Source organism: Psychroflexus montanilacus, from assembly GCF_020164535.1.
Lineage (GTDB): Bacteria > Bacteroidota > Bacteroidia > Flavobacteriales > Flavobacteriaceae > Psychroflexus > Psychroflexus montanilacus.
Genome location: NZ_JAIQZC010000002.1, coordinates 230,686 through 288,116 on the forward strand (window position 1 = coordinate 230,686; position 57,431 = coordinate 288,116).

Here is a 57,431-nt window from a genome sequence, read left to right on the forward strand (position 1 = left end):
TATCATTGGTCAAAATCCGACCTCCAAAGCCCAGAATTCTTCCCGACATCGAGTGAATTGGAAACATCACCCGACCTTTAAATCTGTCAAATCGCTTTTCGCCTTTAACAATCGTAAGTCCTGTTTTTTCTAAGAACTCTAATTTGTAAGCTTTCTCCAGAGCTTTATCTGTAAAGGCCTGCCATTCATCTGGAGAATAGCCCAGGTCAAATTTTTCGATAGTTTCTGAAGTAAATCCACGGGTTTTGAAATAACTCAGCCCTACCGATTTCCCTTCATCGGTATGAAGCATTTGGTTAACGAAAAACGTTTTGGCAAATTCATTGACCAAATACATGCTTTCTCTTTCGCTGGCTTTTTCTTTTTCTTCTGAAGATTGCTCCGTTTCTTCAATTTCGATATTGTAGCGTTTGGCAAGATGTTTTATGGCTTCAGGATAGGTATAATGCTCGTGTTCCATCAAAAAAGCCACGACATTACCTCCTTTACCCGAACTGAAATCTTTCCAGATTTGCTTGACAGGCGAGACCATAAAGCTTGGCGTTCGCTCCTCCGTAAAAGGACTCAATCCCTTAAAGTTACTCCCTGATTTTTTTAACTGGACATAATCGCCAATCACTTCTTCAACCCGGGAAATATCAAATACTTTATCTATGGTAGTTTTACTGATCAATGAAATATGATTTTGAAATAAAGATAAAATAAAAAGGACATGACAAAAAACAGTTTACTCATGATAAAAATTTATTTGACTAGACTCCAAAGGTTTTAAAAACCTGTGAGGTCTAAACGTTTACGAGTATATTTAGCTTTTCAACTTTATTTCTCGCGATCAATTACATAATTGACCATCAATTGCAAGGAGGATTTATACGGAGATTCAGGATATTGGTCGAGTATATCTGAAGCTTCTTTTTGAAAAGCTTTCATTTTAGTTTGAGCATAGGTTAAACCGCCTGAAGATTTTACAAATTCAATCACTTCGTTGACTCTCTTTTTATCCTTATTGTGATTTTTAACCGAATTGATGAGCCAGTCTTTCTCTTTTTTGGAAGCCTGATTCAAAGCATAAATCAACGGAAGAGTCATTTTTTGCTCTTTAATATCAATCCCTGTTGGTTTTCCAATCTTCTGCTCACCGTAATCAAATAAGTCATCTTTAATTTGAAAGGCCATTCCTATCAATTCACCAAATTTCCGCATGGATTCCACGTGAGCAGATCCTGGTTTCACCGCCGCAGCTCCCAAACTACAACAAGCGGCGATGAGCGTTGCTGTTTTTTGGCGAATGATTTCGTAGTAGATATCTTCTGTGATATCCAGGCGTCTGGCTTTTTCAATCTGGAGTAATTCGCCTTCACTCATTTCTCGAACTGCAACAGAAATGATTTTTAAAAGATCAAAGTCATCATTATCTATGGATAACAACAAACCTTTAGATAATAAAAAATCACCGACTAAAACGGCGATTTTGTTTTTCCAAAGCGCATTGATGGAAAAGAAACCACGGCGCTGATTGCTATCGTCTACAATATCATCGTGCACCAAAGTTGCAGTGTGGATCAACTCAATTACAGAGGCTCCTCTGTATGTCCTGTCGTTCACTTCTCCTTCAGAAACCATTTTGGCCACCAAAAACACAAACATAGGCCGCATTTGCTTGCCTTTTCGGTTAACTATAAAGTGAGTAATTTTATTGAGGAGCGCCACACGCGAGGACATGAAGAGGGAGAACTTTTTTTCAAAAAGCTCCATTTCATGTGCAATGGGTTCCTTTATTTGAGAGACTGTTTTCAAGACTCACAAAGATAGAGTTTAATATATTAAGAAAAACTGAAAGTTAGGAATTTACGCTCAAATCAAACTTTGATTTTATTCGCCAATTGCCCACAAGCCGCATCGATGTCTTTTCCTCTAGAATGTCTTAGAGTAACTGTTATTCGATTTGCCTCTAGTGCATTCACATATTTAGCAACGGCATCATCACTTCCTTGCTGAAACTCACCATCATCAATTGGATTGTATTCTATGATATTGACTTTGCAAGGAATGGCCTTGCAAAAGTCCACTAGGGCCCTAATGTCTTCTTCCCTATCATTAATACCCTTCCATACAATATATTCATACGTCACAGATTTTCCTGTTTTTTCATACCAATAGATCAGGGATTCTTTCAAATCTGAAAGAGGAAATTTAGCATTAAATGGCATGATCTGAGTTCTCACCTCATCGATAGCCGAATGTAACGAGACTGCTAAGTGAAATTTCACTTCATCATCTGCCAGTTTTTTGATCATCTTAGGAACACCAGAAGTTGATAAAGTGATTCGGCGGGGTGACATCCCTAAACCTTCTGGCGAAGTGATTTTTTCGATAGACTTCAAGACGTTATTGTAATTCATCAATGGTTCGCCCATACCCATATACACTATATTGGATAAGGGAATACCATTGTAAAGTTTGCTTTCTTTATCTATCGCCACCACCTGATCGAAGATCTCATCTGCATTCAGATTTCTGAGGCGTTTCAGTTTAGCCGTCGCACAAAATTTGCAATCCAGGCTACATCCTACTTGTGAAGAGACACAGGCCGTGGTTCTGGACATCGTCGGAATTAAAACCGATTCCACCGTAAATCCATCGTGGAGTTTAACCGCATTTTTGATGGTTCCATCCTTACTTCTTTGCATCTGGTCCACTTCGATGTTATTGATCACAAAGTTATCCACCAGCATTTGCCTGGTTTCTTTAGACAAATTGGTCATATCCTCAAAATCATATGTGGCCTTATTCCATAACCAGTGATAAACCTGAGAACCTCTGAAGGATTTATCTCCCTGAGAAACAAAGAAGTCCTGTAATTCTTTTTTACTGAGCGCGCGTATGTCTTTTTTTGAATTTTTCACCTTGCAAAATTAGTTAAAAAAGAAGGGAATCTTCCAAAAAGAATGTTATTCCAAATTAGACTGTTTCGCTTTTAGAATATAGACACCAGATTAAGGAGATAAAGTGAACTTAAAGTGAACAGCGATAGTGGACAAAACATGATTTCTTAATATGAATCAATTGAAAATAAGACCTCACAGGTTTTTAAAACCTGTGAGGTCTAAAGACTTAAAGTTCGGGTGTTGAAATTATTCAGTAAAAGCTTTGATAAGTATATGGATTCAATAATACATGAACTCAAAAACAATACAGGTTATTTTTCAGACACTTCTAACATTAATAATGTAAAGCTTAGTGATACTTCGTAAACAAATCTGAAGCTTTATTATAAGCCGATTCGAAGCTGGTCATGCGGATAGAATTGTCGATATTCTTGGAATTAAAGTAAGATAACATCTTTTCGGTTTGCATGTTCCCGGTAAGGTCATCTTTAGCCATAGGGCATCCTCCAAACCCCTGAATCGCACCATCAAATCTTCTGCACCCCCCTTTCACAGCAGCATGGACTTTTTCATACCAGGCGTCTGGTGTGGTATGCAAATGTGCTCCAAATTCCATATGAGGATATTTTGGAATTAAGCTTGTAAATAAATCTTCTATCACATCCGGTGTTGAACTTCCCACTGTATCTGATAAGGAAAGGATTTTTACTCCCAAATCAGCCAGCTTTTCCGTCCACTCGCCTACAATATCCGTATTCCAGGGATCGCCGTAGGGATTTCCAAATCCCATAGATAAGTAAGCCACTACCGATTTGTTAGACGACTGAGCAATCTCCAAGATCGATTTCAAGACCTCAACAGATTCGGCGATGGTTTTATGCGTATTCCGCATTTGGAAATTTTCGGAAATGGAAAACGGATAGCCCAAATAATCGATTTCCGGAAACTTAGAAGCGTCCTCCGCTCCTCTTCTATTGGCAACAATGGCCAAAAGCTTGCTTTGTGTTTCAGACAAATCCAGCATCGACAAAACTTCAGCCGTATCCTGCATCTGCGGAATCGCTTTTGGAGAAACAAAACTTCCAAAATCTATGGTATCAAAACCGCATTTCAAAAGAGACTGGATGTATTTTGCCTTTTCATCGGTAGGGATAAAAGGCTTGATGCCTTGCATGGCATCTCTAGGGCATTCAATAAGTTTGACTGAATTCATGAGCCCAAATATACAGTTTTAAGGCATTTTCGAAAGTGAATTCAGCTTAAACTAAAATTAGAATGGCAATAGCTATGAATGTGAAGATTTGAAACCATTTCAAAAACACATAAGACCTGGAGGTCTTAAATAATTGTTTGGAAAGCTGATCTGAAAGTATTGCCACCAAACTAAAAATCACAAAAGCCTGCAGCATAAATAATCCACCCAACACATAAAACTGCATCATCAGGTCTTTTTCAGTATCCCAAAGAAAACCAGGAAAAAACGCCAGAAAAAAGATAGTCACTTTTGGGTTGAGAATATTCATGATAAAACCCGTTTTGAAATCAGAGAAAAATGAATTTTTGGTAGTCTCTGTAACTTTTTCCTGATGAAAACTCTGTGGCGGAGAGGAATAGACTTTATAGGCTAAGTATAGCAAATACAAGGCTCCAGCAATTTTGATACTCCAAAAAAGCGGTTCAGAGTTTTTGATGATCAAAGAAACGCCAAAGGCCACCAAAGAGGTGTGGATGATGATCCCAGAAACTAGTCCCAGCGCGATGATCATTCCTTTTTTATAACCTCCCACCAAACTTTGAGAAAGCACATAAATGATATCTGGGCCAGGAGAAAGCGTTAGCAAAATGGATGCAATGAGGAAAGGAATAAGTTGTTCTATCATAAAACTTAGGACATCTTATCTAAAATAGCCTGATTGATGGCTTTCACCAGCCCTGGACCTTCGTACACAAAACCCGTGTAAAGCTGAACCAGGCTTGCACCTGCTTCCAGCTTTTCAATAGCATCTGCAGCAGACATAATTCCACCAACACCAATAATCGGAAAGGCTTTGTTGCTTTTTTCGGATAAAAAACGAATTACTTCTGTGGAAGATTTAGTTAAAGGTTTTCCGCTCAGACCTCCCATTTCTTCTTTATGTTCTGATTCAAGACCATTCCTTGAAATGGTGGTATTGGTTGCAATGACGCCAGCAATTTTAGTCTCATTCACAATCTCAATAATGTCCAGCAATTGATCTTCAGAAAGATCTGGAGCTATTTTAAGTAGAATCGGTTTGGGCTTGGCTTTTTTCTGATTTTTACTTTCGAGATGATTCAGTAATTGTGTTAGCGGTTTTTTATCCTGAAGCGCTCTTAGATTTGGGGTATTAGGGGAACTCACATTCACCACAAAATAGTCCACATAATCGAACAAAGCTTCAAAATTATAGTCATAATCATTGAAAGCTTCTTCATTGGGAGTCACTTTATTTTTACCTATGTTCCCTCCAATAAGTACATTTTTATTCTTCTTCAAACGCTCTACCGCTGCATCCACCCCTTCATTATTGAACCCCATCCGATTAATGATAGCTGAATCTTCTTTCAGCCTAAACAAACGTTTTTTAGGATTTCCAGCCTGAGCTTTAGGCGTTACGGTACCAATTTCAATAAAACCAAAGCCCAGATTAGAGAGTTCCTGATACAGCTCAGCGTTTTTATCAAAACCTGCTGCCAAGCCCACCGGATTTTTAAATTTCAATCCAAACACCTCTCTTTCCAGGCGTTTATCATCTAGAGTAAAGGTTTTCTTCAACACATTAGAAATGCCCGGAAGCTTATTGAAAAACTTTAAGGAGTTAAAACTAAAATGATGTACAGCTTCAGGATCAAATTGAAATAAAAGTGGCCTAATGAGTTGCTTGTACATCGTTTTTAAAATTTGACTGCAAAAATAACGTAAATCTCACTAAGACAATCGGATTCTTGAAGGTTTAATGGAGGCAAATTCATATTTTTGAGACAAATTGAAATTTCTCATGATAGATAGTCAAAAGCTTTTAGAACGATTCCTTACTTATATCAAAATCGATTCCCAAAGCGATCCTAATAGTGAAGCTACACCTAGTACAAAAAAGCAATGGAATATCGCTAATTTACTCAAAGAAGAATTAGAAAAAATCGGCTTGCAGGAGGTAACTATAGATGACAATGCGTACATCATGGCGACACTTCCTTCCAACGTCGAGCATGAGGTAGACACCATAGGATTTATTTCGCATTTTGACACGTCTCCAGACTTTAAAGCTTCCAACATTAACCCGCAAATTCATGAAAATTACGACGGTGGCGATATTGTTTTGAACGAAGAACAAAACATTGTCTTGTCTTCTTCTTATTTTGAAGAAATGAAGGATTACAAAGGACAAACCATCATCACTACAGATGGCACGACCTTATTAAGCGCAGATGACAAAGCCGGTATTACCGAAATCATCACCGCCATGGAATATCTGGTTCAACATCCGGAAATCAAACATGGCAAAATAAGAGTTGGGTTTACCCCAGATGAGGAAATTGGCAGAGGAGCCCATCACTTTGATGTGGAAAAATTTGGCGCAACATACGCCTATACCATGGATGGAAGCCAGATTGGCGAACTGGAATACGAAAACTTTAATGCGGCTTCAGCGACTTTGAAATTCCATGGCACCAGCGTTCATCCTGGTTATGCCAAGAACAAAATGGTCAATTCCATGTACATGGCTCAGAGGTTTATTGATGTTCTTCCCAAGGATGAAGTACCAGAAAAAACTGAAGGTTATGAAGGATTTTTCCACCTCTCCTCCATCACAGGAAACATTGAATTGACGGAGCTCAAGTATATTATAAGAGATCATGACAAGGCTAAATTTGAAGCTCGTAAACAGCTCATGCAGGACATCGTTACCAAAATGAACACTAGCATCGATGAAGCCAACATCAGTATTGAGGTAAAAGACCAGTATTTCAACATGAAAGAAAAGGTAGAACCAATCAAGTACATTGTAGATATTGCAAAGCAAGCCATGAAAGAACTCAACATCACTCCTATTTTAAAACCCATAAGAGGTGGAACCGACGGCGCCCAGCTGAGTTACAAAGGCCTGCCTTGCCCCAATATTTTTGCAGGGGGTCATAATTTTCACGGCAAATACGAATACGTCCCACTCGAAAGCATGGTAAAAGCCTCTGAAGTGATCGTCAAGATCGCAGAACTCACTGCAAAACAGTAAAAATTGACTAGCAAAACACTTTTTCAGTATATTAGTTACAAAATCAGTTAGATGAAATTCTTTAAATACCTCTTTTTTCTCCTTGTATTAGTCTTTGTCGTAGGCTCTCTATATATCGCCACTATAAGTCTCCCAGATGATGAAACCATAAGTTTTGAAACACCTTTATCGGCAGAACTTTTCAAGAACAAAATTCAGGATTTGTCTACTTACCCGGACTGGTTCAGTTTTCAAAGCGAAGGAAATCCAGAAGCAAGAATTAGCAATAAAGAGGATTTTAAAAACACAACATTATCATGGCAAAACGAACAATTTGAGTCGATTAATTTTAAAAATCAAGAACTTACTGCAGACTCTATATTACAAAAACTCACCCTCAAAACCTGGTTAAGTTCTTCGGAATTTGATATAAGTTGGAAATTTAATTCATCAGACACTAACTCAGAACTTGTCGTTGACTTAACATCGGATGCTAGCTTTTGGCAAAAAACTGAATATGTATTAACAGGACAATCGCATATAGATATCACTAAAGATGCTATTGAAGGAAGTCTTGAAACATTACAACGTCAAATCAATAAAGAGATTTCAGTTTACGACATTCAACCAATTGGAAAAATAGACCTTGGTGGATTTCACATTTTACATGCTACTTCTGCGGCAAGATTAAATTTTAAAAGCATACTTGGGAAATCCAGGCCCATCTTCGAAAGTGTGGAGGAGTTCATGGAAGAACAGGAATTTAAAATATACAAAGGCCGAATGATTGTTTTTGAAAACTTATATGATGATGGCAACAATATCATTTTTTCTCCAGGATTAGGGACTGAAAACCAAGTCGCAATTCCAGATGAATATGAAATTTTATCAAAGCCTGTGAAAAGAGGAATGTATTTTAAAACCCAGCTCACAGGAGATTACATCAACTTAAAGGAACTCTTAAAAATAAGCAAGTCTACTATAGAAGACAGAGAGTTAACTATTGATAAAGCTTTAAAGCCGTTTCTGGAATTTGAAACGGACGTCAATGAGACCGTCAATCCTGCCGAGTGGATCACCAATTTTTACATCCCTATAATAGAAAACTGATGAAATCTGCTTTACTTGTTTTCTTAGGTGGTGGTTTAGGGAGCCTTGCACGGTACTGGATTTCTATTGCTATGAAACATCAGATAGACTCCAAAATAGATGTTTACGGAACATTAACGGTCAACGTTATAGGCAGCTTACTCATTGGTTTATTGATGGGCTGGCTATTAAAATCTGAAACCTCCTATCCTAATCTCGAGTTATTATTGGTAGTGGGTTTTTGTGGTGGATTCACTACCTTTTCGACATTCTCTTCTGAAAACCTCAACTTGCTTAAAAACAATCTTTACACAGAATTTCTGCTCTATGGTTTAGGAAGCTTGCTGCTTGGAATACTAGCAGTTTTTATTGGTGTGTTGATAATTAAAAAAGGCTTTTAATAGCCTTTATCCACATTTACTTCGTTCATCAACGACTCCCCATTTTTCATACGTCTGTAATTTTCCAGCAACTGGTTGGCTACCGACTCAGGGTCGGTCATGCTGGCGATATGTGGTGTGATTTGAATATTTTCATGACTCCAAAACGGGTGAGATTCTGGCAAAGGTTCTTGTTGGAACACATCCAAACTGGCACCTCTCAAAGCACCTTGATCTATAGCTCTGATTAAATCTTCTTCTACTAAGTGTTCTCCCCTGGCGACATTAATTAAATACGCATCTTGTTTTAGTTTTTCAAAAAGCCTCAGGTTTAAAACGCCCTTGGTTTCAGAAGTCACAGGAAGTAAACACACTAAAATCTGAGTATTTTTCAAGAATTCATCCTGTTGATCGGAACCATAAACTTCGATGCCATCTACAGTTTTAGAAGAATTGGCATAACCTATAACGTCAAACCCATTCGATTTTAGAACTTTCCCTGCAGCCTGACCCAAAACGCCAAACCCCATGATGCCAACGCTTGTTTTTTCAGGAGTTTGATAAGGTTTGGTGTTCCACGATTTAGATGATTGATCGTTAAGATGTTTAAAAAGATTTCTGGACACTGCCAGGCATTGCAATAAAACAAACTGACTCATGTCTTTTGTCAATTGATCATCTACAATTCTGGTAACTTTCACATATTTAGGGAGTTGTTCATCTTTCAAAATATGATTAACACCAGCTCCCATAGAGGCAATGACTTTCAAATTTGGATACTCCTGATAAAGTCCTTCCGGATGCTTCCAGGAAATGGCAAATTCAACATCCTCTGGTCTATCCACATCAGGGTAGATTTGGATATCTAATGCATCGTTTTTCTCTTTGAGAGAAGCTGCCCATTGTTTTGGGTCTCGTGAGGTACTCACCAATAATATTGACATAGTTTATTTTTTAATCAAACTTATATTTTTTATCCATCGCATAACGAAGAAGTTCTCCTTTGCCATAAAGCCCTAGCTTATGAGACATATTTCGCCTGTGTGTATCTATGGTAGAAACAGCTGACTCCCTTATATCTGCTATTTCTTGTGAAGTCTTTCCTTCAGCAATAAGGTCTAATATCTCTTTTTCAGTTTGAGACAATTTTGATTTTTCTGATTTTGAGTCTTTGGTAAAGAGTTCTGATATGCCTTCCAAATGATCGTCGAAGTAGTCGGTACCATCATAAATTTCTTTCAGAGCAATGATTAACTCATCCAGAGGAGAAGTTTTCAATATATAACCATTGACCTCAGCATCTACCATTTTTTTGACAGCATCAATCTGATCGAACATAGAAAGGACGACAATTTTGATATCACTGAATTCCTTTCTTATTTGCCGTGTGAGGGAAACCCCATCCATCTTTGGCATTTTGATGTCAGTAATCACAATGTCTACAGGAGTCTCTCTCAGTTTTTTCAAAAATTCTCTGCCATTGGTAGCAAAGAATTTCATATCAATATTCTCATCACTCTCCAACCGAAGGCAAATCCCGTCGATTAAGGTCTGGTGGTCATCTGCAATTGCTACTTTTATCATATTGGTATATCAATAATTAATGTAGTTCCTCTTCCTTTTTTGGTATCTATTTTGAACTCTCCATTCAAAAGCTGAATCCGTTCTTTAATGCTTTGTAACCCAAAAGAATCCTGATGGGCTACTTTATCTTCATCAAATCCAACACCATCGTCTTCTACAATAATGTTCAGCAGTGAATCGATATTGGTAATGGAAACCGAAGCTTTTTTAGCTTTAGAATGCTTCACAACATTCGCCATAGTCTCTTGAATAATTCTGAATACATTTAACTCCAGCTTCTCGTTCAATTTCACCTCATCATCTATAAAAGAATTAAAATCCACTTCAATTTGACTAAAAGAGCTTACATTCTTACTTAATTTTTTAAGAGCTGGCACCAGGCCACTATCCTTCATAGACCCACTATGTTTCAAATGTGCTAAAGAGCGTATATCCTGGTAGGTCTCTTCCAGTAGATCGTGTGTTTTTTCAAAAACTGGTGAAGTGTTTTCTGAAGACTTAAACTCCTTCCTTAAGTGATCAAAATAGGATTTGATCGCCATAAAATTGGATCCAATATTGTCGTGTAAGTCGCTGGCAATTCGCATTCTTTCTTTTTCCTGACCTATTACCAATGCATCTAAAGCTTTAAGTTGTTGCTTTTTTAACTGACTTTCAATATTTCGAATTTCTAAAGCCTTATCTTTCTCTATTAATAATCGTTTTCTTTTAGCACTGATGTAAACAGAAAAAGACAAAAACGAGAGTAAAACCAGAGCGCCTAAAGAACCAACTATAAAAGCTTCATTTCTTTGATTTTCCTTCTCAAGAATTAAATTTTGACGCTCCTTTTTCTCTGCTTCAAATCGGGTGAGGCTAATATTTTGCTTCTGAATATTTAAACTGTCCCTGTACTTAAGTGACTCATCAAGGTAAAAATATGCAGAATCCAGCTGACTAAGATTCTTATAATCCTCAGCTAATTTTTGATTGATGTAGGCAGTGAGTTCAAAATCATAATTAAAATTTCTGTAGCTATTGGCTTTTTTGGTCCAAGCAATAGCTTCTTCATAATCTCCCGTGTACCTATTCAAATCCCCTAAACTAAAATAACCTAGAGCTACTTTATGAGGCAGACCCAATTCCTTATTTATCTCTATGGCCTTGCTGTAATATGTGCTTGCTGAATCTTTATCAATAATGACATCGGTATAATAGAAAGCATGAAAAGTATGAACTATACCGAGCTTGTAAGCATCGTAATCCTTTTCTAACAAATCATAAGCTTTATCAATATGCTCAAGAAAAATTGCTGTTGAATCTTGTGTTTCTAGACTTTCAAAAGCTAATTCCATTTCCAAACTCACAAGTTGCAAGGGATCTTCCAATTCTAGAGCTAACTCCTGAAAGGCATCTAAATAATCTACAGGTTCATTATATATGTCTGGATTGGCAACGGTATAAAATAGATCGAGATTAATGTCGTTATAACTGAGCATGTCGCCGACTTTCTTATAATAGTTTTGGGCTTGAACAAAATTACGAGCAGCAAGGTCAAAGTTGCTGTTGAGATCATAAGCATCTGCAAGATTATTATAATAATGGGCTTTTTGTCGAGGAGATAAGTCTGTGGTATCTATGGCGTATAAACTCTCAAAAGTTTCTTCAAGTTGGTTGAAGGTATTAAAGTATCGTGATTGGGCAAGATAAAGGTCATCTCGCTGAAGATAGTTTCTTTCAAACAAAAGAACTTCAAGGTCAGAATATCTACTATACCTAAAGAGGCTATCAATCTCCTTAGTCTGAGAAAAGGATATGAAGCTAAAAAGAAAAAAAAGAAAAGCGATTTGATTCGCAGATGGCATATCAATCTATTTCTGAAATTGAATCCTAAAGTTAAAAGAATTCTGAAATAATTTTAAGAATTGCCCATCATATTTCTAATAAGGTTCAACAAAGATTCATCTCTCCAGAAAAACCTGAGAAAAATAAGTGAAATGATGAAAATGAAAAAGCCTAACAAAACAAATAATGTCCCTTTGTAGTAACGGCTGTGCAGCCCTTTATCCTTGATGTAGGAATAAATTAAAATCGACACAAAAGTCACCACAAAAAAAATGATAAAGGCAATGCGACCAGGAGTAAACATAAATGTTTTATTTTACGCAAAAATACTCCATATTCTTATGAAAAAACCGCTAGACCAAGTAAAAAAATTCCATAAAGCTTTCGGATTGGACGTTTCTGAAACTCAAATTGCCAACCTAGGCATCGAAAAAAATTTACTCCGTTATAAACTTATGCGTGAGGAAAATGAAGAATACCTGGATGCCGCTTCACAGGGCGACATGGTAGAAGTCGCCGATGCTTTGGGGGATATGTTATATATCTTGTGTGGCACCATCATTTCTCATGGCATGCAACATAAGATTGAAGAAGTTTTCGATGAGATACATAGAAGTAACATGAGCAAGCTGGGTAAAGATGGAAAGCCCATTTACAGAGAAGACGGTAAAGTTTTAAAAGGGCCAACTTACTTTAAACCTGAACTTAAGAAGATTATTGATAGCCGTGAGTCGTGAGTCGTGAGTCGTGAGTCAAAATTAAATTTTACAGCGAAATTAAGTATTGATAAAAAACATAAAAGCAACTCTTCATTGGAGGCTTTTAAAACAGTCCATTGATTTCGCCATCGATCTTATTAAGGATGAAACCGAGATCTTCTGGTTTATCAACAAAGTCCAATTCATCTACGTCTATAACAAGCAGTTTTCCTTTATCATAGGTTTGTATCCAGGCTTCGTAGCGTTCGTTGAGTTTATTGAGGTAATCTATAGAAATTGAATTTTCATATTCTCTTCCTCTTTTTTGGATTTGCTTTACGAGATTGGGTACGCTACTTCTAAGGTAAATCAACAAATCAGGTGCTTCCGTTACAGATTCCATAAGGTTGAAAAGTGAAGAGTAATTTTCAAAATCCCGGTTAGACATCAATCCCATGGCATGAAGGTTGGGCGCGAAAATAAAGGCATCTTCATAAATCGTTCTGTCCTGTATGATGTCCATATTGCTTTCTCGTATTTGTAAAATTTGTCTGAACCGACTATTTAAAAAATAAATTTGAAGGTTAAATGACCAGCGTTTCATGTCTTCATAAAAATCCTCCAGGAATGGATTCTCGATAACATCTTCGTATTCTGCTTTCCAATTATAATGTTTGGCGATAAATTTGGTGAGAGTCGTTTTTCCTGCCCCTATATTCCCAGCGATTGCAACGTGCATAAAATCAGTTATTTACAATATTAAATTCGTACGTATATAGTACTTTATCGCTGTAAATATAGAGGTTTTCAGCATTGAAATAAAATTGATCGAAGCTAATTTCTGGTTTTTTAAAACTGGTTTTAAGTTTGGAATCTTTACTGATTAATTCTAATTGCTTATCCGTGAGGACCATAATTTGATTCTTGTAATTATTGAATGATACCACCTTTTCATAAATAAATTCTTCTAATAAGCTTCCGTTTATGTTGTACATCATAAACCCATCAGGATGTCTCAGCCAACTATAATTGTAATTGCTTCTAAAGCCTACAACATTTCTGTTTAACGGTAAAGAGGAACTCCTGGTGCTCTGCGATTCGTAGTCAAACAACTCCAGTTGCTGTAAGTCTGCATTGAAGATCCAGAGTAAATTATCTTTTGAAATACCTGCAAAATCCACTGTCTTAAAGTCTGGAATAAAATTGAAGTTCACACGCTCTATTTCATTAAGACGGTTATCTAAAATCACTACTGTGTTGGCTTCTTTATAAAATAAAAGAATTTTAAGCGGGTTCAGGATGTCGACACTTTCCAATTCTCCAAGCTGAAGATCCTGAAACTGAAATTTCTTTTTATCTTCAGTTTTATAAAACACATTATTCTTGGAAAAATAAAACCGTTGATATTTATCAACCCCCCAAAACTGATCAGCGTCTACTGGTAATCTATCTACCATCTTTAAGCTAGAGGGTTGCGCGCATAAGGTCAATGCCAACAAGTTCAGAAGTAAAAAAAGAGAATAGCGATTCATTATAATTAAATAATGTGAAATATACCAAATATACGGCTAGAACTTAAATGCCAGACCATAAACAGTCAATTCCGTCTGTAATCATGTGAAACAGAAGGCCAATACAAAATAGCTTGAGCCATTTGTTTTTAAATAAAAACACTCCTAAACAATAAATTACAACGGCGATCTCGGAATGAAACGTATGGAACCCGATGCTGCACCTATCCGGGTCAAATACAGGAACAGCCCATAAATGATCTATATCCACAATCATAGTGGACAGTAAAATCAGATAGGCTTTCCACAATTGCTTAGGACTATAAATCCATGCAATAAGCAGGATCACAACAAAATGGTTGCTATAATGAACTAAGGTTTGCCACATTTTTAAAATCTTGAGTGTTGATGCAAAATACAGTTAAACACCTCTTAAACACAAGTCGTTTTAATGAATATGTAGTGTTTTTGCATAACTAAAATCTTATTTTTGCATTAAAATCATTTCAATGAGCAATAAACTTGTAGCCCCATCTTTGCTGGCAGCCGATTTTGCAAACCTGCAACGTGACATAGAACTAGTTAATAACAGTGAAGCAGATTGGTTTCACATTGATATTATGGACGGGGTTTTTGTCCCCAACATTTCTTTTGGGATGCCTGTCTTAAAAGCAATTACTAAACACGCCAAAAAGTTTATTGACGTGCATTTGATGATTGTAGATCCAGATCGATACATCAAAGAGTTTGCAGATTTAGGTTCCCATATGCTTACTGTGCATTACGAAGCCTGCAATCATCTCCACAGAAGTTTGCAATCTATCAAACAACATGGTATGCAGGCTGGAGTTGCCTTAAATCCTCACACTAATGTTGAATTGCTTAGAGACTGCATCAAAGATATTGATATGGTATGCTTGATGAGTGTGAATCCTGGTTTTGGCGGACAGCACTTTATAGAACGAACTTATGAAAAAGTAAAACAATTGAAGGCGCTCATCAAAGAAGAAGGTGCTGAAACAAAAATTGAAATTGATGGTGGCGTCACCAACAAGAATGCAGAAGAATTGGTAACAATGGGAGCAGATGTTCTGGTAGCTGGCAGCTATGTATTTAAAGCTAATGACCCCACACAAACCATTTCTGAATTAAGGAAAATGATAAACAAGTAAGTATGATATATGATGTTTTAATAGTTGGTGGAGGTCCCATCGGGATTGCATGTGCATTGGAGGCGAAGAAAAAAAACCTTTCTTACATCATTATAGAAAAAGGAACACTGGTCAATTCTTTGTACAATTATCCAGATAAGATGACTTTCTTTTCTACTTCTGAAAAGTTGGAGCTGGACGATATTCCTTTCGTGAGTAATAATCCCAAACCGTCAAAACAAGAGGCTTTGGAATATTACAGAAGAATTGTTGAATCTAAGCAGATTCAGATTCAATTGTTTGAAAAGGTTGAGCATGTTGAAAAAGAAGAAAGTGTGTTCACTACTGCAACTTCAAAGTCTACATATCAATCCAAAAATCTTGTAATTGCAACAGGGTTTTATGACATCCCCAACTACCTCAATGTTCCCGGAGAAGATCTAGAAAAAGTAACACATTATTACGGCGACCCACATTACTATGCGACTCAAAAAGTCGTAGTGGTTGGAGCAAGCAATTCTTCTGTGGATGCTGCTTTGGAAACCTACAGAAAAGGTGCGGAGGTCACGATGATTGTGCGTGGTGAACAGATAGGAGAACGCGTCAAATATTGGGTAAGACCAGATGTCATCAATAGAATAAAAGAAGGCAGCATCAAGGCACACTTCAATGCAGAGATAACTGAAATTGGTGAAGATCATGTAAAATTTAAAGATAAAGATGGGAATATTCAGACGCTGGAAAATGATTTTGTCCTGGCGCTTACTGGCTACAGACCTAACTTTGAGTTTTTGAAAAAGATGGGAATCAAATTGAGTGAAGACCAGCTTTCCATTCCAGAATACAATAAACAAACCATGAAGACCAATGTCGAGGGTATATATTTGGCTGGTGTGATTTGCGGCGGTATGGAAACACATAAGTGGTTTATTGAAAATTCCAGAATCCACGCCAAAATGATCATGGAAGACATTAAATCTTAAATAACGTTTGTTGTTAATTTCTCATTAACAATTTAACTATATTTAGGCATGTCAAATTCTACTTTAAAAGCATACTATTCCAAGTTAAATTCATTTGTCTTATCTGAAACGCTTAAGGAAAAGCTTGAAAAATTTATTGTAATTACTGCTATAATAAGTTTTTTGATTCACCTTGCGATCATTGGTCTAATTGATTTTGACATCATCGATTTTGGTGAATATGATGGGAACCTCATTATCAGTCCAATATCTGCCATCTACACCCCCTTTTCCATCATACTTATTTACGAGGTTTATCTTCTGGTGTTTTACCTTCCAAAATCGATAACCATTTATATCGGGAAGCAGTACGAAATCATCACACTGATTTTAATACGTAAAATATTTTATGATTTATCCAATTTGGAATTTTCTTCAAGCTGGTTTTCTATTGAAGGTGACATTCAGTTTACCATAGATATTATTGCAACTTTAGTCTTGTTTTTCTTGATTTTTCAATTTTACCGATTGAACTCAAAAAATAAAGTGGAAAAAGAAAAACTTACAGATAAAATCAAATCACACATCAAAGTTAAAAATGTGTTCGCTACTATTTTGGTTCCCACCATTGTTTTTCTAGCCTTATTTTCTTTTGGAGACTGGTTTTATGATACCATTTCAAGTACCGATATTTCCTCAACAAATATCAAGACCGTCAATACCATATTTTTTGATGACTTCTTTACCGTTTTAATTTTGATTGATGTCTTACTCCTCCTCTTCTCTTTCCTTCAAACTGAAGAATTTAGTAGAGTCATTCGAAATTCTGGCTTTGTCATTTCGACCATACTCATCAAATTATCTTTCTCTGCGGATAATATTATCAATACCATTTTAATCGTAGTTGCAGTGAGTTTTGGTGTATTGATTTTGTTGATTTACAACCAGTATTTCAAACTTAATCAAACACTTAAAGAATAAATATTTGCGTTTACTGTTTATTAAGCTTATATTAAAGAAAACTCTTGATCATGTATGATTTTATAATTATTGGTGCTGCACAGGCTGGACTTTCCATGGCGTATGAGCTAAAGCAACAAGGAAAAAATTATTTAGTCTTAGATAAAGAAGATGAAGTGGGTGCTTCTTGGCTTAAGCGTTGGGATTCATTAACACTATTTACACCCTCAGAATTTAATAATTTGAAAGGGATGGATTTCCCCAGGCCAAAGGGTCATTACCCCGATAAATACGAAGTGGCAGAGTACTTTAAAGCTTACGTGGATACATTTAATATTCCTATTCGATTTAATACTCTGGTGACCGAAATCGAAGACAAAACCGATTACTTCCTCATAAAACATGAAGAAGGCTTCTACGAAGCTGAACAGGTCATTATCGCTACAGGGCCTTTTCATATTCCATACACCCCACCATTTCATACCAAAATAGAGTCTTCTATTTTTCAGATTCATAGCGATTATTACAAAAATCCAAGTCAGCTGCAGGATGGAAAAGCAATGGTGGTTGGCGCTGGAGATTCTGGCTATCAAATTCTCGATGAAATTTCCAATACCAATCGGGAAGTCTATTTTTCTGGGGATACAGATGTAAAAACTTTACCCCAGGAATTCCTGGGCAAAACCTTATGGTGGTGGTTTACCAAAACTGGATATCTAAGCTTCGGTAAAGATTCCTGGCTGGGTAAAAAGATAAGTGAATCCAAACAGCCTGTTATTGGCGTGGATGTAAAAGGGATTCTAAATAAAGACAATGTAATTCCTGTTGGAAAAACGGTGAATGCCTATCAAAGCACAATTGTCACTGAAAAAGCAAAATTGGCAGATGTCAAAAACATCATCTGGGCCACGGGCTACAGGCCAAAGTTTGACTGGATCCAAGGACTGGAACTTGACAAAAAAGGCTATCCGGTTCATCACCGTGGCGTGAGTAATGTGGATGGACTTTATTTTATTGGATTGCCTTGGTTGCACACAAGAGCTTCAGCGACACTTGGAGGAATCAAAAAAGATGCAAATTATCTTAGTGAATACATCAAAAATAAAGTCGTTCATAAAGAGTCCATTTCGGTATAAAAACTAAAAACCCTTCGGTATACCGAAGGGTTTTTTGAGTATGTAAAGTATAACGCTTTTTAAGCTAAAACTTCCTGAACTTTATCAGCCGCTTCTTTAAACTGAACTGCTGTTTTCACATCAATTCCAGCTTCTTTAATCAACTCTACTGCTTTTTCTGCATTGGTTCCCTGCAGCCTTACTATAATAGGCACGGTAATCTGGTCTCCCATGTTTTTGTAAGCTTCAATGATACCTTCAGCAACACGGTCACATCTTACGATACCGCCAAAAATATTGATTAGAATCGCTTCTACTTTTTCATCCTTCAATATTAACTTGAATGCCTGTTCAACACGTTTTGCATCTGCAGTACCACCTACATCAAGAAAGTTAGCTGGTTCTCCACCAGCAAACTTGATCAAGTCCATGGTTGCCATTGCTAGTCCGGCGCCATTAACCATACAACCTACGTTTCCATCTAGATTGACATAGCTAAGGCCAGCTTCTCTAGCTTCTACTTCGGTAGGATCCTCTTCACGCGTATCACGCATGCTTTGGTAATCTTTATGTCTAAATAAAGCTGAATCATCTAAAGTTACTTTAGAATCTACAGCGATAATTTTATCGTCACTTGTTTTAAGAACAGGGTTGATTTCGAATAAAGAGGAATCAGATCCTTCATATGCTTTATAAAGTGCAGTGACGAATTTTGTCATTTCTTTGAAAGCTTTTCCTTCAAGACCAAAATTGAAAGCAATTTTACGCGCCTGAAAAGGAAGAATTCCAGTTGCTGGATCTATTTCTTCAGTAAAAATGCGTTCTGGTGTTTTTTCTGCAACACTCTCTATATCCACACCACCTTCTGGTGAATACATAATCATATTTCTTCCAGTAGCTCTGTTAAGCAACACAGACATGTAGTATTCTTCTGGCTCATTGTCTCCTGGATAATAAACATCCTCTGTTACAAGAATCTGGTGTACTTCTTTACCTTCCTTGCTTGTTTGAGGAGTTACTAAATGCATTCCCAAAATGTCATCTGCAAGTTGCTCAACTTCTTTCAGGTTTTTGGCGAGTTTCACACCACCACCTTTTCCACGTCCACCAGCATGAATTTGCGCTTTGATCACGTGCCATCCAGTTCCGGTTTCTTCAGTAAGTTTTTTTGCAGCTTCTACAGCTTCTTTAGGCGTTTTTGCGAGGATTCCTTTTTGGATGCCAACGCCAAAACTACTTAGTATTTCTTTGCCTTGATATTCATGTAGATTCATAATCAGGTTTTATGATATAAATTTGGTTCACAAAAGTAATAATTTAAAGTTTGGCTACAATAATTTAAAAAGGTTTCTTAGCATCCTAAGTAAAAGCTTGACTCATCCTCACAACAGAAAGTTAATGAACTCAGAAACTCGGAAAAAAGCTCTTTTGGAATTGGCCAATGCAAAGATGCACTTTGGAAAATATAAGGGCTATTACCTTTCAGACATACCAGAGTATTACCTAATATGGTACAAGCGCAAAGGCTTCCCAGACAATAAACTAGGACAGCAAATGCAGGAAGTGCTGGAATTGAAAGAAAATGGTCTGGAATATATTTTGAGAAAAATAAGGGGTTCTAAATAAATTATTTTTGAGTTGAATCTCTGCTAAAGCAAAAATTAAATGATATTTTTGCATCCCGTATAGACACAAAACAATAACACAAATGGCCGATACAAAGTATATATTTGTAACAGGCGGTGTTTCTTCGTCTTTAGGGAAAGGAATAATCGCAGCATCTTTAGCAAAACTTCTACAAGCACGAGGTTACAAAGTAACCATACAAAAACTTGATCCGTACATCAATATAGATCCTGGTACACTCAACCCTTATGAGCACGGTGAGTGTTTTGTCACTGAAGATGGCGCCGAAACCGATCTTGATCTTGGGCACTACGAGCGCTTTTTGAATGTGAACACCTCCCAGGCCAATAATGTAACAACTGGAAGAATTTACCAAAGTGTTATTGATAAAGAACGAAGAGGCGATTTTCTCGGAAAAACAGTTCAGGTGATTCCTCATATCACCAACGAAATAAAAGAACGCATACAAATTTTGGGGCAGGACGATACCTACGATATCGTGATTACTGAAATAGGCGGAACGGTGGGTGACATTGAATCCTTACCTTATATTGAAGCGGTAAGACAGCTGAAATGGGAACTTGGCGAACATAATGCATTAGTGATTCATTTGACTTTGATTCCTTATCTGTCTGCTGCCAAAGAACTCAAGACCAAGCCAACTCAACACAGTGTAAAGACGCTGATGGAAAGTGGAATTTCTCCAGAAATACTAGTTTGTAGAACAGAGCACCAAATCAATGATGACATAAGAAGTAAGTTGGCTTTGTTTTGTAATGTCAAAAAAGAAGCGGTTATACAATCTATAGATGCAGAATCTATTTATGACGTACCAAATCTTATGGCCGACGAAGGATTGGATACGATAACGCTCAAAAAACTTAACCTTAAAGATGATGTAGTTCCTAATCTGGACAAATGGAATTATTTTGTAGATAAATTAAAAAATGCCACCGAAGAAATTTCAATTGGCTTAGTAGGTAAATACGTAGATCTTCAGGATTCTTACAAGTCAATTTTAGAGTCTTTTATTCATGCCGGAGCCTATAATGATGTCAAGGTGAATGTCATTTGGATCAATTCTGAAGAACAGGACTATAATGAAACGGTCTTCCATCAATTGGATGGTCTTCTTGTTGCTCCCGGATTTGGTGAGCGTGGTGTTGAAGGTAAAATTGCAGCTGTGGAATATGCGAGAACTCACAATATTCCGTTTTTGGGTATTTGTCTTGGTCTACAAATGGCAGTGATAGAATTTTCTCGAAATGTATTAAAACTGGCAGAGGCAAATTCCGAAGAAATGAATCCAAACACTCCACATCCGGTGATTGGGCTTATGGAAGATCAAAAAGACCTGAAACAAATGGGAGGTACCATGAGACTGGGTGCATGGGACTGTGAACTTCAACCAAATTCTAAACTGGCTAAAATTTATGGGAATACCCGAATTTCTGAAAGACACCGCCATAGATATGAAGTGAATAATAAATATGTAGAAGATCTTGAGAAACATGGCATGCTTTGCACTGGTAAAAATCCACAGACAGGTCTCGTAGAAACCATAGAACTTGAAGGACATCCTTGGTTTGTTGGCGTTCAATTTCACCCAGAATATAAAAGTACAGTAGCAACTCCTCATCCCTTGTTTTTAGGATTTATAGAAGCTGCTAAAAAACACCATATAAAGGCGTAACTAGGCGAGTTCCATAAATATTCTACGAATAAGCTTACTTAAATAAAATTAAATGTTGATTTTTGCACAGATTTTGTAAAAATCAATCACACAATAGTATAGTAAATGGAAGAAAAAAAGACGTTTGATAAAAACTCTATCATAGGATTTACATTGGTGGCTCTCATCCTCATTTGGATGATGTACATGAATCCAACAGAAGACATCGCTCCAGAAAAGGAGTCTACGGAAGAGGTAGAACCTACTAAAAAAACGGAACCTGAGACACCTGTAGCAGCAATTTCTCCAGAGCAGTCTAATGAAGAAGCGAGCGGAAGCATCCAGGACTCTATCAATGCTGTTTTGGCTAAAAGAGAGTACGGAGCATTTGCTTATTCAGCAATCAAAGAGTCTGATAATGAAGAGGCGTCTACTACTATTGAAAACGAAGTTTTAAAATTAGAGGTAAGCAAGAAAGGGGGACAAATCGTTGAGGCAAAACTTAAGCAACATGACACTTACAAAGGCGAGCCTGTCTATCTAATAAAAGATGGTAATGCGGACTTCAATATTTCTTTTGAAGCTAAAGATGGTAGAACATACAATACTCGTGATCTCTATTTTGAACCTAACCTATCTTCGGAAAACGGAAATCAGACCTTAAGCATGAGAGCTAAAGTCTCTGATGTTGAATTTCTTGAATTTTACTATGGTTTAGAACCAGATGACTACATGATGAATTTTGGGATACGTTCTCAGGGTTTAAATAATGTCATCTCTTCTGAAAATGCCAATCTTTCCTGGGAAGTTAAAGCCATTAGAAAAGCAAAAAGTATTTCTTATGAAAACAGATATACTGAAATCGTCTATCTTTATGAAGGCGATAAAGACGATTATACAGGGCAAGGAGATGAAGCGATTGAGGAAGATGAATTGATAGAATGGATTGCCTTTAAACAACACTTTTTCACTTCAGTTTTACTAACAGATAATCCTTTTTCTAAAGGAAAAATGACATCCAGAAAATTAGTTCAGGATGAGCAGGTAGATACCTTATTTACCAAAAACTTTCTTGCAGAAGTTCCCCTTCAACTTAAAAATGGAGAGTTTTCTGAAAGCATGAACTGGTACCATGGACCTTCAGACTTTAAATTACTTAGCTCTTATGAGCGAAACCTGGATGAGATTGTCCCTCTAGGCTGGGGTCTTTTTGGATGGATCAATAGATACATATTTATACCTTTCTTTGGCTTTTTAAGCAGTTCGCTTCCAAGTTATGGATTGGCTATTATAGTGATGACAATTGCAGTCAGAATTGTCCTCTCGCCTATTACTTACAAATCTTATTTGTCTCAGGCTAAGATGAAAGTTCTGAAACCGGAGATCAACGAGATCAACGAGAAGTACAAGGAGAATGCGATGAAAAAGCAGCAGGAGACTATGAAGCTGTACAGTAAAACAGGTGTGAGTCCGTTGGCGGGATGTATTCCGGCTCTTCTGCAGATACCCGTCTTTTATGCGCTATTTCAGTTCTTCCCCAGTGCTTTCGATTTGCGACAGAAAGGATTTTTATGGGCAGATGACTTATCAAGTTATGATGTTATTTTTGAATGGGACACCTATATACCTTTAGTATCCTGGGCTTATGGTAATCATGTGAGTTTATTCCCAATTTTGGCATCGGTGGCTATATTTTTCTACACGCAAATGACTGCAGGCCAAAATATGCAGCAAAGCTCACAACCAGGCATGCCCAATATGAAAATCATCATGTATTTTGCTCCATTGGTTATGCTTGTCTTCTTCAACAAGTATGCAAGTGGTTTATCACTGTATTATTTTATATCGAATTTAATCACGATAGGGATTATGCTCGTCATCAAACATGTGATTATCGATGATAAAAAGATATTAGCTAAAATTGAAGAGAAAAAGAAAAAGCCTAAAAAGAAAGGTAAGTTTGGTAAAAAGTTTCAGGAAATTATGGAGCAGGCTGCTGAGCAACAGAAAAAGAAACAAGGCGAAAAAGAAGAAAATAAAAAGCTTGGAAATAAATAAAAAGGATAAGAAATAAATTCTATCTAGATAATAATAAAAAAGGAGTCCGAATTGGACTCCTTTTTATTTTATTATAGAAAATTAAATTATTCGTTAATCGTAACATCACCTCTCATGGCACCATGAACAGTGCACACATAATCTGCTATTTCATTAGCCAATTCTGATGTGAGAGTAAAATCAAATTGTTGACCATCTGTAACAAAGTTCACATCTCCATCATTTTCAAATGAACCCTCATTACTTTGACTCAGCAAGGCATCACCAGAAGTATTTCTCAATTCGAATGGGTGAGCATTTGCACCTGTCACTGTTAATGTGTAACGAGTTCCCACAGTAAGACTCCATGTACTATTGTTTTCATTAAGAGCAGTAACTTCTTCATTTCCATTGATCTCACTCACAAAATAAGCTGACGCAGCATCATTTTCAACTGTCATTGCAACGGTATTAGTAGTTGGTGGATCCAAACCTAAGTCTGGAAGAATAACACTACTTACCACATGTATGACTCCGTTACTGGCTTGCACATCTGTTACTTCAATTTGAATTGTTCTTCCATTTTGATCTGTAATTGTTGTTCCATTCAACTCAAACGTTTCTCCTATGGTTTCTACAGTACCATCCTCGAGATCACTAGAAGTAATATTGGCACCCGCAATAACGTGAGTATTCAAAACAGACGTCAATGTTTCTCCATCGATACCAGCTAAATCTTCTATATCAAGTTCAGATAATAATGAAGCAAAAGCATCATTGGTTGGAGCAAAAACTGTGAAAGGTGCTGGATCTTCAGAGGAACTAAGTAGCTCAACATAATTCTGTTCCTGCTGATCGTCCCTGGTTAAGGCTTGCAACAAAGTCTCAAAGGAAGGATCTACGGTGGCGAAAGTGGTCACATCTGGCAAAGTAATCACTTGATCCACTACATGCACAACACCATTAGAAGCAAAGTTATCCGGACCTGTAACAGTAGCATTCCCATTGAGTGTTATACTAGCTCCAACATTGACATACAAACTTAAATTATTCTCTGCTCCAGATCCAGTTTCTGTCGCAAGCGTATTTAAATAAGAAGTTTGTAAATTTGAAGATTCGGCAGCACTTTCTACTACGTGGTTGAGCAGTATATTTTCAACCTCAGCATCGGTCAAACCTGAAGTATCAATATTACCAAATGCTTCATCTGTAGGAGCAAATATGGTAAAGGTTCCAGAATTGAGTGCTGCATCCAAACCGGTATCGGTTAGCAATTGCTCAAGTATGGTATGCTCAGTACTTTCTTGAATAATTTCAAAGGTGGTAGGTTCATTATTAATCGGTTCACCAGCGTTATCATCATTATAACAGCCGGTTAAATTGACCGTAAAGAGGGTCAATAAAATAAAAGTTGTAAAATAATTTTTCATTTTCATAGCATTTTTTATTCGAAGTTAGCAACTTAGGTCATATATTTTGTTTATTAAAGGTTAAAAACTATTAAACAAAATAAAAGTATACCATAGCTTTAACAGGAGTGCACGTTGTCTTTGATTGTTTTTGTAATTTTGCAGATCAATATTTTGAATATGAAAAGAGTTGTAGTAGGACTTAGTGGAGGAGTAGATTCTAGCGTTGCAGCTTACTTATGTCAACAGCAAGGCTATGATGTGATTGGTCTTTTTATGAAGAACTGGCACGACGATTCTGTCACCATCAGTGATGAATGTCCCTGGCTAGAAGACAGTAATGATGCGATGCTTGTGGCAGAAAAATTAGGTATTCCCTTTCAAACAGTTGATTTAAGCAAGCAGTATAAAGAACGTATTGTAGACTATATGTTTGCAGAATATGAAAAAGGAAGAACGCCAAATCCAGATGTGCTCTGTAATAGAGAAATCAAATTTGATGTCTTTATGGACATTGCTACTTCACTTGGTGCTGACTATGTGGCGACTGGACATTACTGCAGAAAAGACAGCATTGAAAAAGACGGCAAAACCTATTACAGATTGTTAGCGGGAAAAGATCAAAATAAAGATCAATCCTATTTTTTATGTCAGGTCTCTCAACAACAATTAGCCAAAACACTTTTTCCTGTAGGGGAACTTCAAAAATCTGAAGTGAGACAAATCGCTAAAGAGCAAAATTTGATTACTGCAGAAAAGAAAGATTCACAAGGACTCTGTTTTATCGGTAAAGTAAAACTACCCGATTTCCTTCAGCAAAAACTACAACCCAAGCAAGGTCAAGTCATTGAAATAGATTCCTCACATGAAGTGTTTTCAAGTATAAATGAAACGCAGTCAAATTCAGAATTGATTGCTCAACTCAAAAAGGACAGTAGGAAACTTGACTTAAAACCTGAATTTGGAAAAGTACTCGGCACCCACGACGGCGCTCATTTTTTTACCAAAGGTCAGCGTAAAGGTTTAGCTATAGGCGGGACCAAAGAGCCTCTATTTGTGATTGATACCGATGTGGAAAACAATATTTTGTATACGGGCCAGGGTAAAAATCATCCGGGACTTCACAAAAAAGGACTGTGGGTAAATAACGATGAAGTACACTGGGTAAGACCAGATTTAACTTTAAAGGTTGGTGAAACTATGGAGGTAAAAGCCAGAATTCGATACAGACAACCTTTGGAGAATGCTAAGTTATATCAAATGGAAAATGAACTCTACGTCATTTTTGAAAACGAACAAACCGCCATTTCAGAAGGTCAATTTGTAGCCTGGTATCACGATGATGAACTCATCGGCTCTGGTGTAATCGCTTAAAAAAAATTCATGTCACAAAATAAAATCACCAAATTATTCAATATACAATATCCAATCATCCAGGCAGGAATGATATGGGCGAGCGGATGGAAATTGGCAAGTGAAGTCAGCGAAGCTGGTGGTCTTGGCATCATAGGTGCTGGTTCTATGTATCCAGATATCTTGCGAGAGCACATTCAGAAGTGTAAAAAGGCTACCTCGAAACCTTTTGCAGTGAATGTGCCTATGCTTTATCCAGATCTGGACAAAATCATGGAAATCATCATTGAAGAGGAAGTACCTATAGTTTTTACTTCAGCCGGAAACCCAAAAACGTGGACGTCTCACTTAAAATCCAAAGGCATCAAAGTTGTTCATGTGGTAAGCAGTGTCAAATTTGCTTTAAAATCTGAGGAAGCAGGGGTCGATGCCGTTGTAGCCGAAGGTTTTGAAGCAGGAGGGCACAATGGTCGCGAAGAAACCACCACGTTTACACTTATCCCTATGGTAAAAAAAGAACTTACTATCCCACTCATCGCAGCCGGAGGCATTGCTTCGGGTGCTGGAATCTTAGCGGCAATGGTACTTGGTGCAGATGCTGTGCAAATTGGAACACGATTTGTCGCAAGTGAGGAAGCTTCTTCGCATATCAATTTCAAAAATGAGGTTGTAAGAGCACAAGAAGGAGACACCAAGCTCACACTTAAAGAACTGGCACCGGTGCGAATGCTGAAAAATAAATTCTACCAGGATATAGAAAGTCTATACGCCAAGTCTCCAACTAAAGAAGAGTTACAGGAACTGCTTGGCAGAGCACGCGCCAAAAAAGGCATGTTTGAAGGTGACCTTGATGAAGGAGAATTGGAAATTGGGCAGATATCTGGACTCATCAAAGATATTTTACCTGCTAGAAAAATTATGGAAACTCTTCTTGCTGAATTTAATGCTGCACAAATTGAAGCTTCAACGCTGAAATTTTAAAGCCTTCAGTTCGTATTATTCGGCATCCGAAGCCAGGAACTCAGCTAAATCCAAAGACTTCATCCCTAAATCTTTTTGATATTCTAAAAGATAAATGGCGTCATTTTCATAACCTAGAGAAAATTCCTTATTAACGTAATTGAATTTATTTTCAGCATACTCTGTGTAGCCTTCAATCTCTGTAGATGCTTTTAATGTTTTTGCATAAGCAAGTCTCAGCAGCAAATCCATCATCACATCATAACCTCTCATAACGTAACGACTAGGATATACTCCATGCTTATTTACAAAAGAATTGTATTCATCTTCATCAGATTCCAAAAGTTGAGTTTTTGAAATTGAAGGAAAGGTAAAGTCAAGGTCACTTAAGTAATAATTCGAAATCTCATCGTCGTAAAAAGCATTTCTTTTGGAAGTAAAGAGCTTGATGTCATAGCCGTCTCTCAATAGGGATTTCAAATAAGAAACAGTAGATTCTGCAATTCCTAGGGTTTGCGACTCCAATATGAACCAGTTTTTTTTAGACTTATCCAGGTGCGGCTCAATATCTGATTTCTGAAGATAATCTGCTTCTGTTTGATTTACAATTTTAAGGTCTGGAAACGTATAGGTATATTTCCTCTGGATAGGTTTGGAGATGCTATCAGTTAAAATAACCAAATTTTCTTCTTTATGAGTCTTCTGCAGATACGTAATGAGAACTTCCTGCATTTCTTCATCTTTGGGCAGGGTATTAAACAAATTGTCGTATTCAAAATTTGGATTCACTAAGGGGGAAATAACAGGAACACTGTCTTGAGATAAATAATTGGTTACAAGTTTCAAGTTAGGATCCAAGAGCGGGCCCACAACTGCCTGGTAATTTTTAAAATCTTCACTGAGTAAACTTCTCACATGAGATGGATTATTTCTGGTATCGTAGACGTCTAGATTTACTTTAATTCCTCTAGTTTCAGCTGAATCGATTGCCATTTGAATCCCCTCATAAAAATCCAAAGATATTCTCAACAAGTTACTATTCTTTATTAATGACTTAGAACTGATGCTATCAATTTTGGCTTTATCCAGATTCAATGGCAACATGACAGCAATGGATTTGGCGTCCAGGTATTGTAACTTATCTTCCAGCGTAAATTTTTGATATTTTGAAGAGCTTACCTTTTCAATTTGTGGAATTTTCAAAACCAGGCCTTCGCTAAATCCTTCAAACTTAAGTGATGGATTGGACTCTATCAATTCTTCTTCTGTCACATCATAACTTTCCGAAATTGATTGAATTGAATTTTTGGAATCCACTTCTAAGAAAGAATAGTTTTGATTTCTTTGTCGCTTAGGCTTTGAAGATTCCGCAGCTTCCATCGGGCGTTTGATGGTCAAAAATTGTCCAGGTTGAATCTCTTTCTCATCGATACCAGGGTTCATATTTTCCAGCTGGGAAACAGTTAATCCATATTTTTTGGAAATCCCGTATTTAGTCTCTTTGGGTAGTACTAAGTGTTTAAGAGTACTGAATTCAGAGTTTTTCACACTCTGGTTGATATCCAAATCCTTGTCTTTAAGCTCATAGGTCGGAATTCTTAAAACATCATTGTAATCCAATTCTCTATCGTTCAAGAAAGGGTTATAGGTTCTGATGTCTTTAATTCTTACATTATAAGTTTTTGATATACTATAAAGTGTTTCCTTTGGACTTACTTCATAGGCAATTAAGCGAACACTAGGATTTAGTTTAAAATTTGGTTGAGCCGGTACCACCAAAAGCGAATTGGAAATATCTTTTTGACTCTGAATACTTGGGTTCAATTTTCTAAGCGTAAATACATCTACCTGAAATTTGGAAGCAATATCCTCAAGACTTTCATTAGAGCCTACTTCATAGGTTTTTAAGTCCTGAGCGCTAAGGCTTAAGATAGAAAGCAAAAAAACTAAACTTGGTAAAAACTTTTTAATTATTCCCATTCTATTGTTGCTGGTGGTTTTGAACTGATGTCATAGACTACTCTATTAACGCCTTTTACTCGATTTATTATTTGATTGGACACCTTTTGTAAAAAGTTGTAAGGTAAGTCTACCCAGTCGGCTGTCATTCCATCTGTGGACTCTACAGCTCTTAAAGCTACAACTTTTTCGTAAGTTCGTTCATCTCCCATGACGCCAACAGAATCAACAGGGAGTAGAATCGCGCCCGCCTGCCAAACTTTGTCGTACAAATGCCATTCTCTAAGACCATCGATAAATATAGCATCAACTTCCTGTAAGATACGCACTTTTTCTTTAGTAATATCGCCAAGAATTCGAATTGCTAAACCTGGCCCCGGGAAGGGATGCCTTCCAAGAAGTTTTGCATCTATACCCATCTCTGCTCCTACGCGTCTTACTTCATCTTTAAAAAGCATTCTTAAAGGCTCAACTACTTTTAGTTTCATAAAATCCGGAAGTCCACCAACGTTGTGGTGAGATTTTATGGTTGCGGATGGTCCATTCACAGAAATAGACTCTATCACATCTGGATAAATAGTTCCTTGAGCCAGGTAGGTAGCGTCATCTACGAGTGAAGCTTCATCATCAAAAACTTCTATAAAGGAATTACCAATGGCTTTACGTTTTTTCTCAGGATCGGTGATGCCTTCCAGCGCCGCCATAAATCGATCTGTAGCATCAACTCCTTTCACGTTGAGCCCCATATCTTTATATTGATCTAAAACAGATTCAAATTCATTTTTTCTCAACAAACCGTTATTCACAAAAATGCAATGCAGGTTTTTTCCAATGGCCTTATGAAGGAGCGTTGCTGCAACTGTAGAATCTACTCCACCACTCAAACCGAGAATTACTTTATCTGTACCAACTTTTTCTTTCAATTCTGCTACAGTCATGTCTACAAAAGCTGATGGTGTCCAGGACTGAGGAACTTTAGCAATTTTGACAAGGAAATTCTCAAGCAGTTGAGCACCATCTGTAGAATGATAAACTTCCGGATGAAACTGAATTCCGAACGTGTCTTCGCCCTCAATTCTATAAGCTGCATTGAGGACATCGCTTGTACTGGCGATTCTTACAAAATTTTCTGGAATGGACTTTATACTGTCACTATGTGACATCCAGACTTGAGATTGTTCAAGAATATTATCAAATAGAAGTTCGCCGTCTTTAATAAAGGACAAGTTAGCTCTTCCAAATTCACGCGTATCTGACCCTGCAACTTCACCCCCAAAATTGTGAGCCATGTATTGTGCACCAAAACAAACACCAAGTAAAGGCAGATGTCCTTTGATTTGGCTTAAATCGGGTTGTGGTGCTTCAGGATTTCTACAGGAAAATGGACTCCCTGATAAAATAACAGCTTTAAAAACAGATAAATCTTCTGGTAATTTATTAAATGGATGTATTTCGCAGTAGATATTTAGTTCACGAACTCGTCTAGCGATAAGCTGTGTGTACTGCGATCCAAAATCGAGAATAAGGACATTTTTTTGCATAGGCAAAAGTATAAATTTGCAATAAAACTGGCTTCTGTTTAGCTTCTCTTTTTTTACTTTTAAATAAAAATGCTCAATCAGATTTTAGAAGATTTAAAAAACGAAGTCAAGTTTGGTTACTTAAAAAAGAAACACCCCTTTCGCTATCCTAGCTTGGCTAGTATTGAAGATAATGTTCCAGTCCAGAGAACCGTAGTTTTAAGGGATTCAACACAGGATTTTGAATTGATTATGTACACCGATGAACGCAGTGATAAAATCCATCAGTTTGAAATAAACCCAAATGCCAGTCTTTTGTTCTACAATCATAAAAAACTACTTCAAATCAAAGTTGAAGGAAAGATGAAACTGATACGCTCTGGCAAAGACTATGAAGACTACTGGAGTCGGGTTCAGGGTAAATCACAAAAAGATTTTATTACCACAAACCCTCCCGGGACACCTATTGACAATCCAGACCACGTGGAATATAAAGATGATGAGCATCATTTCTGCCTACTCAAGCTTGTGCCTGAACGTATGGAGTATTTACAATTGAAGCGTCCAAATCACATACGAGCTGTATTTGATAAAACAAATAACTGGGAAGGTCAATTTTTAAATCCATAAAAAAAAGCGGCCAATAGGCCGCTTTTTAAATTTCTAATGTGGAATTTTTATTATAAATTAGAACCTATGTCACCTTGAGCAACAATAGTAGCTAAATCATCACCTGGACCTAAGTGAACATTTACATACCCATTTACTTCAAGTACATCTGCATATCCAAACTCTGTGTCATCATCAAGAGCTGAAACATTAGATTGACTCATTCCTGTGTCTCCATTTACAGGAGCAAATGTGTAGATAATATCTCCGCCCTCAGAAGCTGAATTTGCATGAATATGTGCTGGGTGCTCTTCTCCCGGAATTGTGTTGGCTATATTTAGTGTTGCCAGTGCTTCACCATTTACACGTTCTTCAAAAGTAACATCACCATTAATACCTGGCACATCAACTTCATTTAAAGTATATGTAATAGATTCTCCAGTTAATTCATTTTGACCGATATCCCCTTGTGCAACAATAGTTCCCAAGTCATCAGCGCTTAGATGCACATTGACATAACCATCAACCTCTAGAACATCTGCGTAGCCAAACTCTGTATCATCATCAAGAGCAGCAACATTAGACTGACTCATACCAGTATCACCATTTACAGGCGTGAATGTGTAAATAATATCACCTCCTTCTGCAGCTGTATTCATATGAATGTGAGCTGGGTGCATTCCTCCAGCAGGCGTGTTCTCTAAACTAATTGTGGCTAGCGCCTCTCCATTTTCTCTTTCTTGAAAAAGAATAGAACCGCTTATACCAGGAGCATCTCTTTCTTCTAAATCAAAACTTTTCTCATCACCTGTAAAGGCATTTTCACCGATGTCACCTTGTGCCACCACTGTATCATCATTAGCACTTAAATGTACGTTGATGTAAGCGTCAAGACCTTCGATGTCTTCAAAACTAATAGGTGTCCCATCATCTAAAGCAGAAAAGGTAGTAATACTGAGTCCAGTTTCTCCATCTACTGGCTCCAGCGAAACAATAATGTCACCGTCTTCCAGAGCATTGTTCATATGGATATGAGTGGGATGCATGTTACCTGCAGAAGTCCCTTCAAGCTCAACTATAAGTTGAATAGAACCATTTTCCTGCTCATTGAAAACGGCATCTCCACTTACACCAGAATCATTTAACTCTCCCAGGTCATATCTGATGTTATCCAATATTGGATCTGTAACTGGGTTTAAACTGTCATCATTATCACAGGCGACTATAAATAGCCCCATAAATAACAGTAAACTAAAATTCTTTAATCTTTTCATAATTACGTGTTTTTATTATTTAATGGTAGTTACGAAAGTTAAGAAGTTTCGGTTCATTTTATATGCAAACAATGTCTGAAATTAACATTAGTTAACTTTGATTGGAGTAGATTAAGGTATATTTAAGTATTTATGAGTTTGTAAAGAAATTCTCCATTTTGGATTCTTCATGACATACTCAACAATTTGCGGAATCATTTTCTCCCTTACACTCCACTCGGGTTGTAAAAACAATTCGCAGTTATCACCTACCTGCTCTGCCTGTTCTTCTGCAAATTTAAAATCGCTTTTGTTATAAATGATAACCTTGAGTTCATCGACTCTTTTATAGATAGCAGGCTTTGGTAATTTTATTTTTTTAGGTGATAAGCAAATCCAATCCCACACCCCCGTCATATCATAAGCTCCAGAGGTCTCAATATGAATTTGCAGACCATTCGCTTTAAGTCCTTCTGTAAGTAAAGACATGTCCCAGGTTAAGGGTTCACCTCCAGTAATCACAATAGTATTGCTATATTTTTTTGCATTTTCTATAATGGAGCCTATCTGAGTAGGCGGATGCCGTTCTGGATCCCAGCTCTCTTTCACATCACACCAGTGGCAACCTACATCACAACCCCCTATTCTTATAAAATAAGCTGCAGTTCCCGTATGGTACCCTTCTCCTTGTATGGTGTAAAATTCTTCCATCAGCGGAAGCATCACTCCTTTATGAACAAGCTTCTCTATATTTTCATTTTGCATTTTGCAAAGATACTGAAAGCATTTTTCGAATTAAAACTTAAATCTCAACTTATAAACAATAAAGCATCCATATAATGAATGACTTTATTTATTTTTGAAAAAAAATTCACATGAAGATCATTTCCTTACTCTCTATAATGTTATTACTTGTTTTGACCAGTTGTGATACATCAACATCTGACACCTTAATTGCTAAAAACCAGTTAGGCCTTCTGGACCCAAGCACAAGAATAGATGAATTGAATTCTATCTTAGAAAACGATTCCATAGCAGAATTTGATTTGGAGTCCAGAAATAGAACTCAGGAAATCGAAGTTTTTGATTCTAACAGCAAAGTATCTTTGGTCATCGAGCCCAATTATAAAAGTGATTCTCTAGTAACTATAAGTGAAATTCAAATTCTTGATCCAAAATACAAAACCAAAAAAGGTCTTGGGATAGATGGAACTTTCAAAACTGTTTATGAAAATTATAAAATCAGTAATATTCAAAATAGCATCAACAGCATCATCATCAATATTGAAGAACTTGGCGCCTATATTGTGATTGACAAAAAGCATTTACCAAGCGAATTAAGATTTGATTCAGAATTGAAGATTGAGGCGAACCAGATTCCAGATGATGCCCCATTCAGATATTTTTGGTTGAGATTCGAGGATTCCAATCAATAGACCAATTTAAATTATACCTTCCTTTCTTATGAAATCTTCAAAAAAACTGGTTGAGAAATACTTACCCAAAATTATTGGGTTAAGATTAAGCTCTTTATTTTTGATCAAACCAGAAAAAGCTGTTTTCAAGGCCTATAAGTTATTTTCTTCTCCTAGAAAAGGAAAAGTGAAGCCTGAACAGGAAGATTTCTTAAATAAGGCCAAGACAACCTCTATTAAGCAGGATTCCAAAGAAGTACAGATTTATCACTGGAAAGGGGAAGGAAAGACAGTTATTTTAATTCATGGCTGGGATAGTAATACTCATCGCTGGAAAGACCTTGTTGAGGATTTACAAAAAGAAGACTATAATATTGTAGCCTTTGATGGCCCTGCTCACGGCAATTCTGAAGGTACGCTTCTAAATGTACCTTTGTATTCTAAATGTCTCGACCGCATGCTTAAACTTTATCAGCCACAATTTATCATTGGCCATAGTGTCGGCGCCATGACGGTCATTTACAATCAGTACATCAAGCAGAGTCCTTTTGTAGAGAAAATTGTTTTGCTTGGAGCCCCCTCAGAAATGAGCCGTATTATGAATGACTATAAGCGTATATTAAGACTTAGTGATAAATTTATGACTGCTCTGGATTCGTTTTTCAAAAAGAAATTTGATTATCATTTTACTGAATTTTCTATTGCCAGCTTTGCTAAAAATGTAGAAAAAGAAGCTTTAATAATTCACGATAAATATGATAGAGTAGCACCTATTGAAGCGGCTAGAGCCATTCACCAGAATCTAAAACATTCAACTCTCAAGGTGACTGAAGGAGCAGGTCATTCTTTGAATAAGGAAGACATTCGAAAAGATATTTTAGAATTTTTAAAATCAAAAACATGAGTGAAGGTGCCGTACGTATCAATAAATACTTAAGCCAAGCTGGATTTTGTTCCAGAAGGGAAGCTGACAAACTTCTTGACCAGGGCCGAGTTACTATCAATGGGTACTATATTGAAATAGGAACCAAAGTCAATCCAGGCGACCAAGTCTTTGTAGATGGTAATTTAGTCGTAAATGAAACTGAAGAAAAAGTGTACCTGGCTGTAAACAAACCTAAAGGCGTTGTTTGCACGACCAACTCTAAAGTTGAAAAAAATAATATTGTAGATTTTGTCGATTATCCAACACGAATATTTCCTATTGGCAGACTAGACAAAATGAGTGAAGGTCTTATCCTGATGACCAATGATGGAGAGATTGTCAACCAGATTTTGAGGGCAAGACATTACCATGACAAAGAATACCTGGTCACTGTAGACAAAACTATTACAGATGAATTCATCTCCAAAATGAGGAATGGAGTCCCTATTTTGGATACTATCACTAGAAAATGTGAAGTGGAAAAGCTTGGAGATAGAAGCTTCAAAATTATTTTGACTCAAGGTCTCAATCGTCAAATAAGAAGAATGAGCGAAGCTCTGGATTATAGAGTAAGAACATTGAAACGAACTAGAATAAAAAACATTACTTTAGACGTTGATAAAGGAAAGTATCGACATCTAACAGAAGAGGAAGTAGAAAATCTTTATCAAAATAATACAACTAAACACTAAAAACTATGACCAAACTTAGTCCTTTTCATCTTGCCATCCCTGTTAACGAGCTGAAAAATGCACGAGAGTTTTATTCTAACACTCTAAACTTTAAAGAAGGAAGGAGTGACTCTCACTGGGTAGATTATGATTTTTTTGGTCATCAGTTTGTAATTCATGAAGATAAAAGCCATGCCCCTAATCCTGAAGCACACAGCATTGTGGATGGACATGAGGTTCCCGTACCACATTTTGGAGTGGTTTTGGAATGGGATATGTTTCATGAATTTGCAGATTCATTAAAAGAAAAAGGAGTTCAATTTATTATCGAACCTTATATAAGATTTGAGGGCAAGCCCGGAGAACAGGCAACAATGTTTTTTAAAGATCCTAGCGGAAATGCATTAGAATTTAAAAGCTTCAAAGACATGAACCAAATTTTTGCTAAATAACATGAACGCATTATCACCAAGACTTGTAAGGCAAATTTTTATCTTATTGATCATAGTATCTTTAGGTACGCTCATTTTTAAGGAAATTGTGCCTTATATGTCTGGAGTATTAGGTGCAATTACTTTTTATGTCTTACTGAAAGGGTTGATGAAAAAAATGCTAAGTAAGGGCTGGAACTCGACCCTGAGTGTAAGTATTCTGATGCTGTCTTCATTTATTTTGATACTCGTTCCTGTTCTTGGGATTATTTTAATGTTGTCTTCCAAGGTAAGTAAGGCAATTCAAAATTCTGAAAGAGTTCTGGTCGCCGTAAAAGCTCAGCTCGTTCAAATTGAAGAAATCACAGGTTTCAAACTGGGTGATAAAATTGACAGTTCTGCGATTACCGATTGGTTATCTAGTAACTTACAGGGACTTGCCGGAGGCACTTTTGAAATTTTTGTTGCCGTGAGTATCATGTACTTCTTACTTTATTACATGCTCTTAAATGAGAGAAAACTGACCTTGTCTATGGAAACATACATCCCTATAGACACCGATAATTTAAAAATAATAGCTTCAGAATCTGCAAAAAAAGTTAAGGCAAACGCTATTGGTATTCCTATGGTCGCTCTTTTTCAAGGTATAATCTCTTTGATAGGATATTGGATTTTTGGCGTACCTGAGGCCATGTTTTGGTTTGTGATCACAACTATAGGCTCCATGATCCCTTTCATTGGAACTGCTTTAGGTTTTATTCCTGTTACTTTATTGATGTACTATCAGGGAGATACGGCCTCAGCCGTGGGTGTCTTATTATATGGGTTAATCATTGTTGGCTCGTCAGACAATATAATCAGGCTTTTGTTGCTGAAGAAAATGGCAAATGAACATCCACTTATTACGCTTATCGGTGTAATAATTGGGGTTCCTCTATTTGGATTTATAGGCCTCATTTTTGGCCCTCTTTTATTATCCCTATTTTTGCTTGTCGTTATGATTTACAAAAAAGAGTATGGTGAATTCAAATCTGATAAAGCTGAAATACAATTAAATGAAAAGCTCAAACAAGAAGCAGAACAATAAAGTAGATGAAAATTTTGTAAAGAAAGGAATCGAATCTGTTTCCAATACTGATTTTGATACCGTTTTTGACAGGAAAGATCAGCTTTTTGCAAAAATCAATCATCCAGAATGGAAAAAATACAAGCAAAAAATTATTTTGATGTTTCAATTCCTCAAGGATGTAAAGCAAAAAAAATATCCTGAAACACCTTGGAAAACATTGGCTGCAATGATTTTTACGGTGCTTTACATCATCAATCCTTTAGATCTTATCCCAGATTTTATACCTATCATTGGATACATAGATGACTTGGCTGTATTTGGGTTTGTTCTTAAGTTAATTAACAAAGACTTAGAGTCTTACCAGGAATGGAAACTTGCACAAAAACAGGTCGCAGATGATAGCTAAATAATAAACTTAGAATCAAAAAATTATTGAAGATTTTTCATCATCTGCATCATTTTTTTACCGCCACCACCTTGCATCATTTTCATCATTTTACTCATTTGAGTAAACTGTTTTAATAATTGATTGACTTCTTGAACGGTAGTCCCGGAGCCTTTGCTTATTCGTTTTTTGCGACTAGCATTGATGCTTGTAGGATTTTCTCTTTCATGTGGAGTCATGGAGTGAATCATAGCTTCTATATGCTTGAAAGCATCATCATCTATGTCCATATTTTTCATCATTTTACCTGCACCAGGAATCATACCCATCAAGTCCTTCATGCTCCCCATTTTCTTCACCTGCTGGATTTGCTTCAGAAAATCATCAAAACCAAATTTATCTTTAGCAATTTTCTTTTGAATTTTTCGGGCTTCCTCTTCATCATATTGCTCCTGAGCTCTTTCTACAAGGGAAACAACATCACCCATCCCCAAAATACGATCTGCCATCCGTGAAGGATAAAACACATCAATCGCATCCATTTTCTCACCTGTACCTATAAACTTAATTGGCTTATTGACAACAGATTTTATAGAAATAGCAGCACCACCTCTGGTATCACCATCTAGTTTTGTAAGAATAACCCCATCGAAATCCAGTACATCGTTAAATGCTTTTGCTGTATTCACCGCATCCTGACCTGTCATAGCATCTACCACAAACAAGGTTTCTTGTGGCTGTACGGCTTTATAAATATCTGAGATTTCGTTCATCATCACTTCGTCAACAGCCAGACGTCCAGCGGTATCCAAAATGACAACATTATGTCCATTCTGCTTGGCATGAGCAATAGCAGCCTGAGCAATAGCTACTGGATTTTTTTCTTCTTTATTTGAAAACACCTCAACACCAATCTGCTCACCAACTACGTGCAACTGGTCGATTGCAGCCGGTCTGTAGACATCACAGGCGACAAGTAAAGGCTTTTTTGTTTTTTTAGTCTTTAGGAAGTTAGCCAACTTACCAGAGAAAGTGGTTTTACCAGATCCCTGTAGTCCAGACATCAAGATCACACTAGGATTTCCAGACAAGTCAACGCCTTCGGCATCCCCACCCATCAATTCTGTCAACTCGTCTTTCACGATCTTGACCATCAATTGGTTAGGCTTCAAGCTTTTCAACACATTTTGACCTAAGGCTTTTTCTTTGACCAGATTTGTAAAATCTTTGGCAATCTTGAAATTGACATCGGCGTCAACCAATGCTCTTCTCACCTCTTTAAGTGTCTCTGCTACATTAACCTCTGTTATCTGACCATGACCTTTTAAAACATGAAAGGCCTTATCTAACTTATCACTTAAACTATCAAACATATGTTCTATTGAATTTTAGCAAAAATAAGAATTTGAAATCTATTAATGAAGATTTTATATACTAAAAAAACCACTTCAAAATGAAGTGGTTCTGTACCCAAAATCAGGATACTTATTTTATAAACTGAAATTGTGAGCTACTGTATCGCTTTCTTTATAACGAGCAACAGCTTTGTCTACAAGCTCTTTTGCTTCTTTCTCATCACCCCAGTTTCCTATAGTTACCTCTTTATTTTCAAGGTCTTTATATGTTCTAAAAAAATGTTCGATTTCTTTGATGGTATGCGGATTTAAGTCAGAGAATTTGTGAACATCTTCTCCCATTGGATCCGACACAGGAACACAAATAATTTTTTCATCAGGCCCTTTTTCATCAGACATATTGAGAACACCCACTGGTCTTACTTCTGCTACACAGCCAGGAACCACAGGATTGGTAAACAACACCAGCACATCTATAGGATCATTGTCTAGCGCCAAAGTTTCTGGTACAAAACCATAATCTGCTGGATACATCATGGACGTATGCAACATTCTATCAAAGCGAATTTGTTTCAAATTGAAATCATACTCGTATTTATTTCTGCTTCCTCGTGGAATTTCTATCAACACATCAAATGTCATAATCACTAATTTTAAATAAATTTTAAGGACGGCAAAAATAATAAAAACTTTGGCTATACTATCAACAATACTAAAATAAAAACCTGATTTTGAAATGAATTCAACATCAGGTTTAAAATCTAATTTAAAAGTAAAAAGCTATCTATTGAAATTCAACTTCACATTTACACTCTCATTATTCAATTGAATTTTAGTGGATTCCCAGGTTGGAGGCCCGTAAGAATTTGGCATTCCTGAGCTTGCCCAGTCTTCTTTTGGCATACCATTGGGATCAAAATCCATCTTTCCATTTCCGTTAGTATCGTGAAAAGCTGTAACTGCATACTCACCTTTCGGCAAGTCTGTAAAGCTTACATCAGTTTTGTCGTATTCATCCACATCTACAATAAGGCCTTTAAATCTATTTTCTGTCATGTAATCTGCCTTCTGATTGAATAAGGCAATGTAGATTTTACCCCCTTTTTCGGTTTGTACTCCATCAAGTTTTACATTTATGATCCCTTTTTCTTCAAAATGAATTTGTGTTTCATTTGAAACTTGTAGCGTGAAGCTTAGCAATAAAATAAGTAATAGTTTCATGACTTTTGTTTTTAAGTTCATTTCAAATGTAAAGTGACATTTAAACTTTTTTGTGAAGAAATTGACCAATGGGAGATTATGGCAGATAAACGGTATTTAACCTCAGATTCACTATATAAATCTGGCTCTCAATTAGTTAAAGTCCCAATTCTTAAAACTGAAATGAAATGAAAGCATTAGGTGTCAATTCTAGACTTTGAATCCTAACATTCTCCACGCTCGCATTGGAATCGTCTAGCCTGAAAAATTGTTGAGTAAGATTGTTACTATTGAATAGATTCAAAACACTAATGCCTGTACTTATAAAAGAGTTGGAAAGCTTAAACTGATAACTCGCTGTAAAATTGACCTGAAAATAGTCTTTTAAATTGCTTTCGTTTGGGTTTAAAAAATTAAGCCTTGGATTGGTGTCTGGGGTCAATATAGGATTTTCGGTATCAATTTCTGTCATAGGTCTTCCGGCAAAATAGCGTCCGCCTAAAGACAATTTGAGTTGATTGGCCGTATAACTTGCTCCAAAAGCTGAACTCTGAGTGATCTCAAAATTGTTTGCGAATTGTTGTGGCTCAAAATTATTGAAATCGTAGGTATTCTCCATCAATGAAAAATTGATCCAAAAATTAAAGTCTTTAATCTTCTTTTGAATCAGAACTTCTGTCCCTAGCACCTTATAATCCCCGTTGATTTGAAGAAATTCTAGCTGATTTTGGAATCCCTGACTTCCCGAGGAAATACCTTCTACTGTTTTATGATATACACTCCCCTGAAACATCCATTCATTTTTATTAAAATTGACGCCAGCTTCCAACTGAAAGTTATTAATAATTGGAAAATTGTCTTCATTGGCAAGCACCCAACGCCTTTTTTCTACACCCAGGAAATCTTGCTGCTGATCGATCACCTGTGTCAGCGTTTGATTTTTGATTTCTCCAAGCAGATTCCATCTCCAATTTCTATTGGCTTGATAACTAAAACTGAGTCTCGGCTCTAGTCTAAAATCTCCAAAATCAGTGTAATAGTTTCCACGCACTCCCATACGCGTTTCAACTTTTTTATTTTCTGAAGTGTAACTCAGTTCACTGATTCCTGAATGTGTTATGAGTACTTGTTTATCCCTTAGGATCACCTCTGGTGAGTTCACAATATTATTGTTCCTCACACCTACCTCATTGAATTGATAACCCGTACGTAGTGAAAACAAATCTGAAATTTTATGTGAATCTTTAAAACTCAGCTTGATATCAACTACGCCATTGTTTTGTAGCAAAGTCTGGTTATTTAATACAGACTGATTTAACGCTTCAAGCTCATAAAATGAAGCATTGAAGGCTACAGATGAAGAATGATTTTCATTCCATTCCGTTTTATAACTTAAGTTGGCAAGAAAATTACTTTGTTCAAAATCATTTCTCTTTTGTTCTGAAGTGGTTTCTAAAACCTCATCAAAGGTAAGTTTGTTTTGAATAGCCAGAACATCAAGGTTCAAGGCATTTTTGGAATCAAATTCATAATCATACTGAAGCGAAACATCATAAAATTGAAGTTCCTGCTGAGTGGTGATTCGATTGTCGGTACCCTGAAGTAAATCCTGAATTTTTGTATTTTGAAATACTTTATCGGTAAATCCATTGTAAGTTGGGGAGTCCCATAGGTCTGTCAAAGATCTTCTTGCCGCAATTTGAAGGTTGGAGTTGTCATTCAACTCGAGTAATGCAGTAGCATTTGCGCTTAAAAAATCAAGTTGAACTGTTCTTTTAAAATCTTGAGTATGCGCTCGCGATGCTATGTCTATCACAGATGAAACACCTTCGTTATAAAAAGCAGAGCTTCCATTTTTAATAACGTTGATATCGTGGTTGATAAGTGGATTGATGGCGGAAATCATTCCGAAAAAGTGACCCGTCTGGTACATTCTTGAGCCATTCCATAAAACCAGATTTTGATCGTGAGTACCACCTCTCACATTAATTTGAGCTATGGTTTCATCTGTATTGACGACACCTGGGACATATTGAAGACTATGGAGAACATCTGCGTTAATAAGGCCTGGAAGCACACCAAATTCCTGGGGAACAATCCTCAAACTGTTATCCGAATTAAGAGATATTCCTTTGGTTAAATATTCTTTTATCAGCACCTCATCCAATTCAATTTCAGGATATAAATATATTTCCGTGCAGCTTTCATCATCTAAAGCTGCAGAATTCCCTTGCGTGTTAAAATAATTGGGATGGGAAAATTCCATCTTTTCCAGATTCAAAGAGGAGTCCAGAAAGACTTTTCCAAAAGAATTGGAAATGGCAATTCTTGATGAATTTAATTCCAAAATCACATTAGCAATCCCCGATCTTGTAACAGCATCTATGAACTTTAAGCATTTTTTTGAAGAATCAAAGCTAACGGAGATACTTTCATCAGAAACAAAAACAAACTCTAAAGGAAATTGCTGCTGGATATATTCTAAAAATGATAACAGAGAAGAGCCTTCTTGAGGGGATTTTACCTTTAGGTTTTCAAGATCTTCATATAAATAATTGAACTTAACCTCCTGTGCCCGCTCGATACTATCCAACAAAGCAACAAGCTCAATCTTTTCTTGAGATTGAGCTTGAAGATTGCAGCCTAATAAAATCAGGATGGCCGCAAAAAAGGATTTTAACCAAATTTTATCTTTGTTCATCATCAACAAAAATAAATTTATTTTCGTTGATTACTTTAAAATTGATTTGATATGTTTTGCTTAAAATATCTAAAGCAAGAGATAAACTATCGGAAGGTAGGGTTCCTGTGAAGTTTTTATCTTCTGTAACTTTAGAGATGTCTACTTCTATCTGATAGTCCTTCTCTAGCTGTTGCATAACTTCAGACAAGCTTACGTTTTTGAACTGATGGGCATTGGAGACCCATTCTGGCCTGTCATTATAGACATTACTTTGCTCAACTTTGAGCCCATTTTGATAAGATATCATTTGCCCTTTATTTAGTATAACCTCTTCCTGTTTAAATTTTACTTTTACAGACCCTTCATAACAGATCACTTTTAAGAGTGAATCTCTGGACAATACATCAAATCTAGTTCCGATAACCTGAACCTTACCTAATTGAGTTTTTACCGTAAATGTTTCACCTTTGGCTACTTCAAAATAAGCCTGACCGTTCAGCTGTGTTGTTCTATCAAAATCCCAAAACCAGTTATTGAATTGAAACTTAGAGTTTTCAGCTAAAATAACTTTAGAATTATCGGGCAATAAGACTGTTTCCTGAGTATTGATTTGGGAAGTGTAATCTTTTATGGATAATAAGAAAGCTACCGATGCAATACCTATAATCAAAAGAATTGATGCCGCAATTGACCAATTAAATCTTTTCTTCTTCTTGGAACCACGCTTGTGTTTTAGCTCTTGAAAAACCTCATCTTTTCTAAAATCTGGTTTTTCAAATTGAGCAGAATAGTATTTTATTTTTTGAAAAGTATCAAATCCGTCTATGTGCTGAACAGACTCATCATTTTCTTTATTATCCAGCCAGTCGGCTAATTTGTATTTTTTCTTCATCGGTTTAGTTTCTATAACTATAACACCTCAAAATGGAATTACCCTAGTTAAATGCTTCGATTTTTTCTCTCAAACTCTCTAAAGCTTTTTGCATTCTCTTTTCCACAGCCTTTACACTTATACCCAAAATTTCTGCAATTTCCTTGTAAGATTTCTCGTCTATGCGATGCAGTAGAAACGCAGTACGCTGTTTTTCAGATAAATTTTGGATGGCTTTTTCTAGCTTTTTTTTGAACTCCTCCTCCTCCATTTTGTAATCCGGAGTTTCCAAATTTTCCGTGCGCTGGGGAACTGTACTTGCGTATTTCAAAACCACTTGCCTGTGCTTGTATCTATTTAAAGATAAATTGTTGGCGACAGTAAAAAGAAAGGATTTAGCTTTAGTAAAAGGAACTTTTTTACAATTTTCCCACAGTTTAATGAAAGCTTCCTGCACCGATTCTTCTGCCATTTCCTGGTTGCCAAACTTGTAATAAAAATAGTTGTTGATCAACTCTGAATAGGTAGTGTAAACCTTTTCGTATACTTTTTCTTCACAAACATTATCAATAAGTGGTTTTTCCATAGGCTAAAAGTCGATACATTATATATACGTAAAACAAATTAATACAAAATAACCCTAACACAAACTTAGGGTAAAATCAAATTTACTTGTTATGTATGAAAAGGTTTTTTAATAAATTTACATACCATGAAACAACTCTATTTTTTACTTTTTATTTTATTCCTTTGGAGTTGCCAAACCGAAGAGTTTTTTGAGAGTGTTGAAGAAAACACCTCTCTATCAAGTCAAAGTGAATTAAGTAATCTTATTTCCAGACTCAATCAAAATCCAACAGCATTTGATGATTTCATTGATAATTCCAATAGTTTTAGTTTGGAATTTCCATTTGAAGTGACTGTAAATTCTGAAAATACATTCATTATTGAAGAATTTGATGATTACCAGCCACTCATAGATGAATTATCCTCCTTATCTGAAGATTATATTATTACAATAGGGTTTCCAGTAGAAATTTCTCTGCCAAATTACGAATCCCTTAATGTGCAAAGTGAATCTGAACTTGAAGCCATTGAAGCAAATGTAGAAGGCAGTATAGAGATAAATTGTCTGGAGTATAATTTCCCACTGGACGTCAATATTTTTGATGCCGAAAACAGTCTTACCGACAGGCGAAGCATACAAAACAAAGCTCAATTTTTCAATTTGATTCAAAATTTAAAACAAAACAACGGGTTTTATCAAATTGTTTATCCTGTAACTATATCAATTGATGGGTCCAATCAATCCATTTCATCTAATGTGAACCTTGAAGCTGCTATAGAAAATCTGGATGCTGCGTGTTTTGACCCTTCATTATTTATCAATTCTGCTTCTGGGCTACAACAATTTATTGCCTTTGTGACATCAGGCGAATTCAGAGTTACTCAATTTATTGACGTGAATGGAGATGATGAAACCGGTGATTATGAAAACTTTGTATTTACCTTCAATTCAAACAATACTATTTCTATAGTCAACACAACAAGTGGTGACACCTTTACTGCAGATTGGCAAGCTGAAATTGATGATGATGAGCTTGTGTTTGAGCTCGATTTGGAAGATCTTGAAGAATTTGAAGACCTGGACGAAGACTGGATTGTTTTAGACTTTGCAAATCCAGATCAAATCGAATTGAGATATGAAGATGATGATGACGGTGGCGGCGAAAGTTTCTTAACTTTCGAAAAGATTTAAAAAATTTAGCCATGGATTCTCAAAAACCTTCACAAAACGATCTTCGTGCAAAACTAAAAACCCTAAACATTATTTTTTATGTAGTCATGTTGGTTTGGCTTGTTTTTATTGGCGTTATCATTTCAAAACTAATAGCTGGAGAGGAAGCGACTACTTTATTTATTGGCACCATTCCAGTAGTTGCTGTGCTTATTATCTTAAGCCAGATTAAATCTAAAATCAAGAAAGAGATTAATTCTTAAGAGGAAGTTTTTCTAGAAAAACAAAAGCTTCCTCAATATACTCAAATTAAACCTTGTCTTGGTTTATGGTACAAATAGGCTCAACCTTTATCCCATCAAAGATTTAGATGCGTGCAATGGTTTCAGCTAGTAATGATGTAGAGGCAGGCTGTGGTTCGCTTTCCTTATACGTTCAAAAAGGAATATTATAGGGCACAGAAAGACTTATCTCCTATAGCCTAATTTTTGCCTACTCCAATATCTTAAAACTTATAATTTTTCTATTTAGCTTTAGTAAAGTCCGAAACCAGACATCCCTAACCAATAAAAGTCAAGCATAAAGTAACTGGTTCAAAAATATAGGTAGACGCAATCAAATTCAGAAGAGACCCTTACCATTATAAATGAAGAAATCCCTGCCACATGAAAGACAGGGATTTCAGAATGAGACCTAAAATTTAATTAATCATCCAAAAGGTCCACATAAACTTTTATTGCATTTTTAATTCTATTGGCCAACTGATTGTTGCCATCTTCATCCTCTGGACTTATTTGGATAGTTCCATCTCCGTTACCATCGGTAGCAGAAGATAAATCAACCAGATTGAAAACTGAGACTAAGTCAAATTCGAATGCTACAGAGTTATTGTTTTCTTCAGTTATGACTAGGTTTTGTCCCTGGTCTTCGTAATCTACTTCAAACTCTTCATCGAAAGTATGGTAAAATTCAAATGGTGTGCCAGAAATTGTACCTCTCATCAGTATAGATTTTTGATACAATTCACTAGTTGGATCTGTGCTTCTTTCCATTTCAAACTCTACTTCTTCGTACTCACCTACTGGAATTTCTACTTCAACTACAGTAACTTCGCCTTCACTTAAGTTAAGCTCAAAAGGACCTCTGAGTTCAAACTCGTCATCAAAGTCGAATCTGTCTTCATCTTCATCGTCGTCATCATAATCATCATCACAACCTTCGTCGTCTGGATCTATAGCATAAACGCTAAAATCTTCTTTGAAATAGATTTCAGTTCCACTCTGCAATTCGATTTCATACCTGTAAGGATCTTCATCGTCGTCATCATCTTCCAACTCACCTTTACAAAAAGGATCATTTGGATAATTTTCATCTAGATAAGCAACAATTTCATCTGGTAATTCATCAAAACTTAAATCATCGTCATCATCATCTGAGCTTCCTGAAGATCCTCCTGGAATACCGAAGCCTTCTGCAAATTCAAACTCAATTTCTTTGATATTGATTAAGAATTCTGAAACTTCTACATCTGATGCTGATTTAGCTCCACTAGCAGAATTTGCATTGGTATTTGCAAAGGCTCTAATTTCAAGGTTGGATTTTGAAACAGTATCCATATTTGGATTTGAATCTGAATCGTCTGATGAGCAGGAAAATAGCATTGCTATTCCTAAAATACCTGCTATCGGTTTTAAAATTTTCATAGTGTATTTGTTTTTAGTGTTCGGTTATAAAACAACACTAAAGACGCCTACCCTATCTTTAAATTGAGTTTTAAGAAATTTTTAAAAACTAAAGCCAAATCCTCCTGTTACTCCGAATTTTCTTGCCCCTGGCAAATCGTTATAATTCCCTCTGAAGTGAAAATCTATCCTCAATATTCTGAATATATTATCTACACCCAAACTATAAGACCAGTAAGGCTCCCCATCTGGAGCTCGTAAGACAAGGTTTGTAGTAGAAGCGTTGAGCAACTGATTTTCTTCTGAAATGCTTCCTGAAACGGCTCGTATTGAAACGATCTCTCTCAGGTCCAAATCTCTTAAAAAAGGAATTCTTGAAAAAAATCTCCCATTGAAGTTATGCTCGAAGTTAACACTTGCGTAGGTATCTGTCACAAAATCATAAAAGTCTAATAGTGGAAATGTTCCTTGTATTGAAAATAAAGTTTGATTACCTGGAACGATATCCAGCAAACTTAAAGGCACTACACCAAAGGTTTTTCCAACTTCTAAACTGGATACAAATTTCCCAAAACCACCAATCTGTATAGGCTGCCTGTAGTATAACTGAAGTTTCTCATAATCAAAATCTGAAGTGGTGACATTACCAAGACCTTTGGTGTAGTTGAGAAGAAATTCTGGATAATCGTCAGAATTTACAGTTATACGTTCTACACCATATCCAGTTGTTTTTCTTCCTGGAGAAAACTGAGCGACAGTAGATACCTCAACTTGTTCCGTCACAGATTTGGTTTCGGTTCGTTCAGGGTTTGTAAAATAATCCAGACTAAATTGATCTGAAGCGGATCTCAGTCTTTTGAAGTTTCCTTCAAACCTGAGGTTGAAATTTTTGAAGGCTTCAAAACTCATCGAAAAGCTAGTTAAATTGATATTGGTGAGGCTTGTATTCGATCCAACAGTAAGTACGGCGGATGAGGCCAGATTTCTTCCTAAAACATCTGTAGTATTTGTAAGGCTAGCACCAAGCTGTTCTATATCTCTGCGATTTCCACCTGCTATCGTAAGTCTTGTTTTGGAATCCAGCAACCACTTGCCCGACAGACCATATTTAAATTTATCATCCCCAAAACCATATGCCAGAAATCCCTGAAGTCTCCACCTATCGTTTTGAGAAAAATAGGTTCTACCTCCTACTCTCAAACGCACACCTTCAACTTCGTTAAAACCGAAAGTAGAAAACACAGGGCCAAAATCCCAGCCGTTTTGTTCCCAGTAGCCTGTTGCCAAAATGGTTCCTGCATTGTAAAGCCGCTTAAAGGCGTCCACAGTCTGCAGAGTGTCCAGCATTTCATAAACCTGCTGCTCATCTTTATTGAGGTCTTCCTGTCTATTTTGAGTCCAAAAATAATCATCTCTATTGTAGATGTCCTCATTGTAAACTTCTGGCTGATATTTATAAAAAGCCTTTCCTTTTGGATTATCGAAGGTATAATTATCAAATAAGGTAGTACGCTTACCATAAACACCGCGGGATTCTTCCTTTTTATTCAAAGAAAAATCGGTCATGAACAAATCTTTAGTAATCAAAAAGACGGAATCATTGAGGACATCAAATTCCTGTTCTATATACACGTCTTTTACCCAGTTGATATTAGCCCCTTTGGACATGGCTAAATTGATTTTCTTTATGGCCCAGGTGGTATCGTTTACCCAAAAATCGCCTTTGAAATTTAGTTCGCCTTTACGCCTGGGATAAAACACAATATTATAGCACCATTTATTTTCTATATAGGTGCTATCGGTTAATACATAATTATAATTATCTACACCCGTAGTTGATAAAGGGCTCACAAAACTTTTGCTGAAAAATTTTAAATAGTTGTCATATATATTGTAATCGGCATAAAGATCTTTTATGAAAGCAATCAGACTTTGATTATTATTAAAGCCTGAATTTTTATTTCCTGTAATAATTTCTTTCTCAGCATCAAGAACATTACTACCAAATACTTTAGAAGCAGCTTCGTTCAAAAAAATAGGAAGGTAGGTTTTACCTGTCACATTGTTGGTGTCCAAGTCATCAAAAATGAATTCCATACCATTGAAGATTCTTGAATTAATGAGGGTACTATCGATGGTATTTAAATCAAATTCAAGTTTTTCATATTTATCATACTGATATTCATCAAATTTTTTGACACCATTTTCGCGTTTATTTTCCCATATTTTTTTGAGTATGTCTATCGCTGGATTATTTTTTTTGGAAGTTTTTCCTGAATAAACCATAACTTCACTCAATTCAGAAGAATTTTCTACGAGCTCAACTTCGATATTATAAGTGGATTTTTGCTGAAGAGGGAGCTTCAGGTTCTCAAAACCCATAAATGAAAACTCTAGTACAGAATAGGATTTATCAGACTGAAGGTAAAATTTTCCGTTTTCATCTGATATAGTTCCTTCAGACGAGTTTGAAAAAAAAACATTGACATAAGGAATAGGATTGCCAAAATTATCCTTCACAAAGCCACTCACTTTGGTTTGCCCATAAAAAGCGAATGAAAGAAGTAGAAAGAAAAGGAGGAAGAGGTTTTTCATTAAACAAAAAAAAGCTTCAAATGCAATTTTATGCAAATGAAGCTTATTTTATAATTTGATAAGTGTTAAATGTATAAAACTTTTTTGACAGCTTTTATAACATCTTTGCTGTTTGGCAACCACTCTTCCAATAATACTGGAGAATATGGTGTTGGAGTATCTGCAGTATTCAATTTTACAATTGGAGCATCCAGGTAATCAAAAGCTTCGTTTTGGACTTTGTATGTAATTTCTGTAGCTACATTTCCAAAGGGCCAAGCTTCTTCTAGGATCACAAGTCTATTTGTTTTTTTAACAGATTTTAAGATCGCTTCATAGTCTAAAGGTCTTACTGTTCTTATATCTATAATCTCACAAGAGATATCTTCTTTTTCAAGTTCTTCAACAGCTTTATAAGCTTCTTTTATAATTTTTCCAAAAGAAACAATAGTAACATCTGTTCCTTCTCTCTTAATATCAGCTTTACCAAGAGGTATGGTATACTCCTCTTCTGGAACTTCCCCTTTATCACCATACATCTGCTCACTTTCCATAAAGATAACTGGATCGTTATCTCTTATGGCAGACTTCAATAAACCTTTTGCGTCATAAGGATTTGAAGGAACAACTACTTTCAATCCTGGAGTATTCGCAAACCAGTTCTCGAAGGCTTGAGAGTGTGTTGCACCCAGTTGCCCTGCTGAAGCTGTAGGACCTCTAAAGACAATTGGAATGTTGAATTGTCCACCAGACATTTGCCTCATCTTAGCAGCATTGTTGATGATTTGATCTATGCCTACCAAAGAAAAGTTGAAGGTCATAAACTCTATTATAGGACGATTTCCATTCATAGCCGACCCGATACCTATTCCTGTAAAACCTAATTCAGAAATTGGGGTGTCGATTACTCTTTTTTCGCCAAATTCATCTAGCATTCCTTTGGAAGCTTTGTAAGCGCCATTGTATTCTGCAACCTCTTCTCCCATCAAGTAGATAGTTTCATCAGCACGCATTTCTTCACTCATTGCTTCTACAATAGCTTCTCTAAATTGAATTGTCCTCATCTATATGTATTTACCTTTATTTAAAAGAAACACAAAAATAGCAATTCAAATTTCTATATACCATAAGAATCTTATAAAAATTTTATTATGCATGCATAGTATTTTTGAACCAAAACAACTATATTTGTAATGTTCAAGAAAAAATTCAAAATCATGAAAATATTAGTATGTATTAGTCACGTTCCTGATACGACTTCAAAAATCAATTTTGTTGAAAACGATACAAAATTTGACACTAATGGAGTTCAGTTTGTTATTAATCCTAATGACGAATTTGGATTAACTAGGGCGATGTGGTTTAAAGAGAAACAAGGTGCAACCGTAGATGTTGTTACAGTTGGTGGTAAAGACACAGAACCTACCATAAGAAAAGCTTTAGCTATTGGTGCTGATACTGCTCATAGAGTAGATACTGAACCATTGGATGGCTTTCAAGTTGCAAAAGAACTCGCAAAAGTTGCAAAAGACGGAAATTACGACTTAATCATTGCAGGTAGAGAATCGATCGACTACAATGGTGGAATGGTCCCAGGCATGTTAGCTAAGTTGATTGGTGCTAATTTTATCAATACTTGTGTAAGTCTCGAAATCGATGGAGAAACTGCTACAGCCATTAGAGAAATCGATGGTGGTAAAGAAACTTTAAAATCTTCATTACCCCTAGTCATAGGTGGTCAAAAAGGTTTAGTCGAAGAAAGCGATCTTAAAATTCCAAATATGAGAGGAATTATGATGGCCAGAAAAAAACCTTTAAACGTTGTTGAACCACTTGCAGCTGAGACTCAAACAGAAGCCAAAAATTTTAGAAAACCAGCTCCTAAGGGAGAGGTGACTCTTGTAGATGCAGATAATTTAGATAAATTGATAGACTTACTTCACAACGAAGCAAAGGCTATATAATCAAAAAAATATAAGAATATGTCAATTTTAGTATATACAGAATCAGAAAATGGCAAATTGAAGAAAGCAGCTTTTGAAGTTGCCTCTTTTGCTAAAGGAATTGCAGACTTGATGGGAACCAGTGTAACAGCTGTATCAATTAATGCAGAAAATGTTGATGAGCTTAAAACGTATGGAGTTGAGAAGGTTTTGAAAGTTTCTAGCGACAAACTTTCAAAATTCAATGCCGACGCATACGCGGAAGTAATTACTCAAGCTTCAAAAAAAGAAGATTCCAAAGTAGTGGTGGTGAGCCAAAGTGCAAATGCTAAATATTTAGCTCCATTACTTTCAGTCAATCTGGAAGCCGGATATGCATCCAATGTTGTAGCCTTACCAAATTTGGAAGAAGGTTTTGTTGTGGAAAGAACAGCTTTTACCAATAAAGCATTCAACATGACTTCCATTACAACAGATGTGAAACTACTTGGATTATCGAATAATGCATTTGGTCTTAAAGAAAATGAAGTATCACTTTCAGAAGAAGACTTTTCTCCAGAATTATCTGATGACAATTTCAAAATAAATGTAGAATCTGTAGATAAGAATAAGGATAAAGTAAGTATTGCAGATGCAGAAGTTGTAGTTTCAGCTGGTCGTGGGATGAAAGGTCCAGAAAACTGGGGAATGATTGAAGAGCTTGCAGACGTTCTTGGAGCAGCCACCGCCTGTTCAAAACCAGTAAGTGATATGGGCTGGAGACCTCACGGTGAACACGTTGGACAAACAGGTAAACCTGTAGCAACCAATTTGTACATTGCTGTTGGTATTTCCGGAGCTATCCAGCATCTTGCAGGTATTAGTGCTTCCAAAAATAAAGTTGTCATCAACACCGATCCCGAAGCTCCTTTCTTTAAAGCTGCTGACTATGGAATTGTAGGTGATGCTTTTGAGGTAGTTCCTCAATTGATTGAAAAACTCAAGGAATTTAAGGCGAATAACTCATAATTTTCATAAATTGTGCCCCTTTAAAGGGCGGTCTAGTTTTTAAGAAGTCCTTAAAAGTTAGACCGCTTTTTTATTCAATATAATGTAGTATGAGCTTAGCTAGACTTAGCATAAAAGGAATTTCTTACAGTCAAACTCAAAATGGTGCCTACGCTCTTCTCCTAAGTGACATGGACAGTGATAGACAGTTACCAATTGTAATTGGAGCTTTTGAAGCTCAATCTATTGCTATAGCACTGGAAAAAGAAATCAAACCACCGAGGCCACTTACGCACGATTTATTCAAAACTTTTTCGGACAGGTTTAAAATTTCAGTCAAACAAGTCATCATTCATAAACTTGTGGATGGTATTTTTTATTCCAGTCTGGTTTGTGAAAGAGATGGGATAGAAGAAACTATCGATGCCAGAACAAGCGATGCTATTGCTCTTGCCTTGAGATTTGACGCTCCTATTTTTACTTATAAAAACATACTAGATAAAGCTGGTATTTATCTAAGTGATAAAAACCAAAACACAGATATTTATAGTTCAGATAACCTTAAAAAATCTGGAAATGTTGAGCCCGAGGAAAAAAAGTCGACTTTCAAAAGTGAATTTAGCTCAATGACGACCAAAAAACTTAATGAACTTTTAGAAAAAGCTGTTAATGATGAAGACTACGAAAGAGCAGCTCAAATTCGTGATGAAATTTCTAAACGAAGCTAAGGAATGAAAAAAATTACTTGGGCGTTATTGATGTGCCTTCCCACTTTGCTTTTTGCTCAATCTTTTCAAGGTGAATGGAAAATAGAACTGAAAGAGAATCAAGATTCTACTTATTATTTTGAAAACCAGCAAACAATACGTTTTAAGGATTCTGTTTTCAGTATTAGTCATACAGATAAAGAATTAGCTTATGAAGGTTTTTACGAGGTAAAAAACGATTCATTAAATTTATCTCCGCTACTTAGAACATTAGATGAAATTGAATTTAGAATCGAGACCTCAACAGATTCTATAGCAGAGCTTTCTTCTGAAAGTTTCAAGCTTCAACTCAGCAAAATAAGCAGAACTGAAGTCACTCCACAAGAAGATGCTGCCGCTTCAAAAGTAATTGTAGCCAATCAAAATTTCAGCTTCAATAGTCTTTGGAGGGGTGTTTTAGGTATGATAAGTCTTTTGTTGATTGCTTATGTTTTAAGTAAAAACAAAAAGGCAATTAACTGGAAAACCGTAGGGTTTGGTCTTTTGGCTCAGCTTGTTCTTGCCATTGGAGTACTGAAAATTCCATTTGTTCAATCTGCTTTTGATTTTGTAGGAAATATTTTTGTCAAGATTTTGGATTTCACTGCAGCAGGTTCAGAATTTCTTCTAGGTGATCTTATGGATACCAGCACTTATGGCTACATCTTTGTATTTCAGATCCTACCAACGATTATTTTCTTTTCGGCCTTAACCTCCATTCTTTTCTATTTAGGAATCATCCAGAAGATAGTAAGCGCTTTAGCCTGGGTACTTTCCAAACTTTTGGGTATATCAGGACCAGAAAGCTTAAGTGTGGCAGGAAATATATTTTTAGGCCAGACGGAAGCACCTTTAATGATAAAAGCTTACCTAGAACGCATGACGCGTTCAGAAATACTTTTGGTGATGATCGGTGGTATGGCAACCGTTGCCGGCGGAGTACTTGCAGCCTACATCGGTTTTCTTGGCGGCGATGATCCTGTCATGCGTTTAGCTTTTGCCAAACACTTACTGGCAGCATCTGTTATGGCAGCGCCTGGTGCGATAGTCATTTCAAAAATTCTTTATCCACAGCAAGCTAAAGTGAATACGGATGTGGAAGTGTCTTCAGAAAAAATAGGTTCCAATATTCTGGATGCTATCGCCAACGGAACCACGGAAGGGCTGAAGCTTGCCGCCAATGTGGCGGCTATGTTGCTGGTCTTCGTAGCTTTAATTGCTTTTATCAATTATGGCTTTGAAAAGATTGGTGAGCTAACTACTTTAAATTCTATTGTAGCAGAACATACACCTTATACTAAATTCTCTCTGGAAGCCATTCTCGGAATTATATTCGCTCCACTCATGTGGTTGATTGGCGTTGCTAAAGAAGACGTGATGCTAATGGGACAGTTACTCGGCATCAAGCTGGTAGCTAGCGAATTTGTGGGTTACATTCAACTAGCCGAGCTAAAGAACTCCGCTAATGTGCTTAGCTTGAACTTTGAAAAATCGGTCATCATGGCAACCTATATGCTTTGCGGCTTTGCCAATTTTGCTTCCATCGGTATTCAAATTGGAGGGATTGGATCTTTAGCTCCAGGACAGCGTAAAACACTGTCAGAATTTGGTATACGCGCTTTAATTGGCGGTACGTTAGCATCCTTAATGTCTGCAACAATTGCAGGAATGATTATTGGGTAAATCTAAGCGAAATGTCTAAGCATCCAATATATTAAACTGAAACTTTGTGTTTTGATAATAATTTTCATCCTTATTTAAAATTGCTGACGGAAAGTTTTTGTGATTTGGAGCATCTGGAAATGCCTGTGTTTCAAAACAAATACCACTAGTTGTATGATATATGGAATTAGACTTCGTTTTCAGCTTTGGATTTACTTTTCCGCCTACATAAACTTGTAGGCAAGGCTGATTAGTGTAAACCTTCATATGAAGGTTGGATTTTGTACTGAAAAGTTCTGCTGCTAAATTATGTTCTAAAGTCAACACAAAAGCATCGTCGATGTGTAAGGGTACTGCTTTCGGTTTTGAAAAATCAAAAGGATGTTTCTCGAGTGACATCAGTTTACCTGTAGGCACATTTTCTGAATCTGTTTCTAAAATCTGACTAGCATTTAGTTTCAACTCCTGATTAGTCACATCGCCTTGGTGCCCGTCAAGATTAAAATAAGAATGCTGAGTTAAGTTTAAAAGAGTATCCTCAGTTGACTTAGCTTTATATTGAATCTCCAATTCGTTTTTAAGGGTTAAGGTATAAGTGACTTGTACATCAACTTCGCCTGGAAAGTTTTCTTCCAAATGCGGACTTTTCAATGCAAATGAAATCGAAGGTTCATCTCCTTCACTAAATGAGACTAAATCCCATATTTTTTGACTGAGACCTTCTTTTCCCCCATGGATATGATGATCGCCATAATTTTTTGAAAGTTGAATTTGTTCATCATTTAATTCAAATTGACCATATCTTATTCGCCCTGCGAAACGGCCAACGACAGCTCCAAAATAAGGAGCGAGTCCAAATTCAAAAGAAGAAACATAGTCTTGTGGAGAATCAAATCCTAAAACAACATCTATCGTTCTACCTTCAACTGGCACTTTTAAAGAAGTGATCGTAGCCCCATAATTAAGTACAGATAATTGCATTCCTGTTTTAGAATTGAGAACAAATTCTTTAATGTATCCTTTTGGATAGGAATTTTCTGAAATTTTCATTTTAATAGAAATTTGATTTCTTGATTTACAAAGCCATACTGTTTAAGTTCAGAACCAACAAGTTATTAAAAAATATGACTATGTTTATTAAAATTGAAAACAAAGAAAATTTTGACATTGAGTTTTATTAAAATAATAAAAGAATTTTTTTAAGAAAATCTCTTTGGGAAGTAAAAAACAAAACCAATAAAATTTCTATTTTTAAACTTTCAAACACTGCTTATTATGAAACAATACCACGATTTAATTTCGCACATACTAGAAAATGGCGTACAGAAAGGAGACAGGACAGGTACTGGAACTAAGAGTGTGTTTGGTTATCAAATGAGATTTGATCTTAATGAAGGATTTCCTCTGGTAACTACGAAGAAAGTTCATCTCAAATCTATCATCTATGAATTACTCTGGTTCTTGAAAGGAGATACTAATATCTCTTATCTCCAGGACAAGGGAGTCAAAATCTGGAACGAATGGGCCAATGAAAACGGAGATTTAGGTCCTGTTTATGGTCACCAGTGGAGGAACTGGAATTCTGAAAATATCGATCAAATAAAGGAATTGATTCATACCTTAAAAACGAACCCCAATAGCAGAAGGATGATGGTATCTGCATGGAATCCTAGCGTGATGCCTGACACTTCGCAGTCTTTTGAAGCCAACGTAGCCAATGGAAAAGCAGCCCTTCCTCCATGTCATGCGTTTTTTCAGTTTTATGTAGCCGATGGTAAATTATCCTGCCAGCTTTACCAAAGAAGTGCTGACGTCTTTCTAGGGGTTCCATTCAACATTGCTTCCTATGCTTTATTTACGATGATGGTCGCTCAGGTTTGCGATTTAAAACTGGGGGATTTTATACACACCTTCGGGGATGCTCATATCTATAATAACCACTTTAATCAAGTCGAACTTCAACTCTCAAGAACGCCAAGAGCATTACCAACCATGAAGTTGAATCCAAACGTGAAGTCCATTTTCGATTTCGAATTTGAAGATTTTACTTTAGAAAATTACAACCCTTATCCGCACATAAAAGGAAAGGTGGCCATTTAAACTTTGGTTAATTGTTTATTGGGTGTGATATTCACTGAATCTTTTTTTAGTAAATTTCAGAAATAAATCAATGTATGATTCAAGAATTTATTGAAACAAGAGCTTACTCTGAAAAGCTATGCGAACCTTTAGAGACCGAAGACTTTGTAATACAACCCGTTGAGTTTGTTTCGCCTGTAAAATGGCATTTAGCCCATACCAC

The 57,431-nt window shown here is 36.4% G+C and carries 57 protein-coding genes (2 of these 57 only partly in view); 28 read left to right on the top strand and 29 right to left on the bottom strand.

Features of this window, described 5'->3' with window-relative positions; genetic code table 11:
* The 6 genes from dnaG to LB454_RS07880 all read right to left on the bottom strand — a co-directional run.
* Positions 1-673, bottom strand: partial view of a DNA primase gene (dnaG, locus tag LB454_RS07855; RefSeq protein ID WP_224464118.1) — the start only. The gene continues 1,280 nt to the left of window position 1, outside the view; only the first 673 of its 1,953 coding nucleotides appear in the window; it begins with the start codon at positions 671-673; its stop codon lies off the left edge, out of view.
* A 146-nt stretch (positions 674-819) separates the two neighbouring features.
* Entirely contained in the window at positions 820-1,797 is a 978-nt protein-coding gene (locus tag LB454_RS07860; RefSeq protein WP_224464119.1) for a polyprenyl synthetase family protein, read from the bottom strand.
* A gap of 62 nt (positions 1,798-1,859) precedes the next feature.
* The gene (gene rlmN, locus LB454_RS07865; protein WP_224464120.1) at positions 1,860-2,906 is read right to left on the bottom strand and encodes a 23S rRNA (adenine(2503)-C(2))-methyltransferase RlmN; all 1,047 of its coding nucleotides are present in this window, start codon (positions 2,904-2,906) and stop codon (positions 1,860-1,862) included.
* Positions 2,907-3,237: 331 nt separating this feature from the next.
* Positions 3,238-4,101, bottom strand: coding sequence for a hydroxymethylglutaryl-CoA lyase (locus LB454_RS07870; protein WP_224464121.1), 864 nt, complete (start codon positions 4,099-4,101; stop codon positions 3,238-3,240).
* A gap of 46 nt (positions 4,102-4,147) precedes the next feature.
* A complete protein-coding gene (locus tag LB454_RS07875; protein ID WP_224464122.1) occupies positions 4,148-4,768 on the bottom strand; it encodes a LysE family translocator in 621 nt (206 codons plus the stop codon).
* 5 nt (positions 4,769-4,773) lie between these two features.
* Positions 4,774-5,796 (bottom strand): quinone-dependent dihydroorotate dehydrogenase, encoded by a 1,023-nt coding sequence (locus LB454_RS07880; RefSeq protein ID WP_224464123.1) that lies wholly within the window; start codon positions 5,794-5,796, stop codon positions 4,774-4,776.
* Between the two features lie 109 nt (positions 5,797-5,905).
* Here LB454_RS07880 and pepT point away from each other — a divergent pair, with 109 nt between their 5' ends.
* Genes pepT through crcB form a run of 3 tightly spaced genes read left to right on the top strand, consistent with a single transcriptional unit; the run spans position 5,906 to position 8,610 of the window.
* Positions 5,906-7,141 carry a peptidase T gene (pepT, locus tag LB454_RS07885; protein ID WP_224464124.1) on the top strand — a complete coding sequence of 412 codons (1,236 nt, stop codon included), beginning with the start codon at positions 5,906-5,908 and terminating at the stop codon, positions 7,139-7,141.
* A gap of 51 nt (positions 7,142-7,192) precedes the next feature.
* Positions 7,193-8,230, top strand: coding sequence for an AraC family transcriptional regulator (locus tag LB454_RS07890; protein WP_224464125.1), 1,038 nt, complete (start codon positions 7,193-7,195; stop codon positions 8,228-8,230).
* A complete protein-coding gene (gene crcB, locus LB454_RS07895; RefSeq protein WP_224464126.1) occupies positions 8,230-8,610 on the top strand; it encodes a fluoride efflux transporter CrcB in 381 nt (126 codons plus the stop codon). Before LB454_RS07890 ends, crcB begins: the two co-directional genes overlap by 1 nt.
* Here the strand turns inward: crcB and LB454_RS07900 are convergent.
* Genes LB454_RS07900 through LB454_RS07915 form a run of 4 tightly spaced genes read right to left on the bottom strand, consistent with a single transcriptional unit; the run spans position 8,607 to position 12,301 of the window.
* The gene (locus LB454_RS07900) at positions 8,607-9,533 is read right to left on the bottom strand and encodes a 2-hydroxyacid dehydrogenase (protein ID WP_224464127.1); all 927 of its coding nucleotides are present in this window, start codon (positions 9,531-9,533) and stop codon (positions 8,607-8,609) included. The genes crcB and LB454_RS07900 overlap by 4 nt on opposite strands.
* 10 nt (positions 9,534-9,543) lie before the next feature.
* The gene (locus LB454_RS07905) at positions 9,544-10,173 is read right to left on the bottom strand and encodes a response regulator (protein WP_224464128.1); all 630 of its coding nucleotides are present in this window, start codon (positions 10,171-10,173) and stop codon (positions 9,544-9,546) included.
* Entirely contained in the window at positions 10,170-12,017 is a 1,848-nt protein-coding gene (locus LB454_RS07910) for a sensor histidine kinase (protein WP_224464129.1), read from the bottom strand. The genes LB454_RS07905 and LB454_RS07910 overlap by 4 nt, the downstream gene beginning before the upstream one ends.
* A gap of 53 nt (positions 12,018-12,070) precedes the next feature.
* Positions 12,071-12,301 carry a hypothetical protein gene (locus LB454_RS07915; RefSeq protein ID WP_224464130.1) on the bottom strand — a complete coding sequence of 77 codons (231 nt, stop codon included), beginning with the start codon at positions 12,299-12,301 and terminating at the stop codon, positions 12,071-12,073.
* Between the two features lie 37 nt (positions 12,302-12,338).
* Here LB454_RS07915 and LB454_RS07920 point away from each other — a divergent pair, with 37 nt between their 5' ends.
* A complete protein-coding gene (locus LB454_RS07920; protein WP_224464131.1) occupies positions 12,339-12,734 on the top strand; it encodes a pyrophosphohydrolase domain-containing protein in 396 nt (131 codons plus the stop codon).
* Positions 12,735-12,819: 85 nt separating this feature from the next.
* Here LB454_RS07920 and LB454_RS07925 read toward each other — a convergent pair whose 3' ends face one another.
* From LB454_RS07925 to LB454_RS14155, 3 genes are all read right to left on the bottom strand, one after another.
* The gene (locus LB454_RS07925; RefSeq protein ID WP_224464132.1) at positions 12,820-13,434 is read right to left on the bottom strand and encodes a deoxynucleoside kinase; all 615 of its coding nucleotides are present in this window, start codon (positions 13,432-13,434) and stop codon (positions 12,820-12,822) included.
* A 4-nt stretch (positions 13,435-13,438) separates the two neighbouring features.
* The gene (locus LB454_RS07930; RefSeq protein WP_224464133.1) at positions 13,439-14,152 is read right to left on the bottom strand and encodes a hypothetical protein; all 714 of its coding nucleotides are present in this window, start codon (positions 14,150-14,152) and stop codon (positions 13,439-13,441) included.
* 118 nt (positions 14,153-14,270) lie between these two features.
* A complete protein-coding gene (locus LB454_RS14155) occupies positions 14,271-14,594 on the bottom strand; it encodes a DUF6122 family protein (protein ID WP_224464134.1) in 324 nt (107 codons plus the stop codon).
* Between the two features lie 121 nt (positions 14,595-14,715).
* On the opposite strand from LB454_RS14155, the gene rpe reads away from it, so the two are divergent.
* The 4 genes from rpe to LB454_RS07955 are packed head-to-tail and all read left to right on the top strand — an operon-like array spanning position 14,716 to position 18,415.
* Entirely contained in the window at positions 14,716-15,378 is a 663-nt protein-coding gene (gene rpe / locus LB454_RS07940) for a ribulose-phosphate 3-epimerase (protein WP_224464135.1), read from the top strand.
* Between the two features lie 2 nt (positions 15,379-15,380).
* Entirely contained in the window at positions 15,381-16,340 is a 960-nt protein-coding gene (locus LB454_RS07945; RefSeq protein ID WP_224464136.1) for a YpdA family putative bacillithiol disulfide reductase, read from the top strand.
* A 48-nt stretch (positions 16,341-16,388) separates the two neighbouring features.
* A complete protein-coding gene (locus LB454_RS07950) occupies positions 16,389-17,300 on the top strand; it encodes a hypothetical protein (protein ID WP_224464137.1) in 912 nt (303 codons plus the stop codon).
* Positions 17,301-17,350: 50 nt separating this feature from the next.
* Complete coding sequence (locus LB454_RS07955; protein WP_224464138.1) at positions 17,351-18,415, top strand: flavin-containing monooxygenase; 1,065 nt, start codon at positions 17,351-17,353, stop codon at positions 18,413-18,415.
* A gap of 59 nt (positions 18,416-18,474) precedes the next feature.
* Here the strand turns inward: LB454_RS07955 and sucC are convergent, their stop codons facing one another.
* Positions 18,475-19,668: an ADP-forming succinate--CoA ligase subunit beta gene (gene sucC, locus LB454_RS07960; RefSeq protein ID WP_224464139.1), complete on the bottom strand. Its 1,194-nt coding sequence runs from the start codon at positions 19,666-19,668 to the stop codon at positions 18,475-18,477.
* Positions 19,669-19,792: 124 nt separating this feature from the next.
* On the opposite strand from sucC, the gene LB454_RS07965 reads away from it, so the two are divergent.
* The 3 genes from LB454_RS07965 to yidC all read left to right on the top strand — a co-directional run bounded on the left by LB454_RS07965 (position 19,793) and on the right by yidC (position 23,750).
* A complete protein-coding gene (locus LB454_RS07965; RefSeq protein WP_224464140.1) occupies positions 19,793-20,020 on the top strand; it encodes a DUF3820 family protein in 228 nt (75 codons plus the stop codon).
* A gap of 82 nt (positions 20,021-20,102) precedes the next feature.
* Positions 20,103-21,713 carry a CTP synthase gene (locus LB454_RS07970; protein WP_224464141.1) on the top strand — a complete coding sequence of 537 codons (1,611 nt, stop codon included), beginning with the start codon at positions 20,103-20,105 and terminating at the stop codon, positions 21,711-21,713.
* A gap of 105 nt (positions 21,714-21,818) precedes the next feature.
* On the top strand, positions 21,819-23,750 hold the full coding sequence (gene yidC / locus LB454_RS07975; protein WP_224464142.1) for a membrane protein insertase YidC: 1,932 nt from the start codon (positions 21,819-21,821) through the stop codon (positions 23,748-23,750).
* 86 nt (positions 23,751-23,836) lie between these two features.
* Here yidC and LB454_RS07980 read toward each other — a convergent pair whose 3' ends face one another.
* Positions 23,837-25,159 (bottom strand): fasciclin domain-containing protein, encoded by a 1,323-nt coding sequence (locus tag LB454_RS07980; RefSeq protein ID WP_224464143.1) that lies wholly within the window; start codon positions 25,157-25,159, stop codon positions 23,837-23,839.
* Between the two features lie 159 nt (positions 25,160-25,318).
* Here LB454_RS07980 and mnmA point away from each other — a divergent pair, with 159 nt between their 5' ends.
* Together mnmA and LB454_RS07990 are read left to right on the top strand one after the other, a co-directional pair.
* Positions 25,319-26,512: a tRNA 2-thiouridine(34) synthase MnmA gene (gene mnmA / locus LB454_RS07985; protein WP_407692586.1), complete on the top strand. Its 1,194-nt coding sequence runs from the start codon at positions 25,319-25,321 to the stop codon at positions 26,510-26,512.
* A 9-nt stretch (positions 26,513-26,521) separates the two neighbouring features.
* Positions 26,522-27,472: an NAD(P)H-dependent flavin oxidoreductase gene (locus LB454_RS07990; protein ID WP_224464144.1), complete on the top strand. Its 951-nt coding sequence runs from the start codon at positions 26,522-26,524 to the stop codon at positions 27,470-27,472.
* A 15-nt stretch (positions 27,473-27,487) separates the two neighbouring features.
* Here the strand turns inward: LB454_RS07990 and LB454_RS07995 are convergent, their stop codons facing one another.
* Entirely contained in the window at positions 27,488-29,431 is a 1,944-nt protein-coding gene (locus LB454_RS07995) for a LysM peptidoglycan-binding domain-containing protein (RefSeq protein WP_224464145.1), read from the bottom strand.
* Positions 29,422-30,951 carry a glutamine-hydrolyzing GMP synthase gene (gene guaA / locus LB454_RS08000; RefSeq protein ID WP_224464146.1) on the bottom strand — a complete coding sequence of 510 codons (1,530 nt, stop codon included), beginning with the start codon at positions 30,949-30,951 and terminating at the stop codon, positions 29,422-29,424. The genes LB454_RS07995 and guaA overlap by 10 nt, the downstream gene beginning before the upstream one ends.
* Before the next feature lie 69 nt (positions 30,952-31,020).
* On the opposite strand from guaA, the gene LB454_RS08005 reads away from it, so the two are divergent.
* Positions 31,021-31,560, top strand: a complete 540-nt coding sequence (locus LB454_RS08005; protein WP_224464147.1) for a pyridoxamine 5'-phosphate oxidase family protein — start codon at positions 31,021-31,023, stop codon at positions 31,558-31,560.
* A 50-nt stretch (positions 31,561-31,610) separates the two neighbouring features.
* Here LB454_RS08005 and LB454_RS08010 read toward each other — a convergent pair whose 3' ends face one another.
* Both LB454_RS08010 and LB454_RS08015 read right to left on the bottom strand, forming a co-directional pair.
* Positions 31,611-32,813 carry a CHRD domain-containing protein gene (locus LB454_RS08010; RefSeq protein ID WP_224464148.1) on the bottom strand — a complete coding sequence of 401 codons (1,203 nt, stop codon included), beginning with the start codon at positions 32,811-32,813 and terminating at the stop codon, positions 31,611-31,613.
* A 111-nt stretch (positions 32,814-32,924) separates the two neighbouring features.
* The gene (locus LB454_RS08015; protein ID WP_224464149.1) at positions 32,925-33,557 is read right to left on the bottom strand and encodes a 7-carboxy-7-deazaguanine synthase QueE; all 633 of its coding nucleotides are present in this window, start codon (positions 33,555-33,557) and stop codon (positions 32,925-32,927) included.
* A 110-nt stretch (positions 33,558-33,667) separates the two neighbouring features.
* Here LB454_RS08015 and LB454_RS08020 point away from each other — a divergent pair, with 110 nt between their 5' ends.
* The 6 genes from LB454_RS08020 to LB454_RS08045 are packed head-to-tail and all read left to right on the top strand — an operon-like array spanning position 33,668 to position 37,709.
* Complete coding sequence (locus LB454_RS08020; RefSeq protein ID WP_224464150.1) at positions 33,668-34,228, top strand: hypothetical protein; 561 nt, start codon at positions 33,668-33,670, stop codon at positions 34,226-34,228.
* Between the two features lie 28 nt (positions 34,229-34,256).
* Positions 34,257-35,111: an alpha/beta fold hydrolase gene (locus LB454_RS08025; RefSeq protein ID WP_224464151.1), complete on the top strand. Its 855-nt coding sequence runs from the start codon at positions 34,257-34,259 to the stop codon at positions 35,109-35,111.
* Entirely contained in the window at positions 35,108-35,824 is a 717-nt protein-coding gene (locus tag LB454_RS08030) for a pseudouridine synthase (protein WP_224464152.1), read from the top strand. The genes LB454_RS08025 and LB454_RS08030 overlap by 4 nt, the downstream gene beginning before the upstream one ends.
* A gap of 5 nt (positions 35,825-35,829) precedes the next feature.
* Positions 35,830-36,255, top strand: a complete 426-nt coding sequence (locus LB454_RS08035) for a VOC family protein (RefSeq protein ID WP_224464153.1) — start codon at positions 35,830-35,832, stop codon at positions 36,253-36,255.
* 1 nt (position 36,256) lies between these two features.
* Positions 36,257-37,321 carry an AI-2E family transporter gene (locus tag LB454_RS08040; protein ID WP_224464154.1) on the top strand — a complete coding sequence of 355 codons (1,065 nt, stop codon included), beginning with the start codon at positions 36,257-36,259 and terminating at the stop codon, positions 37,319-37,321.
* Positions 37,290-37,709, top strand: coding sequence for a YkvA family protein (locus LB454_RS08045; protein WP_224464155.1), 420 nt, complete (start codon positions 37,290-37,292; stop codon positions 37,707-37,709). Before LB454_RS08040 ends, LB454_RS08045 begins: the two co-directional genes overlap by 32 nt.
* 23 nt (positions 37,710-37,732) lie before the next feature.
* On the opposite strand, the gene ffh is transcribed toward LB454_RS08045, so the two are convergent.
* From ffh to LB454_RS08075, 6 genes are all read right to left on the bottom strand, one after another.
* On the bottom strand, positions 37,733-39,061 hold the full coding sequence (gene ffh / locus LB454_RS08050; RefSeq protein WP_224464156.1) for a signal recognition particle protein: 1,329 nt from the start codon (positions 39,059-39,061) through the stop codon (positions 37,733-37,735).
* 117 nt (positions 39,062-39,178) lie between these two features.
* Positions 39,179-39,685, bottom strand: coding sequence for an inorganic diphosphatase (locus LB454_RS08055; protein ID WP_224464157.1), 507 nt, complete (start codon positions 39,683-39,685; stop codon positions 39,179-39,181).
* A 138-nt stretch (positions 39,686-39,823) separates the two neighbouring features.
* Entirely contained in the window at positions 39,824-40,264 is a 441-nt protein-coding gene (locus LB454_RS08060) for a DUF2141 domain-containing protein (RefSeq protein WP_224464158.1), read from the bottom strand.
* 151 nt (positions 40,265-40,415) lie between these two features.
* The gene (locus LB454_RS08065; RefSeq protein WP_224464159.1) at positions 40,416-42,944 is read right to left on the bottom strand and encodes a TonB-dependent receptor plug domain-containing protein; all 2,529 of its coding nucleotides are present in this window, start codon (positions 42,942-42,944) and stop codon (positions 40,416-40,418) included.
* The gene (locus LB454_RS08070) at positions 42,931-43,818 is read right to left on the bottom strand and encodes a FecR family protein (RefSeq protein ID WP_224464160.1); all 888 of its coding nucleotides are present in this window, start codon (positions 43,816-43,818) and stop codon (positions 42,931-42,933) included. The genes LB454_RS08065 and LB454_RS08070 overlap by 14 nt, the downstream gene beginning before the upstream one ends.
* Positions 43,819-43,861: 43 nt before the next feature.
* Positions 43,862-44,383 (bottom strand): RNA polymerase sigma factor, encoded by a 522-nt coding sequence (locus tag LB454_RS08075; protein WP_224464161.1) that lies wholly within the window; start codon positions 44,381-44,383, stop codon positions 43,862-43,864.
* 126 nt (positions 44,384-44,509) lie between these two features.
* Here LB454_RS08075 and LB454_RS08080 point away from each other — a divergent pair, with 126 nt between their 5' ends.
* A complete protein-coding gene (locus tag LB454_RS08080; protein ID WP_224464162.1) occupies positions 44,510-45,556 on the top strand; it encodes a hypothetical protein in 1,047 nt (348 codons plus the stop codon).
* 11 nt (positions 45,557-45,567) lie between these two features.
* On the top strand, positions 45,568-45,798 hold the full coding sequence (locus LB454_RS08085; RefSeq protein WP_224464163.1) for a hypothetical protein: 231 nt from the start codon (positions 45,568-45,570) through the stop codon (positions 45,796-45,798).
* Positions 45,799-46,239: 441 nt separating this feature from the next.
* On the opposite strand, the gene LB454_RS08090 is transcribed toward LB454_RS08085, so the two are convergent.
* The 3 genes from LB454_RS08090 to LB454_RS08100 all read right to left on the bottom strand — a co-directional run bounded on the left by LB454_RS08090 (position 46,240) and on the right by LB454_RS08100 (position 50,855).
* Positions 46,240-47,238, bottom strand: coding sequence for a hypothetical protein (locus LB454_RS08090; protein ID WP_224464164.1), 999 nt, complete (start codon positions 47,236-47,238; stop codon positions 46,240-46,242).
* 81 nt (positions 47,239-47,319) lie between these two features.
* Positions 47,320-49,812 carry a DUF5686 and carboxypeptidase-like regulatory domain-containing protein gene (locus LB454_RS08095; RefSeq protein ID WP_224464165.1) on the bottom strand — a complete coding sequence of 831 codons (2,493 nt, stop codon included), beginning with the start codon at positions 49,810-49,812 and terminating at the stop codon, positions 47,320-47,322.
* Positions 49,813-49,877: 65 nt separating this feature from the next.
* A complete protein-coding gene (locus LB454_RS08100; RefSeq protein ID WP_224464166.1) occupies positions 49,878-50,855 on the bottom strand; it encodes a pyruvate dehydrogenase complex E1 component subunit beta in 978 nt (325 codons plus the stop codon).
* A gap of 153 nt (positions 50,856-51,008) precedes the next feature.
* Between LB454_RS08100 and LB454_RS08105 the strand changes: the two genes are divergently transcribed.
* From LB454_RS08105 to LB454_RS08120, 4 genes are all read left to right on the top strand, one after another.
* Positions 51,009-51,755: an electron transfer flavoprotein subunit beta/FixA family protein gene (locus LB454_RS08105; RefSeq protein WP_224464167.1), complete on the top strand. Its 747-nt coding sequence runs from the start codon at positions 51,009-51,011 to the stop codon at positions 51,753-51,755.
* A gap of 18 nt (positions 51,756-51,773) precedes the next feature.
* Positions 51,774-52,742: an electron transfer flavoprotein subunit alpha/FixB family protein gene (locus tag LB454_RS08110; RefSeq protein WP_224464168.1), complete on the top strand. Its 969-nt coding sequence runs from the start codon at positions 51,774-51,776 to the stop codon at positions 52,740-52,742.
* Between the two features lie 89 nt (positions 52,743-52,831).
* Positions 52,832-53,449: a bifunctional nuclease family protein gene (locus LB454_RS08115; RefSeq protein ID WP_224464169.1), complete on the top strand. Its 618-nt coding sequence runs from the start codon at positions 52,832-52,834 to the stop codon at positions 53,447-53,449.
* A 3-nt stretch (positions 53,450-53,452) separates the two neighbouring features.
* Positions 53,453-55,150 (top strand): NupC/NupG family nucleoside CNT transporter, encoded by a 1,698-nt coding sequence (locus LB454_RS08120; RefSeq protein WP_224464170.1) that lies wholly within the window; start codon positions 53,453-53,455, stop codon positions 55,148-55,150.
* Positions 55,151-55,165: 15 nt separating this feature from the next.
* Here LB454_RS08120 and LB454_RS08125 read toward each other — a convergent pair whose 3' ends face one another.
* Positions 55,166-56,179 (bottom strand): aldose epimerase family protein, encoded by a 1,014-nt coding sequence (locus LB454_RS08125; protein ID WP_224464171.1) that lies wholly within the window; start codon positions 56,177-56,179, stop codon positions 55,166-55,168.
* A gap of 225 nt (positions 56,180-56,404) precedes the next feature.
* Between LB454_RS08125 and LB454_RS08130 the strand changes: the two genes are divergently transcribed.
* On the top strand, positions 56,405-57,229 hold the full coding sequence (locus LB454_RS08130) for a thymidylate synthase (RefSeq protein WP_224464172.1): 825 nt from the start codon (positions 56,405-56,407) through the stop codon (positions 57,227-57,229).
* Between the two features lie 74 nt (positions 57,230-57,303).
* Positions 57,304-57,431, top strand: partial view of an ergothioneine biosynthesis protein EgtB gene (gene egtB / locus LB454_RS08135; RefSeq protein ID WP_224464173.1) — the 5' end (the start) only. The gene runs 1,018 nt beyond the window's last position; 128 of the gene's 1,146 nt are visible here — the first part of the coding sequence; its start codon is at positions 57,304-57,306; its stop codon lies off the right edge, out of view.

What these genes read in the sequence shown, in the direction of transcription:
- LB454_RS07870 (WP_224464121.1), bottom strand. Translation starts at nt 4,101, where the DNA reads ATGAATTCAGTCAAACTTATTGAATGCCCTAGAGATGCCATGCAAGGC.
- LB454_RS07875 (WP_224464122.1), bottom strand. Translation starts at nt 4,768, where the DNA reads ATGATAGAACAACTTATTCCTTTCCTCATTGCATCCATTTTGCTAACG.
- LB454_RS07880 (WP_224464123.1), bottom strand. Translation starts at nt 5,796, where the DNA reads ATGTACAAGCAACTCATTAGGCCACTTTTATTTCAATTTGATCCTGAA.
- pepT (WP_224464124.1), top strand. Translation starts at nt 5,906, where the DNA reads ATGATAGATAGTCAAAAGCTTTTAGAACGATTCCTTACTTATATCAAA.
- LB454_RS07890 (WP_224464125.1), top strand. Translation starts at nt 7,193, where the DNA reads ATGAAATTCTTTAAATACCTCTTTTTTCTCCTTGTATTAGTCTTTGTC.
- crcB (WP_224464126.1), top strand. Translation starts at nt 8,230, where the DNA reads ATGAAATCTGCTTTACTTGTTTTCTTAGGTGGTGGTTTAGGGAGCCTT.
- LB454_RS07900 (WP_224464127.1), bottom strand. Translation starts at nt 9,533, where the DNA reads ATGTCAATATTATTGGTGAGTACCTCACGAGACCCAAAACAATGGGCA.
- LB454_RS07905 (WP_224464128.1), bottom strand. Translation starts at nt 10,173, where the DNA reads ATGATAAAAGTAGCAATTGCAGATGACCACCAGACCTTAATCGACGGG.
- LB454_RS07910 (WP_224464129.1), bottom strand. Translation starts at nt 12,017, where the DNA reads ATGCCATCTGCGAATCAAATCGCTTTTCTTTTTTTTCTTTTTAGCTTC.
- LB454_RS07915 (WP_224464130.1), bottom strand. Translation starts at nt 12,301, where the DNA reads ATGTTTACTCCTGGTCGCATTGCCTTTATCATTTTTTTTGTGGTGACT.
- LB454_RS07920 (WP_224464131.1), top strand. Translation starts at nt 12,339, where the DNA reads ATGAAAAAACCGCTAGACCAAGTAAAAAAATTCCATAAAGCTTTCGGA.
- LB454_RS07925 (WP_224464132.1), bottom strand. Translation starts at nt 13,434, where the DNA reads ATGCACGTTGCAATCGCTGGGAATATAGGGGCAGGAAAAACGACTCTC.
- LB454_RS07930 (WP_224464133.1), bottom strand. Translation starts at nt 14,152, where the DNA reads ATGGTAGATAGATTACCAGTAGACGCTGATCAGTTTTGGGGGGTTGAT.
- LB454_RS14155 (WP_224464134.1), bottom strand. Translation starts at nt 14,594, where the DNA reads ATGTGGCAAACCTTAGTTCATTATAGCAACCATTTTGTTGTGATCCTG.
- rpe (WP_224464135.1), top strand. Translation starts at nt 14,716, where the DNA reads ATGAGCAATAAACTTGTAGCCCCATCTTTGCTGGCAGCCGATTTTGCA.
- LB454_RS07945 (WP_224464136.1), top strand. Translation starts at nt 15,381, where the DNA reads ATGATATATGATGTTTTAATAGTTGGTGGAGGTCCCATCGGGATTGCA.
- LB454_RS07950 (WP_224464137.1), top strand. Translation starts at nt 16,389, where the DNA reads ATGTCAAATTCTACTTTAAAAGCATACTATTCCAAGTTAAATTCATTT.
- LB454_RS07955 (WP_224464138.1), top strand. Translation starts at nt 17,351, where the DNA reads ATGTATGATTTTATAATTATTGGTGCTGCACAGGCTGGACTTTCCATG.
- sucC (WP_224464139.1), bottom strand. Translation starts at nt 19,668, where the DNA reads ATGAATCTACATGAATATCAAGGCAAAGAAATACTAAGTAGTTTTGGC.
- LB454_RS07965 (WP_224464140.1), top strand. Translation starts at nt 19,793, where the DNA reads ATGAACTCAGAAACTCGGAAAAAAGCTCTTTTGGAATTGGCCAATGCA.
- LB454_RS07970 (WP_224464141.1), top strand. Translation starts at nt 20,103, where the DNA reads ATGGCCGATACAAAGTATATATTTGTAACAGGCGGTGTTTCTTCGTCT.
- yidC (WP_224464142.1), top strand. Translation starts at nt 21,819, where the DNA reads ATGGAAGAAAAAAAGACGTTTGATAAAAACTCTATCATAGGATTTACA.
- LB454_RS07980 (WP_224464143.1), bottom strand. Translation starts at nt 25,159, where the DNA reads ATGAAAAATTATTTTACAACTTTTATTTTATTGACCCTCTTTACGGTC.
- mnmA (WP_407692586.1), top strand. Translation starts at nt 25,319, where the DNA reads ATGAAAAGAGTTGTAGTAGGACTTAGTGGAGGAGTAGATTCTAGCGTT.
- LB454_RS07990 (WP_224464144.1), top strand. Translation starts at nt 26,522, where the DNA reads ATGTCACAAAATAAAATCACCAAATTATTCAATATACAATATCCAATC.
- LB454_RS07995 (WP_224464145.1), bottom strand. Translation starts at nt 29,431, where the DNA reads ATGGGAATAATTAAAAAGTTTTTACCAAGTTTAGTTTTTTTGCTTTCT.
- guaA (WP_224464146.1), bottom strand. Translation starts at nt 30,951, where the DNA reads ATGCAAAAAAATGTCCTTATTCTCGATTTTGGATCGCAGTACACACAG.
- LB454_RS08005 (WP_224464147.1), top strand. Translation starts at nt 31,021, where the DNA reads ATGCTCAATCAGATTTTAGAAGATTTAAAAAACGAAGTCAAGTTTGGT.
- LB454_RS08010 (WP_224464148.1), bottom strand. Translation starts at nt 32,813, where the DNA reads ATGAAAAGATTAAAGAATTTTAGTTTACTGTTATTTATGGGGCTATTT.
- LB454_RS08015 (WP_224464149.1), bottom strand. Translation starts at nt 33,557, where the DNA reads ATGCAAAATGAAAATATAGAGAAGCTTGTTCATAAAGGAGTGATGCTT.
- LB454_RS08020 (WP_224464150.1), top strand. Translation starts at nt 33,668, where the DNA reads ATGAAGATCATTTCCTTACTCTCTATAATGTTATTACTTGTTTTGACC.
- LB454_RS08025 (WP_224464151.1), top strand. Translation starts at nt 34,257, where the DNA reads ATGAAATCTTCAAAAAAACTGGTTGAGAAATACTTACCCAAAATTATT.
- LB454_RS08030 (WP_224464152.1), top strand. Translation starts at nt 35,108, where the DNA reads ATGAGTGAAGGTGCCGTACGTATCAATAAATACTTAAGCCAAGCTGGA.
- LB454_RS08035 (WP_224464153.1), top strand. Translation starts at nt 35,830, where the DNA reads ATGACCAAACTTAGTCCTTTTCATCTTGCCATCCCTGTTAACGAGCTG.
- LB454_RS08040 (WP_224464154.1), top strand. Translation starts at nt 36,257, where the DNA reads ATGAACGCATTATCACCAAGACTTGTAAGGCAAATTTTTATCTTATTG.
- LB454_RS08045 (WP_224464155.1), top strand. Translation starts at nt 37,290, where the DNA reads ATGAAAAGCTCAAACAAGAAGCAGAACAATAAAGTAGATGAAAATTTT.
- ffh (WP_224464156.1), bottom strand. Translation starts at nt 39,061, where the DNA reads ATGTTTGATAGTTTAAGTGATAAGTTAGATAAGGCCTTTCATGTTTTA.
- LB454_RS08055 (WP_224464157.1), bottom strand. Translation starts at nt 39,685, where the DNA reads ATGACATTTGATGTGTTGATAGAAATTCCACGAGGAAGCAGAAATAAA.
- LB454_RS08060 (WP_224464158.1), bottom strand. Translation starts at nt 40,264, where the DNA reads ATGAAACTATTACTTATTTTATTGCTAAGCTTCACGCTACAAGTTTCA.
- LB454_RS08065 (WP_224464159.1), bottom strand. Translation starts at nt 42,944, where the DNA reads ATGAACAAAGATAAAATTTGGTTAAAATCCTTTTTTGCGGCCATCCTG.
- LB454_RS08070 (WP_224464160.1), bottom strand. Translation starts at nt 43,818, where the DNA reads ATGAAGAAAAAATACAAATTAGCCGACTGGCTGGATAATAAAGAAAAT.
- LB454_RS08075 (WP_224464161.1), bottom strand. Translation starts at nt 44,383, where the DNA reads ATGGAAAAACCACTTATTGATAATGTTTGTGAAGAAAAAGTATACGAA.
- LB454_RS08080 (WP_224464162.1), top strand. Translation starts at nt 44,510, where the DNA reads ATGAAACAACTCTATTTTTTACTTTTTATTTTATTCCTTTGGAGTTGC.
- LB454_RS08085 (WP_224464163.1), top strand. Translation starts at nt 45,568, where the DNA reads ATGGATTCTCAAAAACCTTCACAAAACGATCTTCGTGCAAAACTAAAA.
- LB454_RS08090 (WP_224464164.1), bottom strand. Translation starts at nt 47,238, where the DNA reads ATGAAAATTTTAAAACCGATAGCAGGTATTTTAGGAATAGCAATGCTA.
- LB454_RS08095 (WP_224464165.1), bottom strand. Translation starts at nt 49,812, where the DNA reads ATGAAAAACCTCTTCCTCCTTTTCTTTCTACTTCTTTCATTCGCTTTT.
- LB454_RS08100 (WP_224464166.1), bottom strand. Translation starts at nt 50,855, where the DNA reads ATGAGGACAATTCAATTTAGAGAAGCTATTGTAGAAGCAATGAGTGAA.
- LB454_RS08105 (WP_224464167.1), top strand. Translation starts at nt 51,009, where the DNA reads ATGAAAATATTAGTATGTATTAGTCACGTTCCTGATACGACTTCAAAA.
- LB454_RS08110 (WP_224464168.1), top strand. Translation starts at nt 51,774, where the DNA reads ATGTCAATTTTAGTATATACAGAATCAGAAAATGGCAAATTGAAGAAA.
- LB454_RS08115 (WP_224464169.1), top strand. Translation starts at nt 52,832, where the DNA reads ATGAGCTTAGCTAGACTTAGCATAAAAGGAATTTCTTACAGTCAAACT.
- LB454_RS08120 (WP_224464170.1), top strand. Translation starts at nt 53,453, where the DNA reads ATGAAAAAAATTACTTGGGCGTTATTGATGTGCCTTCCCACTTTGCTT.
- LB454_RS08125 (WP_224464171.1), bottom strand. Translation starts at nt 56,179, where the DNA reads ATGAAAATTTCAGAAAATTCCTATCCAAAAGGATACATTAAAGAATTT.
- LB454_RS08130 (WP_224464172.1), top strand. Translation starts at nt 56,405, where the DNA reads ATGAAACAATACCACGATTTAATTTCGCACATACTAGAAAATGGCGTA.